Annotated in this window: 55 protein-coding genes and 1 tRNA gene (2 of these 56 cut by a window edge); 15 read left to right on the forward strand and 41 right to left on the reverse strand. The window is 71.4% G+C overall.

Features of this window, described 5'->3' with window-relative positions:
• The 12 genes from ABD709_RS11820 to ABD709_RS11875 form a co-directional block, all read right to left on the reverse strand.
• A protein-coding gene (locus ABD709_RS11820) for a VanZ family protein (protein WP_344775576.1) crosses the window boundary here: on the reverse strand, positions 1 to 562 show its 5' portion. 494 nt of this gene lie to the left of the window's left edge; only the first 562 of its 1056 coding nucleotides appear in the window; its start codon is at positions 560 to 562; the stop codon falls past the left edge of the window.
• 4 nt (positions 563 to 566) lie between these two features.
• Positions 567 to 1634, reverse strand: a complete 1068-nt coding sequence (locus ABD709_RS11825) for a phosphotransferase family protein (protein WP_344775578.1) — start codon at positions 1632 to 1634, stop codon at positions 567 to 569.
• Positions 1627 to 2397, reverse strand: a complete 771-nt coding sequence (locus ABD709_RS11830) for an SDR family NAD(P)-dependent oxidoreductase (protein WP_344775580.1) — start codon at positions 2395 to 2397, stop codon at positions 1627 to 1629. The genes ABD709_RS11825 and ABD709_RS11830 overlap by 8 nt, the downstream gene beginning before the upstream one ends.
• Positions 2398 to 2496: 99 nt before the next feature.
• Positions 2497 to 3993 carry a CoA-acylating methylmalonate-semialdehyde dehydrogenase gene (locus ABD709_RS11835; protein ID WP_344775582.1) on the reverse strand — a complete coding sequence of 499 codons (1497 nt, stop codon included), beginning with the start codon at positions 3991 to 3993 and terminating at the stop codon, positions 2497 to 2499.
• Positions 3990 to 5309 (reverse strand): aspartate aminotransferase family protein, encoded by a 1320-nt coding sequence (locus ABD709_RS11840; protein ID WP_344775584.1) that lies wholly within the window; start codon positions 5307 to 5309, stop codon positions 3990 to 3992. Before ABD709_RS11840 ends, ABD709_RS11835 begins: the two co-directional genes overlap by 4 nt.
• Positions 5310 to 5389: 80 nt before the next feature.
• Positions 5390 to 6541, reverse strand: a complete 1152-nt coding sequence (locus ABD709_RS11845; protein ID WP_344775586.1) for an ABC transporter substrate-binding protein — start codon at positions 6539 to 6541, stop codon at positions 5390 to 5392.
• 52 nt (positions 6542 to 6593) lie between these two features.
• Positions 6594 to 7370, reverse strand: coding sequence for an ABC transporter permease (locus ABD709_RS11850; protein ID WP_344775588.1), 777 nt, complete (start codon positions 7368 to 7370; stop codon positions 6594 to 6596).
• A complete protein-coding gene (locus ABD709_RS11855) occupies positions 7367 to 8200 on the reverse strand; it encodes an ABC transporter ATP-binding protein (RefSeq protein ID WP_344775590.1) in 834 nt (277 codons plus the stop codon). The genes ABD709_RS11850 and ABD709_RS11855 overlap by 4 nt, the downstream gene beginning before the upstream one ends.
• Positions 8197 to 9096: an ABC transporter permease gene (locus ABD709_RS11860; protein WP_344775592.1), complete on the reverse strand. Its 900-nt coding sequence runs from the start codon at positions 9094 to 9096 to the stop codon at positions 8197 to 8199. The genes ABD709_RS11855 and ABD709_RS11860 overlap by 4 nt, the downstream gene beginning before the upstream one ends.
• Before the next feature lie 174 nt (positions 9097 to 9270).
• Entirely contained in the window at positions 9271 to 10293 is a 1023-nt protein-coding gene (locus ABD709_RS11865) for a TIGR03842 family LLM class F420-dependent oxidoreductase (protein WP_344775595.1), read from the reverse strand.
• 11 nt (positions 10294 to 10304) lie between these two features.
• A complete protein-coding gene (hydA, locus tag ABD709_RS11870; RefSeq protein WP_344775597.1) occupies positions 10305 to 11741 on the reverse strand; it encodes a dihydropyrimidinase in 1437 nt (478 codons plus the stop codon).
• Entirely contained in the window at positions 11738 to 12577 is an 840-nt protein-coding gene (locus ABD709_RS11875) for a nitrilase-related carbon-nitrogen hydrolase (RefSeq protein WP_425575120.1), read from the reverse strand. Before ABD709_RS11875 ends, hydA begins: the two co-directional genes overlap by 4 nt.
• 163 nt (positions 12578 to 12740) lie before the next feature.
• On the opposite strand from ABD709_RS11875, the gene ABD709_RS11880 reads away from it, so the two are divergent.
• Positions 12741 to 14075, forward strand: coding sequence for an aminotransferase class I/II-fold pyridoxal phosphate-dependent enzyme (locus tag ABD709_RS11880; RefSeq protein ID WP_344775601.1), 1335 nt, complete (start codon positions 12741 to 12743; stop codon positions 14073 to 14075).
• A 9-nt stretch (positions 14076 to 14084) separates the two neighbouring features.
• Here ABD709_RS11880 and ABD709_RS11885 read toward each other — a convergent pair whose 3' ends face one another.
• From ABD709_RS11885 to ABD709_RS11900, 4 genes are all read right to left on the reverse strand, one after another.
• Positions 14085 to 15599 (reverse strand): hypothetical protein, encoded by a 1515-nt coding sequence (locus tag ABD709_RS11885; RefSeq protein WP_344775603.1) that lies wholly within the window; start codon positions 15597 to 15599, stop codon positions 14085 to 14087.
• The gene (locus ABD709_RS11890; RefSeq protein WP_344775605.1) at positions 15574 to 16290 is read right to left on the reverse strand and encodes an ABC transporter ATP-binding protein; all 717 of its coding nucleotides are present in this window, start codon (positions 16288 to 16290) and stop codon (positions 15574 to 15576) included. The genes ABD709_RS11885 and ABD709_RS11890 overlap by 26 nt, the downstream gene beginning before the upstream one ends.
• A gap of 110 nt (positions 16291 to 16400) precedes the next feature.
• Positions 16401 to 18584 carry a 3-hydroxyacyl-CoA dehydrogenase NAD-binding domain-containing protein gene (locus ABD709_RS11895; RefSeq protein WP_344775607.1) on the reverse strand — a complete coding sequence of 728 codons (2184 nt, stop codon included), beginning with the start codon at positions 18582 to 18584 and terminating at the stop codon, positions 16401 to 16403.
• Positions 18585 to 18610: 26 nt separating this feature from the next.
• Positions 18611 to 19822: an acetyl-CoA C-acetyltransferase gene (locus ABD709_RS11900; protein WP_344775609.1), complete on the reverse strand. Its 1212-nt coding sequence runs from the start codon at positions 19820 to 19822 to the stop codon at positions 18611 to 18613.
• Positions 19823 to 19901: 79 nt separating this feature from the next.
• On the opposite strand from ABD709_RS11900, the gene ABD709_RS11905 reads away from it, so the two are divergent.
• Positions 19902 to 20630 (forward strand): MerR family transcriptional regulator, encoded by a 729-nt coding sequence (locus ABD709_RS11905; RefSeq protein ID WP_344775611.1) that lies wholly within the window; start codon positions 19902 to 19904, stop codon positions 20628 to 20630.
• 74 nt (positions 20631 to 20704) lie between these two features.
• Here the strand turns inward: ABD709_RS11905 and ABD709_RS11910 are convergent, their stop codons facing one another.
• The 9 genes from ABD709_RS11910 to ABD709_RS11950 form a co-directional block, all read right to left on the reverse strand.
• Entirely contained in the window at positions 20705 to 22153 is a 1449-nt protein-coding gene (locus ABD709_RS11910; protein ID WP_344775613.1) for a DEAD/DEAH box helicase, read from the reverse strand.
• 216 nt (positions 22154 to 22369) lie between these two features.
• Positions 22370 to 23860, reverse strand: a complete 1491-nt coding sequence (locus ABD709_RS11915) for a flavin-containing monooxygenase (RefSeq protein ID WP_344775615.1) — start codon at positions 23858 to 23860, stop codon at positions 22370 to 22372.
• Position 23861: 1 nt separating this feature from the next.
• Positions 23862 to 25022: a CaiB/BaiF CoA transferase family protein gene (locus ABD709_RS11920; protein ID WP_344775618.1), complete on the reverse strand. Its 1161-nt coding sequence runs from the start codon at positions 25020 to 25022 to the stop codon at positions 23862 to 23864.
• A gap of 31 nt (positions 25023 to 25053) precedes the next feature.
• Positions 25054 to 26274: a M15 family metallopeptidase gene (locus ABD709_RS11925; RefSeq protein ID WP_344775620.1), complete on the reverse strand. Its 1221-nt coding sequence runs from the start codon at positions 26272 to 26274 to the stop codon at positions 25054 to 25056.
• 75 nt (positions 26275 to 26349) lie between these two features.
• Complete coding sequence (locus ABD709_RS11930) at positions 26350 to 26970, reverse strand: TetR/AcrR family transcriptional regulator (protein ID WP_344775622.1); 621 nt, start codon at positions 26968 to 26970, stop codon at positions 26350 to 26352.
• Between the two features lie 7 nt (positions 26971 to 26977).
• Positions 26978 to 27172: a ferredoxin gene (locus ABD709_RS11935; protein ID WP_344775624.1), complete on the reverse strand. Its 195-nt coding sequence runs from the start codon at positions 27170 to 27172 to the stop codon at positions 26978 to 26980.
• The gene (locus ABD709_RS11940) at positions 27169 to 28689 is read right to left on the reverse strand and encodes a fatty acid desaturase (protein ID WP_344775626.1); all 1521 of its coding nucleotides are present in this window, start codon (positions 28687 to 28689) and stop codon (positions 27169 to 27171) included. The genes ABD709_RS11935 and ABD709_RS11940 overlap by 4 nt, the downstream gene beginning before the upstream one ends.
• Before the next feature lie 101 nt (positions 28690 to 28790).
• Positions 28791 to 30137, reverse strand: a complete 1347-nt coding sequence (locus tag ABD709_RS11945; protein WP_344775628.1) for a cytochrome P450 — start codon at positions 30135 to 30137, stop codon at positions 28791 to 28793.
• Positions 30124 to 30426: a hypothetical protein gene (locus tag ABD709_RS11950; protein ID WP_344775629.1), complete on the reverse strand. Its 303-nt coding sequence runs from the start codon at positions 30424 to 30426 to the stop codon at positions 30124 to 30126. The genes ABD709_RS11945 and ABD709_RS11950 overlap by 14 nt, the downstream gene beginning before the upstream one ends.
• A gap of 153 nt (positions 30427 to 30579) precedes the next feature.
• Here ABD709_RS11950 and ABD709_RS11955 point away from each other — a divergent pair, with 153 nt between their 5' ends.
• The 4 genes from ABD709_RS11955 to ABD709_RS11970 all read left to right on the forward strand — a co-directional run bounded on the left by ABD709_RS11955 (position 30580) and on the right by ABD709_RS11970 (position 35522).
• Positions 30580 to 31866 carry a sensor histidine kinase gene (locus ABD709_RS11955; protein WP_344775631.1) on the forward strand — a complete coding sequence of 429 codons (1287 nt, stop codon included), beginning with the start codon at positions 30580 to 30582 and terminating at the stop codon, positions 31864 to 31866.
• Positions 31863 to 32555: a response regulator transcription factor gene (locus ABD709_RS11960; RefSeq protein ID WP_344775633.1), complete on the forward strand. Its 693-nt coding sequence runs from the start codon at positions 31863 to 31865 to the stop codon at positions 32553 to 32555. Before ABD709_RS11955 ends, ABD709_RS11960 begins: the two co-directional genes overlap by 4 nt.
• A gap of 62 nt (positions 32556 to 32617) precedes the next feature.
• A complete protein-coding gene (locus ABD709_RS11965) occupies positions 32618 to 33208 on the forward strand; it encodes a TetR/AcrR family transcriptional regulator (protein WP_344775635.1) in 591 nt (196 codons plus the stop codon).
• A gap of 19 nt (positions 33209 to 33227) precedes the next feature.
• Positions 33228 to 35522: an MMPL family transporter gene (locus tag ABD709_RS11970; RefSeq protein WP_344775637.1), complete on the forward strand. Its 2295-nt coding sequence runs from the start codon at positions 33228 to 33230 to the stop codon at positions 35520 to 35522.
• Between the two features lie 51 nt (positions 35523 to 35573).
• Here ABD709_RS11970 and ABD709_RS11975 read toward each other — a convergent pair whose 3' ends face one another.
• From ABD709_RS11975 to ABD709_RS11995, 5 genes are all read right to left on the reverse strand, one after another.
• Positions 35574 to 36056 carry a glutathione peroxidase gene (locus ABD709_RS11975; RefSeq protein WP_344775639.1) on the reverse strand — a complete coding sequence of 161 codons (483 nt, stop codon included), beginning with the start codon at positions 36054 to 36056 and terminating at the stop codon, positions 35574 to 35576.
• A 19-nt stretch (positions 36057 to 36075) separates the two neighbouring features.
• Positions 36076 to 36708, reverse strand: coding sequence for a nitroreductase family protein (locus tag ABD709_RS11980; RefSeq protein ID WP_344775641.1), 633 nt, complete (start codon positions 36706 to 36708; stop codon positions 36076 to 36078).
• A complete protein-coding gene (locus ABD709_RS11985; RefSeq protein WP_344775642.1) occupies positions 36705 to 37352 on the reverse strand; it encodes a lysoplasmalogenase in 648 nt (215 codons plus the stop codon). Before ABD709_RS11985 ends, ABD709_RS11980 begins: the two co-directional genes overlap by 4 nt.
• 27 nt (positions 37353 to 37379) lie before the next feature.
• A complete protein-coding gene (locus ABD709_RS11990; RefSeq protein ID WP_344775644.1) occupies positions 37380 to 38936 on the reverse strand; it encodes a phytoene desaturase family protein in 1557 nt (518 codons plus the stop codon).
• Between the two features lie 85 nt (positions 38937 to 39021).
• Entirely contained in the window at positions 39022 to 39612 is a 591-nt protein-coding gene (locus ABD709_RS11995; protein WP_344775646.1) for a TetR/AcrR family transcriptional regulator, read from the reverse strand.
• Positions 39613 to 39692: 80 nt separating this feature from the next.
• On the opposite strand from ABD709_RS11995, the gene ABD709_RS12000 reads away from it, so the two are divergent.
• Positions 39693 to 40214: a DUF2834 domain-containing protein gene (locus ABD709_RS12000; protein ID WP_344775648.1), complete on the forward strand. Its 522-nt coding sequence runs from the start codon at positions 39693 to 39695 to the stop codon at positions 40212 to 40214.
• On the opposite strand, the gene ABD709_RS12005 is transcribed toward ABD709_RS12000, so the two are convergent.
• Entirely contained in the window at positions 40177 to 40575 is a 399-nt protein-coding gene (locus ABD709_RS12005; RefSeq protein ID WP_344775650.1) for a VOC family protein, read from the reverse strand. The genes ABD709_RS12000 and ABD709_RS12005 overlap by 38 nt on opposite strands.
• 84 nt (positions 40576 to 40659) lie before the next feature.
• Between ABD709_RS12005 and ABD709_RS12010 the strand changes: the two genes are divergently transcribed.
• Entirely contained in the window at positions 40660 to 41415 is a 756-nt protein-coding gene (locus ABD709_RS12010; protein ID WP_344775651.1) for a CE1 family esterase, read from the forward strand.
• Between the two features lie 3 nt (positions 41416 to 41418).
• Here ABD709_RS12010 and ABD709_RS12015 read toward each other — a convergent pair whose 3' ends face one another.
• From ABD709_RS12015 to ABD709_RS12055, 9 genes are all read right to left on the reverse strand, one after another.
• Positions 41419 to 42162, reverse strand: coding sequence for an amino acid ABC transporter ATP-binding protein (locus ABD709_RS12015; protein ID WP_344775653.1), 744 nt, complete (start codon positions 42160 to 42162; stop codon positions 41419 to 41421).
• The gene (locus tag ABD709_RS12020; protein WP_344775655.1) at positions 42159 to 43013 is read right to left on the reverse strand and encodes an amino acid ABC transporter permease; all 855 of its coding nucleotides are present in this window, start codon (positions 43011 to 43013) and stop codon (positions 42159 to 42161) included. Before ABD709_RS12020 ends, ABD709_RS12015 begins: the two co-directional genes overlap by 4 nt.
• Complete coding sequence (locus tag ABD709_RS12025; RefSeq protein ID WP_344775657.1) at positions 43010 to 43888, reverse strand: ABC transporter substrate-binding protein; 879 nt, start codon at positions 43886 to 43888, stop codon at positions 43010 to 43012. Before ABD709_RS12025 ends, ABD709_RS12020 begins: the two co-directional genes overlap by 4 nt.
• A 37-nt stretch (positions 43889 to 43925) precedes the next feature.
• A complete protein-coding gene (locus ABD709_RS12030; RefSeq protein WP_344775659.1) occupies positions 43926 to 44471 on the reverse strand; it encodes a nitroreductase family protein in 546 nt (181 codons plus the stop codon).
• 48 nt (positions 44472 to 44519) lie between these two features.
• Positions 44520 to 44726, reverse strand: a complete 207-nt coding sequence (locus ABD709_RS12035; protein WP_344775661.1) for a DUF7455 domain-containing protein — start codon at positions 44724 to 44726, stop codon at positions 44520 to 44522.
• 329 nt (positions 44727 to 45055) lie between these two features.
• The gene (locus ABD709_RS12040) at positions 45056 to 45808 is read right to left on the reverse strand and encodes a hypothetical protein (protein WP_344775663.1); all 753 of its coding nucleotides are present in this window, start codon (positions 45806 to 45808) and stop codon (positions 45056 to 45058) included.
• 85 nt (positions 45809 to 45893) lie between these two features.
• Positions 45894 to 46646 carry a hypothetical protein gene (locus tag ABD709_RS12045; RefSeq protein WP_344775665.1) on the reverse strand — a complete coding sequence of 251 codons (753 nt, stop codon included), beginning with the start codon at positions 46644 to 46646 and terminating at the stop codon, positions 45894 to 45896.
• Positions 46643 to 47164: a sigma-70 family RNA polymerase sigma factor gene (locus tag ABD709_RS12050; protein ID WP_344775667.1), complete on the reverse strand. Its 522-nt coding sequence runs from the start codon at positions 47162 to 47164 to the stop codon at positions 46643 to 46645. Before ABD709_RS12050 ends, ABD709_RS12045 begins: the two co-directional genes overlap by 4 nt.
• Positions 47165 to 47315: 151 nt before the next feature.
• Positions 47316 to 47399, reverse strand: a tRNA-Leu gene (locus ABD709_RS12055).
• Positions 47400 to 47518: 119 nt separating this feature from the next.
• On the opposite strand from ABD709_RS12055, the gene ABD709_RS12060 reads away from it, so the two are divergent.
• Genes ABD709_RS12060 through pknB form a run of 7 tightly spaced genes read left to right on the forward strand, consistent with a single transcriptional unit; the run spans position 47519 to position 56219 of the window.
• A complete protein-coding gene (locus ABD709_RS12060; protein ID WP_344775669.1) occupies positions 47519 to 48253 on the forward strand; it encodes an FHA domain-containing protein in 735 nt (244 codons plus the stop codon).
• Positions 48246 to 48722, forward strand: coding sequence for an FHA domain-containing protein FhaB/FipA (locus tag ABD709_RS12065; protein ID WP_344775671.1), 477 nt, complete (start codon positions 48246 to 48248; stop codon positions 48720 to 48722). The genes ABD709_RS12060 and ABD709_RS12065 overlap by 8 nt, the downstream gene beginning before the upstream one ends.
• A gap of 2 nt (positions 48723 to 48724) precedes the next feature.
• Complete coding sequence (locus ABD709_RS12070; protein ID WP_344775673.1) at positions 48725 to 50017, forward strand: PP2C family protein-serine/threonine phosphatase; 1293 nt, start codon at positions 48725 to 48727, stop codon at positions 50015 to 50017.
• Positions 50018 to 50019: 2 nt separating this feature from the next.
• Positions 50020 to 51405, forward strand: a complete 1386-nt coding sequence (locus ABD709_RS12075; protein ID WP_344775675.1) for an FtsW/RodA/SpoVE family cell cycle protein — start codon at positions 50020 to 50022, stop codon at positions 51403 to 51405.
• 1 nt (position 51406) lies between these two features.
• Positions 51407 to 52870 carry a peptidoglycan D,D-transpeptidase FtsI family protein gene (locus tag ABD709_RS12080; RefSeq protein WP_344775677.1) on the forward strand — a complete coding sequence of 488 codons (1464 nt, stop codon included), beginning with the start codon at positions 51407 to 51409 and terminating at the stop codon, positions 52868 to 52870.
• On the forward strand, positions 52867 to 54273 hold the full coding sequence (locus ABD709_RS12085; protein WP_344775679.1) for a protein kinase domain-containing protein: 1407 nt from the start codon (positions 52867 to 52869) through the stop codon (positions 54271 to 54273). Before ABD709_RS12080 ends, ABD709_RS12085 begins: the two co-directional genes overlap by 4 nt.
• Positions 54270 to 56219, forward strand: a complete 1950-nt coding sequence (gene pknB / locus ABD709_RS12090) for a Stk1 family PASTA domain-containing Ser/Thr kinase (protein WP_344775681.1) — start codon at positions 54270 to 54272, stop codon at positions 56217 to 56219. The genes ABD709_RS12085 and pknB overlap by 4 nt, the downstream gene beginning before the upstream one ends.
• A 6-nt stretch (positions 56220 to 56225) precedes the next feature.
• Here the strand turns inward: pknB and ABD709_RS12095 are convergent, their stop codons facing one another.
• On the reverse strand, positions 56226 to 56663 hold the 3' portion of the coding sequence (locus ABD709_RS12095; protein WP_344775683.1) for a DUF881 domain-containing protein. The gene runs 351 nt beyond the window's last position; the window shows 438 of its 789 coding nt (coding positions 352–789); its start codon lies beyond the right edge, outside the window — the gene reads right to left on this strand; the stop codon is at positions 56226 to 56228.

Below are 56663 nucleotides of genomic sequence, written 5' to 3' on the forward strand. Positions count from 1 at the left end.
CCGTCCGGTGATGGACGACGAGCGCGGCGAGCAGCGAGCCGGCCAGCGCGCCGAGGGTGTTGACCATCAGGTCGTCGACGTCGAACTTCCGGTAGGCGCAGCCGAAGAGGTGCCAGTCCCCCGTCGCCTGGGTCGTCTCGATCAGCAGCGAGATGCCGAACCCGAGCACCGTCGCGACGACCACCCCGCGGCCGAGCAGCTTGCGCACGTAGAAGCCCAGCGGCACGAACAGCAGCACGTTCAGGGCGACCTGGAGGAACGCCGGGTCGTGCACCAGCCAGACGATCCCGTGCCGGTCCTGGAAACCGATCGTCCGGATCGTCCCGAACGGCGTGGTCTGCCTGCCCTTGCAGTGGTAGTGGTCGGTCTTCGGCATCGGCAGCAGCGTGTAGGTCCACAGCGCCAGCCCGTAGACCGCGCCCGAGAGCAGGATCGCGAGGTCGCCGGGCCCCAGCTTGCCGTCGCGGCGGTACTCGAAGGCCGCGACCGGGACGAGCAGCAGCACCGCGACGACCGAGCCGAGCCCGGTCGCTACAGCTGCGTTGGCAACCTGGTCGGACACGCGGTTACTGCGCGAGGAGCGAGCGGCAGCGCTGCTCGAGGTAGCCGACGGCCGGCCCGAACATCGCGTAGGCCTCGTTCGTGGTCTGGCCGTGGAAGTAGCGGTAGTAGATCTGCTGCGCGATCACGGCCAGCCGGAACAGGCCCATCACCTCGTAGAACCGCCACTGCTCCGGCCTGATCGCGCGCCCGGTCAGCTCGGCGTACCGGTCGATCAGCTGCTGCCGCGTCCACATCCCCGGCACCGTCGACGGCTGCCGGCGGAACGCGAGGAAGAACTCGTCGTCACCGGGCTCCACCCAATAGGCCAGCGTCGAGCCGAGGTCCATCAGCGGGTCGCCGACCGTCGCGAGCTCCCAGTCGAGCACGCCCAGCACGGCGCTCAGGTCAGGAGCGAGCACCAGGTTGTCGAAGCGGAAGTCGTTGTGGATCATCACCTGGCCGACGTCGGCCGGCTGGTGCGCGTCGAGCCAGTCGGTGATGTCCGACCAGTCGCCGGTGTCGTCGGTCCGGGCGTTCGCCATCCGTCCCGTCCAGCCGGCCACCTGGCGGGCGACGTACCCCTCGCCCTTGCTCATCGACGCCAGGTCGGGCAGGGAGGAGACGTCGACCGCGTGCAGCTCGACGAGGACGCCGATCGCGGCCTCGCAGAGCGCGGAGGCCTGCTCGGGCGTCACCTCCACCGGGAAGTCCTTGCGCGGGATGATCCCGTCGATCCGCTCCATGACGTAGAGCTCAGACCCGATCGGCGACCCCTCCTCCGACGCGTAGGCGATCATCCGCGGCACGTAGGGGAACACCGGTCCGAGCGCGTGCTGGATCCGGTACTCCCGGCTCATGTCGTGCGCACCCTTGGCCTTGGTGCCGGTCGGCGGCCGGCGCAGGATCAGGTCCCGCTCGCCGCCCTCGCTGGTGGCGAGCCGCAGCAGGTAGGTCAGGTTCGACGCGCCGCCCGGGAACTGCCGCACGTCGCCGATCCGCCCGACTCCCGGCGCGACCCGGTCCAGCCACTCCTGGACCGCGTCGACGTCGAACGCGTCCTCCTCGCGGACCGGGCGGCTCTCCTCACTCACCGGCGACACCGTCCAGCTTCTTCGCCTGGTCCCGCATCACGTGGTCGTAGGCGGCCCGGTCGCTCACCTTCAGCCCGTAGGCCGCCCGCGCCGCCGGGTCCGGCAGGATCACCTCGTCGCCGCGATCGAGCCCCTCGAGCACCGCCGCGGCGATCTCGTCGGCCCCCAGCGGCGCGTCCTGGACCAGCCGCGCCATCACCCCGGCCAGTGCCGTGTCCCGTCCCCGGACGGAGTCCATCAGCGCGGTGCGGAAGTAGGACGGGCACACCACGTGGGCCGTCACGCCGTACGACGCCAGCTCGTGCCCGGTCGTCTCGGTGAGGGCCACCACCGCGGCCTTCACCGCGTTGTAGGACGCCATCCCCGCCGGGTGCACGAGCCCCGCCAGCGACGCCACGTTCACGATCCGCCCGCCGCGCTGCCTCTTGAACAGCGGCGTGAACACCCGCGTCCCCCGCACCGCGCCGAACAGGTTGATGTCGAAGATCCACTGCCACTCGTCGAGCTCGGCGACGTCCAGCCGCCCGCCCCCGGCGACGCCCGCGTTGTTCACCAGCACGTCCAGCCCGCCCCACGACGACTCGACCTCGGCCAGCGCCGCGGCCCAGTCCTCGTCGCTGGTGATGTCCAGCCGGCGCACGCCGTCGGCCTCCACCCGGTCGGTCCGCAGCACCCGCGCCCCCCGCGCCGCCCACGCATCCGCCAGCGCCGCCCCCAACCCCGACGCCGCCCCCGTGATCAAGACCCGCTCAGAATCAGCCACGCGGCGACTGTAGGGGACCTGCCCGCCAGCAGGCGACGCCGCCGCCCGTCCGGCGGGATCCGGACCGCAGGCCCGGAGCCCGACGCGACCCGCGAACCATCAGGCGTTCTGCGGGAACCCCAGGTTGATCCCGCCGTGCGACGGGTCCAGCCACCGCGACGTGACCGCCTTCTCCCGCGTGAAGAAGTCGACCCCCTGCGGCCCGTACGCCTTGGCGTCGCCGAACAGCGAGGCCTTCCACCCGCCGAACGAGTGGTAGGCGACCGGCACCGGGATCGGCACGTTCACGCCGATCATCCCGACCTCGATCTCCCCGAGGAACCGCCGGGCAGCGCCGCCGTCGTTGGTGAAGATCGCGGTGCCGTTGCCGTAGGGACCGGAGTTGATCAGCTCGACCCCGTCGGCGTAGGACGACACCCGCACCACCGACAGCACCGGCCCGAAGATCTCGTCGGTGTAGACCTTCGAGCTCGTCGGCACCTTGTCCACGAGCGTCGGCCCGAGCCAGAACCCGTCCGGCTCGCCGTCCACGTCCACGCCACGCCCGTCGACGACGACCGCCGCACCGTCGGCCTCCGCGACGTCGAGGTAGCCCGCGACCTTGTCCCGGTGCTCCCTGGTGATCAGCGGGCCCATGTCGCACGAGCGCCGGCCGTCGCCGATGACGAGCTTCCCCATCCGGTCCCGGATCTTCTCGATCAGCTCGTCACCGACCGGGTCGACGGCGACGACGACCGAGATCGCCATGCACCGCTCGCCCGCGGAGCCGAACCCCGCGTTGACCGCGGAGTCCGCGACCAGGTCGAGGTCCGCGTCCGGCAGCACCAGCATGTGGTTCTTCGCGCCGCCGAGCGCCTGGACCCGCTTGCCGTTCGAGGTCCCGGTCTCGTAGACGTACTTCGCGATCGGCGTCGACCCCACGAACGAGATGGACGCGACGTCGGGGTGGGTCAGCAGCGCGTCGACCGCCTCCTTGTCCCCGTGCACGACGTTGAAGACGCCGTCCGGCAGACCCGCCTCCTTCAGCAGCTCGGCCATCCAGTTCGCCGCGCTCGGGTCCTTCTCGCTCGGCTTCAGCACCACCGTGTTGCCGCACGCGATCGCGATCGGGAAGAACCACATGGGGACCATCGCGGGGAAGTTGAACGGCGTGATGAGCCCGACCACGCCGAGCGGCTCCTTGATCGAGTAGACGTCGACGTCGGTCGAGACCGACGCGGAGAAGCTGCCCTTGGCCAGGTGCGGCATCGCGCAGGCGAACTCCACGACCTCGAGCCCGCGCGCGATCTCGCCGGCCGCGTCGCCGAGCACCTTGCCGTGCTCCGAGGTCAGGATCGCGGCGAGCTCGTCCTTGCGCGCGTTGAGCAGCTCGCGGAACGCGAACATGACCGTCTGCCGCTTGGCGATCGACGTACGACCCCAGCTCGCGAACGCCTCCTTCGCCACGGTGACGGCCCGACCGACGTCGTCGGCGGAGCCGAACCGCACCTCCTTGGAGACGGCGCCCACGGCGGGGTCGTAGACCGGCCCGGTACGGGTCGACGTTCCGGCATCGGTGCGGCCGGCGATCCAGTGATCGAGAACGGCGGTGCTCATGAGATCTCCTCGTCCAGCAGGGTGAGTACGGCGTCGTAGGTCGCCAGTGCCTCGGTCACCTCGTCCTCGGTGACCACGCACGGCGGTACGACGTGGATGCGGTTGTCGGTGACGAACGGCAGCAGCCCGCGCTCGACGAGCGCCGCCTTCGCCTTGCCGACCAGAGCCGCCGGCAGCGGCTCGCGGGTGTCGGGGTCGGCGACGAGCTCGAGCGCCCAGAAGACACCCACCCCCCGCGCCTCCCCGACGACGCGGTGCTTCTCGGCGAGCTCGGCGAGCCCCGGACCGAGCACCTTGGCGCCGATCGTCTTCGCGTTCTCGACGATGCCCTCGGACTCCATCGCGTCGAGCGCCGCGACGATCGAGGCGGCCGCGAGCGGGTGCCCGCTGTAGGTGAGCCCACCGGGGTAGACCCGCTCGTCGAAGGTCGCCGCGATCGGGTCGCTGATCATCACTCCCCCGACCGGCACGTAGCCGGAGTTGACGCCCTTGGCGAACGTGATCAGGTCGGGGCGGACGTCGTAGGCGTCGAGGGCGAGCCACTCCCCGGTCCGGCCGAAGCCGGCCATCACCTCGTCGAGGATCAGCAGCAGGTCGAACTCGTCGGCGATCGCCCGCACGCCCTCGAGGTAGCCGGGCGGCGGCATCAGCACGCCTGCCGTCCCCGGGATCGTCTCGAGCAGCAGCGCCGCGATGCTCGCAGGACCCTCGGCCTGCACGACCCGGCGCAGGTGGTGCAGCGCTCGCTCGCACTCCTGCTCGGGCGTCGTGGCCCAGAACTCGGTGCGGTAGAGGTAGGGGCCGAAGAAGTGGACGTGCCCACGTGCGTACTCGTTGGGCACCCGCCGCCAGTCGCCGGTCGCGGTGATCGCAGCGCCGGTGTTGCCGTGGTAGGACCGGTACGTCGACAGCACCTTGTCGCGGCCGGTGTGCAACCGCGCCATGCGGATCGCGTTCTCCGCCGCGTCGGCGCCGCCGTTGGTGAAGAACACCTTGGAGAAGCCCTCGGGGGCGCGCGCGACGATCCGCTTCGCTGCCTCCGCCCGGGTCAGGTTCGCGGTCGCGGGCCCGATCGTCACCAGCGACGCGGCCTGCTCTTGGATCGCGGCCACCACGGCCGGGTGCTGGTAGCCGATGTTGACGTTGACCAGCTGGCTGGAGAAGTCCAGGTAGGTGTTGCCGGCGTGGTCCCACACCTTGGTGCCCGAGCCGCCGGCGATCGGCATCAGCTTGAGCGACCCCTGCGCGCTCCAGGAGTGGAAGACGTGCTGCCGGTCCAGGTCCAGCGTTCGCGCGTCGAGGTCTTCGTCCGTCATCGGTCCTGCTCCTTCTCGTTCGGTACGCCGGGCGGCGCGGGCCCCACGCTCCGCGCCACCCGGCCGGTTTGGGCCGGCGGCTACTTGCCGCCCTCCTCCAGCGTCACGTCGATCGGCTGGTAGTCGGCGCCGGTGGTGTCCAGCCCCATGCCCTTGAGGTTCTCGAGCGCCTGCTCGGTGTAGTCGGTCGTGTAGGCGTCGGCGTCCGGGTCCTTCGTGATGACGGTGTCGCCGTCGCCGTTCTGCGTCGTCAGCGCGACCTGCACCGTCTGCTTCCAGGCGTCGGGGTCCATCATCCCGATGCCGTCCGGGCTGGGCCAGATCAGCTGGTTGACCTCGTTCATCTGCCACAGCTGGTGGCTCGCGCCGAGCTCGGAGCCGGCGGCGACCACGTCGTCACGGCACTGCTCCGGGTCCTGGGCGCAGGCGATCCAACCCTGGTAGCTGGCGGTCAGGAAGGCCACCGTCGTCTTCTGGTAGTCCGGGTCCTGCAGCTTCGTGGTGTTGGCCCAGATGGCGTCCTGCAGCATCGCCGTGCCCTCGTCGTTCCAGTTGATGACGTTGAGGTCGTCGGGCGTGTAGAGGTCGCCGGTGTCCGGGTTGGTCGCCTCGAGCACCTGGGCGTACTCGTTGTAGATCATCGCCTGCGCCGCGTCGATGTCGCCGTTGAGGAAGCCGTTCATGTCGAAGGCCTGCTGGACGACCTTGACGTCCTTGGCGGGGTCGAGGCCCGCCTTGGTCATGCCGGCGTAGAGCTCGAACTCGTTGCCGAAGCCCCACGAGCCGACGTTCTTGCCCTTCAGGTCGGCGACGCTGTTGATGCCCGAGTCCTTGAAGGAGATCTGCAGCGTCCCGGAGCGCTGGAAGACCTGGCCGATGTTGGTGATGTTGGCGCCCTGCTCGCGGGACTGCAGCGCCTTCGGGGTCCAGGCGATGGCGTAGTCGGCCGAGCCGCCGTCGTCGACGGTCAGCTGCGGGACCGTGTCCGTGCCGGCCGGGACGATGTCGACGTCGAGCCCCTGGTCCTCGTAGTAGCCCTGGGCGAGCGCCTCGATGTAGCCGGCGAACTGGGCCTGGGTGACCCACTGCAGCTGCAGGGTGACCTTGGTCAGGTCGCTGCTGCCGGAGGACGAGTCGCCTCCACTGTCGTCGCCACAGGCCGCGAGGCCGGCGAGGGTGAGCGCCGAGACGGCAGCAGCCGCGGCGAGCTTTCGGACACCGGTTCGTTGCATGTGGTTTCTCCTTGCTGGGTGGGGCTGGTGGGGCTGGGTGGGGCTGGGTGGGTCAGGTGATGCCGGCCGCCTGTCGGCCGAGGACGAGTCGCTCGATCAGGAGCGCCGCCACGAAGAACGCGAGCCCGAGAACCACCGCACCGAGAACCGAGGCCCAGGCGGCCGGGTAGTCGGTGGCCTTCACGTTGTCGGTGATCCGCGACCCGAGGCCGTCCTTGAGACCACCGAAGTACTCGCTCACGACCGACGCGATCACCGCCAGGGACGCGGCGATCCGCAGCCCCGTGAAGAAGTGCGGCAGCGCCCCGGGGATCCGGATCGTGCGCAGCACGTCGGTGCCGGTCGCGGCGTAGCTGGCCATCAGCTCCTCGTGCACGGGAGCCAGGTGCTGCAGCCCGCGCAGGGTGTTGATGAAGACCGGCACGAACGCGCTGATCGCGACGACCTCGCGGCGGGGCAGCGTCGACGTCAGCGAGTACATGTTGTTGAGGATGGGTGCCAGGCACACGATCGGGACCGCGGCGAGCGCGGCCACCAGCGGGGCGAACGCCTGCCCGAGCACCTGGACCCGCGCGCACAGGGCCGCGGCCAGCACGGCGAGCACCGTCCCGACGGCCAGCCCCACCAGCGCGTTCAGGCCGCTGTGCTCGGTCGCCACCAGGATGTTGTGGAACCGGTCGTTGGCCTCGCCGAGGATCGCCGTCGGCGACGCGAGGACGTAGGCACGGATGTTCGCCGCCTTGACGAAGGTCTCCCACGCCGCCAGGAAGAGGAACCCGAAGACGATCGGTGGCAGCCCGACGCGGGCCCACGCCTTGGCCGAGCTCATAGGGCGCCCCGGACGTCGCGGAGCCGCTCGGCGACGTCGCCGGCCGGACGGCCACGCAGCGCCTCGCGGACGGCGGTGACGGCCGCGAAGAAGGCCGGGTCCTCCCGGGTGTCCTCGGTGCGAGCGCCGATCGGCACCTCGACCACCTCGGTGATGCGGCCCGGGCGCGGCGACATCACCACGACCCGGTGGGAGAGGAAGACCGCCTCGGGGATCGAGTGGGTCACGAACACGACGGCGGCGCCGGTCTCACCCGCGATCCGCACGAGCTCGCCCTGCATCCGCTCGCGCGTCATCTCGTCCAGCGCGCCGAACGGCTCGTCCATCAGCAGCAGCGTCGGGCTCTCGGCGAGCGCACGGGCGATCGCGACCCGCTGCTGCATGCCGCCGCTGAGCTGGGCCGGGCGGTGGCCGGAGAAGTCCTCGAGGCCGACGAGGGCGAGCAGCTCCTCGGCCCGGGCCCGCCGGGCGGACCGGCCGACGCCGTGCAGCTGCAGCGGCAGCTCGACGTTGGCCCGGACGGTCCGCCAGTCCAGCAGGCCGGCCTGCTGGAACGCGAAGCCGTAGTCCTGGTCGAGCCGCGCCTGCCGCGCCGTCTTCCCGTTGACCATGACCGTGCCGTCCGTCGGCTGCAGCAGGTCGGCGATCAGCCGCAGCAGCGTCGACTTGCCGCACCCGGACGGGCCGATCAGCGACACGAACTCGCCCTTCGCGACACTGAGGTCGATCTCGGTGAGTGCGTGCACCGGCCCGCTGCGGGTGGTGAAGGTCTTGGTGACGCCGGTGATCTCGACGGCCGAGGTGACCGCGGTGACGGCGGGCGCGCTCATGAGGGTGCTCCTGCTCGGTGGTAGCGCCAGAGCGCGAGGTCGACGAGGGTCACGGCAGCCGCTGCGAGCAGCCCGAGCGCTGCGGCACCCGCGACTGCGGCGTAGAGCTTGGCCGAGTTCCCGGTGACCTGGGAGTACTCGAGGATCCGCATCCCGATCCCGCCCGGCTGCCCGATCGAGATCTCCGCGACGATCGTGCCGACGACGGCGGCCGCGGCGGCGAGCCGCAGTGCCGGGACGAGGTGACGCACGGCGGCCGGCAGTCGTAGCCGGACCAGGGTCCGCCACCACCCGGCGGCGGTCACCGTGAAGTAGTCGCGGTGCACGGCGCTCGGCGACTTCAGGCCGCGCAGCAGCCCGACGGCGACCGGGAAGAACGCGAGGTAGGCGGCGATCACCTCGACCGAGGTCGCCTTGGTCCACTCCCAGCCGAGCAGTCCCCAGCCGTTGCCCCACCGGCTGAGCATCGGCGTCAGGGCGATCAGCGGGACGGTCTGGGACAGCACGACGTAGGGCAGCAGCGCCCGCTCGGCCACCGACAGCGCGTCCATCAGGATCGCGAGCGCGGCGCCGACGAGCAGCCCGATGAGCAGGCCGACCGCCGCCCAGCCGAGGGTGTTGGAACAGGCGTCGACGAGGCCGTGCAGCACGGTCGGACGCGGACCGAAGCTGATCGCGCCGCCCGACGCGACCTGCTCCTCGTGCAGGACGTTCCACACCGCGGAGAGGTGCGGCATCGCCGCGTCGTTGGTGCGCGGCAGGATCCGTACGCCGGCCACGCTCACGCCGTCGGCCGGCGCCCAGGCCTTGTAGCCCTCCCAGGCCAGGCCGAGGGCGACCAGTCCCGCCACCAGCAGCCCGATCCTGGCGAGGCCTCCGAGGATCCGACGGCTCATGCCTTGCTCGATTCGCATGACCCCTGCGGTGCCTCGCTCCGGCGCAGCTCGTTCCTCGCCGCACCTCCGCGGGGGCTCCTCGCGCTCATGCCTTGCTCGATTCGCATGACCGCTGCGGTGCCTCGCTCCGGCGCAGCTCGTTCCTCGCCGCACCTCCGCGGGGGCTCCTCGCGCTCATGCCTTGGCCGTCACGTGGTCCCGGAGGTGCGGCATGACCGCCTCGCCGTACAGGCGCAGCGTCTCCTCCTTGTTGTCGTGCTGGAGGTAGATCGCGAACTGGTCGACGCCGATCGCCTTGAGCTCCTCGAGCTTGGCGATGTGCTGCGCGGGCGTGCCCAGCAGGCAGAACCGGTCGACGATCTCGTCGGGGACGAAGTCGACGTGGTCGTTCTCGGCCTTGCCGTGCGTGTTGTAGTCGTAGCCCGTGCGCCCCTTGATGTAGTCGGTGAGCACCGTCGGGAAATCGCCCTCTTCGCCGTACTTCTCCACGATGTCGGCGATGTGGTTGCCCACCATCCCGCCGAACCACCGGGTCTGCTCGCGCATGTGGCCGATCTGGTCCTCGCTGCCGACGTAGGCAGGCGCGGCGACGCAGAACGTCAGCGCCTCCGGGTCGCGGCCGGCTTCGGCGGCCGCCTTCTTGACCTGGGTGATCATCCACTTCGCGACGTCGACGTCGGCGAGCTGCAGGATGAAGCCGTCGCCGGCCTCGCCCGCGGTCTTGAGCGCAAGGGGCCCGTAGGCCGCGACCCACACCTCCAGCGCGGAGGTCCGCGCCCACGGGAACTGCAGGGTCGCACCGTTGACCTCGACCGGCCGGCAGTTGCCGAGCTCGCGGATCACGTGCGTGGCCTCGCGGACCTCCTTGAGCGTGCACGGCTTGCCGTTGAGCACCCGGACCGCGGAGTCGCCGCGGCCGATGCCGACGACCGTGCGGTTGCCGTACATCTCGTTGAGGGTCGCGAACACCGACGCGGTGACCGTCCAGTCCCGGGTGGCCGGGTTGGTCACCATCGGCCCGACGACGACCCGACGGGTCTCGGCCAGGATCTGGCTGTAGATGACGTAGGGCTCCTGCCAGAGCAGGTGGGAGTCGAACGTCCACACGTAGTCGAACCCGTGCTCCTCCGCCAGCTTGGCCAGCCCGACGGTCCGCCACGCGGGCGGGTTCGTCTGCAGCACCACACCAAAGTCCACGACTTCCTCCCCTACACCAGGTACTGCGTCAGGCCGCGCTTCAGGAACTGGCCACGCCCCTTGGTGCCGACGTACTCGCCGTCCTGCACGAGGACCGCACCGCGCGACATGGTCACGTCGACGTGGCCGTCGATCTCGAAGCCCTCCCACGCGGAGTGGTCCATGTTCATGTGGTGGGTCTTGTCCACGCCGATCGACGTGTGGCCGTTCGGGTCGTAGACGACGATGTCGGCGTCCGCGCCGGGCTGGATGACGCCCTTCTTGCCGTAGAGGCCGAACATCCGTGCCGGCGTCGTGGCGATCAGCTCGACCCACCGGGACAGGGTGATCCGGCCGTCGACGACGCCTTGGTAGAGCAGGTCCACGCGGTGCTCGATCGACCCGATCCCGTTCGGGATCGCGCGGAAGTCGTCCTTGCCGAGCTCCTTCTGGTCCTTCATGCAGAACGGGCAGTGGTCGGTCGACACCATCTGCAGGTCGTTGGTGCGCAGGCCCTGCCACATCGCGTCGAGGTGGCCCTCCTCCTCGGAGCGCAGCGGGGTCGAGCAGACCCACTTGGCGCCCTCGAAGTCGCCCCACTCCTCGCTGCTCGCGCCGAGCTGCTTCTCCAGGGAGAGGTAGAGGTACTGCGGGCAGGTCTCGCCGAAGACGTTCTTGCCGGCGTCGCGGGCGGCCGCGAGCTGCGCGACCGCCTGCTTGGCGCTGACGTGCACGACGTAGAGCGGGGCGCCGGTGACGTCCGCGAGCATGATCGCCCGGTGCGTCGCCTCCTCCTCCATCTGCCAGGCACGCGCGATGCCGTGGTAGTAGGGGGAGGTCTTGCCGGACTCGGCCAGCTGGGCCGCCAGCACGTCGATCGCGGGGCCGTTCTCGGCGTGCATCATCGTCATCAGCCCGAACTCACGGGCCTTCTGCATCGCGCGGAGGATCTGGGCGTCGTCGCTGTAGAAGACGCCGGGGTAGGCCATGAACAGCTTGTAGGAGGTGATGCCCTCGTCGACGAGGCCCTCCATCGCCTTGAGCGACTCCTCGTCCACGCCGCCGATGATCTGGTGGAAGCCGTAGTCGATGTGGGCGTTGCCACCTGCCATGTCGTGCCACTTCGCCAGGCCGTCCTCGACTCGCTCGCCGTACCGCTGGACGGCGAAGTCGATGACCGAGGTGGTGCCGCCCCAGGCCGCGGCGCGGGTGCCGGTGTCGAAGTCGTCGACCGCCTGGGTGCCGCCGAACGGCAGGCTGAAGTGGGTGTGGGCGTCGATGCCGCCGGGGATGACGTACTTCCCGGTCGCGTCGATGACCGTGTCGGCACTGCCGGCGAGGTCGCTGCCGAGCAGCGTCGACCCGGGCTCCAGGACGGCGACGATCTTCTCGCCGTCGACGAGCACGTCCGCCGCGACCGCGCCCGTCGCGTTGACGACGGTGCCGCCCTTGACCAGCACGGTGCTCACGGGCGCGCGATCCCCTCGTAGGAGTCGGGGCGGCGGTCGCGGTAGAACTGCCAGTCGTCGCGCATCTGCTGGACCATGTCCATGTCGAGGTCGCGAACCAGGAGCTCCTCCTTCTCCGACGAACCGCGCTCGCCGACGAAGTTGCCGCGCGGGTCGATCACCTGGCTGGTGCCGTAGAAGTCGACCGCGAGCTCGCCGTACTCGTTGTCCTCGCGGCCGACCCGGTTGGGCTGGAGCACGAAGTAGCCGTTGGCGACCGCCGCGCACGGTCCCTCGACCTCCCAGAGCCGGTTGGAGAGGCCGGGCTTGGTCGCGTTGGGGTTGAAGACGAGGTGGGCGCCGTTGAGGCCCAGCTCGCGCCAGCCCTCGGGGAAGTGCCGGTCGTAGCAGATGTACATCCCGACCTTGCCGACCGCGGTCTCGAAGACCGGGTAGCCGAGGTTGCCGGGGCGGAAGTAGAACTTCTCCCAGAACTTGTCGAGGTTCGGGATGTGGTTCTTGCGGTAGCTGCCGAGGATCGTGCCGTCGGCGTCGACCAGGACCGAGGTGTTGTAGTAGACGCCGGTCTGCGCCTCCTCGTAGATCGGCAGCACCATCACCATGCCGAGCTCCTTGGCCAGCGCGGCGAACCGCTGCACGATCGGACCGTCGGCCTGCTCGGCGTAGCGGTAGTACTTCTGGTCCTGGGTGATCCCGAAGTAGGGGCCGTAGAACAGCTCCTGGAAGCACATCACCTGGGCGTTGTCGGCCGCCGCGTCCCGGGCGAACTGCTCGTGCCGGTCCAGCATCGACTCCTTGTCGCCGGTCCAGGTGGTCTGGCTGATGGCCGCTCGCACGGTGGTCAAGGTCCGCCTCCAGGGGGTTGTGTCGCTGGTCGAGGTGGCCGGTGCAGCGACCACCCCGAGACCCGAGGTTCTGTTATCTTCTGTGCTGAACATTTCGCTTGGATTTCCCACGTGTCAAGCATTTGGGCTCAATTGGCCGTAGGACGGGGGACCGATGGCGGTGGACCTGTCCGCGCTCGCGGACCGCACGCCGCGCGGCATCGCCGGCGCGTTCAGCCGCGCCATCCGCGCGGGCGAGCTGGCTCCCGGCGACCGGCTGCCGACGGTCCGGGACGTCGCCGCCGACCTCGGCGTCTCTCCGGCCACCGTGAGCGCGGCGTGGCAGGCGCTGCGCCGCACCGGGCTCGTCGTGTCCCGCGGTCGCGCGGGCAGCTTCGTCAAGGACACCCCGACGCCGTGGCTCTCGCCGCGCCAGCGGTCGCTGGTCGGCGCGGGACGCGACGGCGTGCGGCTCGACCTGTCCCGGGGCACCCCCGATCCGATGCTGCTGCCGGACCTGGGTCCCGCCCTGCACCGGGTCTCCCAACGCGCGGTCACGCTCACCTACCAGGAGGAGCCGGTGCTCCCGGCGCTGCGGGAGGAGCTCGCGCGGACCTGGCCCTACGACGCGGCGGCGCTCACGGTCGTCGACGGCGCGACCGACGGCATCGCGCGGGTGCTCGAGCAGGTCGTGGCGTACGGCGACCGCGTCGTGCTGGAGTCGCCGGGCTTCCCCCCGTTCTTCGACCTGGTCGAGTCGATCGGCGGCGAGGTCGTCCCGGTCGAGCTCGACGCGGTCGGCGTACGACCGGAGTCGCTGCGACGCGCGCTGGAGACGCGGCCGGCCGCGGTGGTGCTGCAGCCGCGGGCGCACAACCCGACCGGCGCGTCGATGACGGCCGCGCGGGCACGCCAGCTCGCGCGGCTGGTGCGGGCCGCCGGCCCGGGCGCGCCGTGGGTGATCGAGGACGACCACTCCGGCTCGATCTCGACCGCTCCGGACGTGACGCTCGGGACCTCGGTGCCCGACCGCGTGGTGCACGTGCGGTCCTACTCCAAGTCGCACGGCCCGGACCTGCGGATCGCCGCGATGAGCGGGCCGTCGGAGCTCATCGACCGGCTGGTGGCTCGGCGGATGCTCGGCCCGGCGTGGACCTCCCGGATGCTGCAGACGATCCTGCTCGACCTGGTCACCTCGTCCCGGTCGTTGGACGAGGTGGCCGAGGCGCGGCGACAGTACTTCGCCCGGCAGCGCACCCTGGTCGCCGCGCTGGCGGCGGTCGGCGTCCACGTCGCGCAGCCCGACGGCATCAACCTCTGGCTGCCGGTCGCCGACGAGCGGGCGGCCGTGCTGCACCTCGCCGCCGCCGGCATCCGCGTCGCGGGCGGCTCGGCGTTCCTGGCCGACGACGCCGGTGCTGCCGGCCCGCACGTCCGGGTGACGTCGGGCCTGGTCAGCCCCGACGACGCCGCCGAGGTGGCCGGCGCCCTGGCCGCCGTGGCCCGCTGACGGGCTGGGTCAGGCGGCCACGACGGTGACGACGCGCGCACGCGCCACCGGGTCCCGCCACGACCGCCACACCCCCGCGAGCCGCAATGCCGACCACGCGACGAGCACCCCGCCGACGGCGAGCACCAGGTCCGCGCGCCCCTGGATCGCCAGCGCGCCGAGCAGCATCGTCGTCACCGTCGTCACCAGTGCGAGCCGGGAGGAGTACCCCACCATCGCCAGCGGCGGTGCCGGCGTGGCCCGGGCCGAGCGGAGGTCCACGGCGTACGGCGAGCGCAGCGACCAGCGCAGCGACCCGCTCAGCGCCTGGCCCGTCACGACCAGGAGCGCCACCGCGACGGCGGTGGCCTCGGCACCGCTCGGCGGGCCCGCCCGGAGACCGCCCAGGACCACGGTCACCAGGCCGGCACCGAGCAGCAGCTCCGCGAGCACCTTCGCCCTGGCCAGCAGGGCCAGGCCCGGCGGCACGGGCAGCGTCTCGCGCCACAGCAGGCCCTGACCGTCGATGGCCCAGGCGTTGACCCCGAACAGCAGGGCGCAGCCGGACACGACGAGGCCCGGCAGCACGGCCAGGCTGCTCCAGCTCAGCGGATGGGTGAGCGCGACCAGGCCGGGCGCCAGCGCGAGGAAGTAGGTCCCGCGACGCAGCGGGACGCTGCGCCACACCGAGGCACGGTCCGTGCGCACCAGGGCTGCGAGGTCCGACCGGGCCGGGCTCCGGGACGCGTAGGAGCGGGACGCGAGACGGGTCTCGTCCCGCGGCACCCGACGTGCGGTGAGCCGGGCGGCGTGACCGCCCGCGACGACCAGCAGGACGCACGCCGCGAGCAGCAGGGCCGGCGCCGGGCCTGTCGCCGCGTGCCCGGTGAGGACGTCGGCGGTCCGCCCGGCGGGTCCGTCGAGGAGCAGCCCGCGCAGGTCCGGGAGCACGCCGCTCGCGCCGGCCGTGATCAGCGCGATCGCGCCGGCGACGCGCACGGCCGCGACCCCGCGCGGGCTCCGGCGCAGCCACTCGGCCAGCCAGCCGACGAGCTGGCCCGCGGCAGTGGCACAGCCGATCCAGGCCAGCGCCACCGCATCGGCCGTGAGCAGCCGGACCGGGTGCGGCCCGGCCTCGTAGGCGGCCGCCCCGAGGAGGAACCAGGACTGCAGCAGCCAGGCCGCGCTCAGCGGTGCGAGCACCAGCGCGCCGAGGTGGTCGGTGAACGGGTCGATCGGATGGCCCGCGGCGGCGTCGCGCGCGAGCACCTCGCGCCCTCCGCCCGAGGCGACCGCCGTGGCGGTGCTGAGGGCGAGAACCGCCAGGAGGTACGCCGGCAGCAGGTCGTCGAGGCGGTCGAGCGTCGACTCGTGCCGTCCGGTCAGCGCCGGCACGACCGCCGCGGCCGCGGTCAGGCCGAGCAGCACGACGAGCGCGGTTGCGGCGGCCCGTGGTCGGCGTACGGTCCGTGCGCGGAACCACAGCAGGTGCCGCAGGTCCGTCGCCGCTCCCCGCCACTCAGTCCAGGAGCGCTCGATAGGCACGGGCACCCTCCTCGCCCGCCATCGTCGCCGCCGGCACGGTGGCGACCCCGGTGCCACCGCGCAGCACGGTGACCTCGCCACAGGCCTGGACGGCGAGGTCGCGCAGGTGGGTGGAGACGAGGACGGCGGCACCACCGGCGCGGGCGTCGTCGATGACCTCCATCGTCGCCTCAACCCCGACCGGGTCCACGCCGTCGAACGGCTCGTCGAGCAGGAGCACGGCCGGCTCGTGGAGCGCGGCGAGCAGCACCGAGAGCCGCCGGGACATTCCGTGGCTGAAGCCCGAGGTCACCCGGTGCGCGGCGTTGCCGAGCTCGAACCTCTCGAGCAGGTCTCGTGCGCGCGGCTCCCAGCCGGTGAGCCGCCGGAGCCGGGCGGAGAGCTGGAGGTGCTCCCAGGGCGTCGCGCGCGGGACCAGGCCGCCCACGTCCGGGCAGTAGCCGACCAGCCGCTTGACCGTGAGGAGCTCGTCGCGGACGTCGTGGCCGCAGACGCGGACCACTCCGTCGGCCGGTGGCACGACGCCCGCCAGCACCCGCATCGTGGTCGACTTCCCGGCGCCGTTGCGGCCCAGCAGGGCGAGCGCATGACCGGCGGGCACGGACAGGTCGACGCCCGCCACCGCCTCCACGGCTCCGAACGCGACCCGCAGCCCGGCGACCTCGATCGCCGGGCCCTCCTCCCCCGTCACCCCTCCATGATCGCCGAGTCGGCAGAAACTCGGGCAGAAATACGCCGAGTCGGCTCAAGCTTGAGCCGACTCGGCGCATCAACCGGCGAGTTCCTGCCGGCTCGGGTGGATCAGGCGGGGAACGAGCCGCCCGAGGCCGCGAGGTCCCGCAGCCACGGGGTGGCCTGGAACCGGTCGCCGTACTTGGCGGCCAGCTCGTCGGCACGCTTGAGGAACGCCCCGAGGCCGATCTCGCCGGTCTCCTTGTCCTCATAGCCCTTCATGAACTGCGCGGCACCACCGGTGTTCGGCGGGAAGCCGATGCCCATGATCGAGCCGATGTTCGCGGCCGCGGCGGAGGTGATCACACCCTCCTCGAAGCACTTCGCGGTCTCGAGCGCCTCGGCGAACAGCATCCGGTCCTTGACGTCCTCGAACGGGATCTGCTGCTCGGCAACCGGGAACAGCTCGGCGAGACCCGACCAGATCGAGCCGCGCTTGCCGTCCTCGTAGTCGTAGAAGCCGGCGCCGCGGAGGCGGCCGGCCCGGCCGGCCTCGAGCATCTTGAGGACGACCTGCTCGCCGGGGTGGCCGACGTAGTCGTCACCGGCGGCGTCGCGGGTCGCCTTGCCGATCTTGGCCATCAGCTCGAGGTTGAGCTCGTCGCTGAGCTGGAGCACCGGGGCCGGGTAGCCGGCCTGGGTGGTCGCCCGCTCGATGGAGTACGGCGCCACGCCCTCCGCGAGCATCGCCATGCCCTCGTTGACCATGTAGCCGATCACCCGCGAGGTGTAGAAGCCGCGGCTGTCGTTGACCACGATCGGCGTCTTGCGGATCTGCAGCACGACGTCGTAGGCCTTGGCCAGCGCCTCGTCCGAGGTCTCCTTGCCGGAGATGATCTCGACCAGCGGCATCTTGTCGACCGGCGAGAAGAAGTGCAGGCCGATGAAGTCGGCCGGCCGGTCGATGCCCTCGGCGAGCTCGGAGATCGGCAGGGTCGAGGTGTTGGAGCAGAGCAGCGCGTCCTTGTTGACGTACGGCGCGATCTCGGTGAACACCTTGTTCTTCAGCGCCGGGTCCTCGAACACGGCCTCGATGACCAGGTCGCAGCCGGTGAGGTCGGCGGGGTCTGCCGTCGCCTTGATCCGGCCGAGCAGCTCGGCCTTCTTCTCCTCGGTGGACTTGCCGCGGGAGATCGCCTTGTCGAGCAGGCCCTCGGAGTAGGCCTTGCCCTTCTCGGCGTTCGCGACCTCGACGTCCTTGAGGACGACCTCCATGCCGGCCTTCGCGCAGACGTAGGCGATGCCCGCGCCCATCATGCCCGCGCCGAGGACGCCGACCTTCTTGGCGACGTACTTCTCGACGCCCTGCGGGCGCAGTGAGCCGGAGTTGATCGCCTGGAGGTCGAAGAAGAACGCCTGGATCATGTTCTTCGAGTTCTGGTTGACCACCAGGTGGGTGAGGTAGCGCGACTCGATCCGCGAGGCGGTGTCGAAGTCGACGTTGGCGCCCTCGACCGCGGCGGCGAGGATCGCCTTCTGGGCCGGGTAGTCGGCGCCCTTGAGCTGCTGGCGGAGCAGCGCCGGGAACGCCGGCAGGAAGCCGGCCAGAGCGGGGCTCTTCGGCGAGCCACCGGGCATCTTGTAGCCCGGGGTGTCCCACGGCTGGGCCGCGGCCTCGGGGTTGGCCTTGATCCAGGCCTTGGCGGCCGGGACGAGCTCCTCGCGGGTGGCGACCAGCTCGTCGACGAGGCCCTTCTTCTGCGCGGTCTGCGGGTCGAACTGCGGGCCCTGGAGGAGGAAGTCCATCAGGGCGCTCTGCAGGCCGAACATCCGGACGGTGCGGGTGACCCCGCCCCCGCCCGGGAGCAGGCCGAGGCTGGCCTCGGGGAGGCCGACCTTGACGCTGCGGTCGTCGACGGCGATCCGGTGGTTCGCCGCCAGGCAGATCTCGAGGCCGCCGCCGAGGGCGGCGCCGTTGATCGCGGCGACGACCGGCTTCGGGAACGTCTCGAGCCGACGGAGGCTCGCCTTGATGTTCTCGCCGAGGGCGAACACCTCGGCGGCGTTCTCCTTGGTCGCCTGCGTCATCAGCTTGAGGTCGCCACCGGCGAAGAAGGTCTTCTTCGCGCTGGCGATGACCACGCCGGTCACGTCGTCCTGCTCGGCGTACAGCCGCTCGACCGCGGCGTCCATCGACGCGCGGTAGAGGTCGTTCATGGTGTTGGCGCTCTGGTTGGGGTCGTCGAGGGTCAGGGTGACGATGCCGTCGGCGTCCCGCTCGTAGCGCACTGCGGTCTGGGTGTCGGTGCTCATGTCTGTCCTTCAGTCCTGTCCGGGTCTCAGACCAGCTCGATGATCGTCGCGATGCCCATGCCGCCGCCGACGCAGAGCGTGGCGAGGCCGCGACGCAGCTCGCGTCGCTCGAGCTCGTCGATCAGCGTGCCGAGGATCATCGCGCCGGTCGCGCCGAGCGGGTGACCCATCGCGATCGCGCCGCCGTTGACGTTGGTGATGTCGTGGCTGATGTCCATGTCGCGCATGAACCGCATCGCGACGGCGGCGAACGCCTCGTTGATCTCGAACAGGTCGATGTCGTCCACGGACAGGCCGGCCACCTTGAGCGCCTTGCGCGCCGCCGGCGCCGGGCCGGTCAGCATGATCGTCGGGTCGGCGCCGGACACGGCGGTCGCGAGCACCCGCGCACGCGGGGTCAGACCGAGGTCCTTGCCCGCCTGCTCCGAGCCGATCAGCGTCAGTGCGGCGCCGTCGACGATGCCCGAGGAGTTGCCGGCGTGGTGGACGTGGTTGATCTTCTCGACCCAGTGGTACTTCTCCAGCGCGACGTTGTCGAAGCCGGCGTCGGCGCCGATCTGCGCGAACGAGGGCTTCAGGCCGGCGAGGCCCTCGACCGAGGTGTCGGGACGGACCGTCTCGTCGCGGTCGAGGACGGTGATCCCGTTGAGGTCCTTCACCGGGACGAGGGAGCGGTCGAAGTAGCCGTTGGCCTGCGCCTTGGCGGCGCGGTGGTGGGACTCGGCGGCGTACGCGTCGACGTCCTCCCGGCTCCAGTTCTCGATCGTCGCGATCAGGTCGGCGCCGATGCCCTGCGGCACGAAGCCGGTCTGGAGCGCGGTCGCGGGGTCCTGCGCCCAGGCGCCGCCGTCGGAGCCCATCGGGGCGCGGCTCATGTGCTCGACACCGCCCGCGATGATCAGGTTCTCGAACCCTCCGCGGACCCGGCCGGCGGCCTGGTTCACGGCCTCGAGGCCCGATGCGCAGAACCGGTTGAGCTGGACGCCGGCGACGGTGTCCGGGTAGCCGGCCGCGAGCGCCGCGGTCTTCGCGATGTCGCCGCCCTGCTCACCGACCGGGGTCACGACGCCCAGGACCACGTCGTCGACGTAGTTGGTGTCGAGACCGGGGTTGCGGACCTCCAGCTCCTTGAGGAGCCCTACCGCGGTGTCGATCGGCTTGACCTCGTGGAGGGTGCCGTTCGCCTTGCCCTTGCCGCGCGGGGTGCGCAGGTGGTCGTACACGAATGCTTCTGCCATGACCGTCCTCAGTCGGGATGGCGCGGCAGTGTCCGGCCGCGCGCTGGGATTCGGACTCGATTGTGACACTATTACTGTCATGGTCAAGAGAGAGGGTGCTGCGACGCAGGTCACACGCCACCCCGCGGGGCTCACCCTGGACGAGCTCACCCGGCGGGTCGGGCTCAGCGTCCGGACCATCCGCTTCTACACCGCGAAGGGCCTGGTGCCGCCTCCGGTACGGCGCGGCCGCTCGGGCTACTACACCCCCGAGCACGTCGCCCGGCTCGAGCTGGTGCAGGAGCTGCAGAGCCATGGCTTCACGCTCTCGGCGATCGAGCGGTACGTCGCCGGCATCCCCGCGGACGCGACGCCGGAGGACATCGCGCTCGCCCGCACGATGCTCGCGCCGTGGCAGTCCGACCTACCGGTGGAGATGGACCACGAGCAGCTGGAGACCAGGGCCGGGCGCGAGCTCTCCCAGGAGGACGTCGCCACCCTGCAGGCCCTCGGCGTGCTCCGGCTGCGCGGTCACCGCTACCTCGTCGCCGGCAACCAGCTGGCCATCGGCATCCGTCTGCTCGAGCTCGGGTTCCCCCGCGAGGTCGCCGTCGCCGCCGCCTCGATCTACGCCGAGCACGGCCAGCAGATGGCCAAGGAGCTCTTCGACGTCATCCAGGAGAAGCTCGCGCCGCTCTACGACGACATCCAGTCCGAGCGTTTCCGTGAGGTCATGGAGCGACTCAAGCCCCTGTCGGTCGGCGGCCTGGTCTCGGCGTACGAGTCCGCCGTCGCCCGCGCTGCCCGGAGTCCTCGCCCGCGGCGCTGATCCGGACGCGACGCACCCACCGGACGGCACGCGATTTGCGTGAAAGCGCGTGCCGGACGATGGGTGAGCCGGGGTCAGCGGCGGCCGCTGAAGCTCGCGGCGCTGTGCCCGCCGCCGGAGCCCGTACGGCGACGTGAGCCGGAGGCCCCGGAGCCGGAGCCGCCGCTACGGCGCCGCGAGCCCTGGCCGCCCTGGCCACCCTGGCCGGACGGCTTCGAGGAGGACTTCGCGGTCTGCTTCGACCGCTGGCCCTGGCCAGCGGGGCGCTTGGGGCCGCGACGGCCACCGCCGCCGGAGCGGCCGGGACGGCCCGCACCGGAAGCGTCCGCGCCGTCGATCACCAGACCGCCGGGGAGCTCGCGGGCACCCGGGGCCAGCTCCTGCAGAACCGGGTGGTTCGTGGCGGCCAGCTTGGTCGTGGTCGGCCGGACGCCGGCGGCCCGGGTCAGGGCGCGGACGTCGGACCGCTGGTCGTCGGTCATCAGCGTGATCACGGTGCCGGCGGCGCCGGCGCGGGCGGTGCGACCGGAGCGGTGCAGGTAGGCCTTGTGCTCCGCGGGCGGGTCGGCGTGCACGACCAGCGCCACGTCGTCGACGTGGATGCCGCGGGCAGCGATGTCGGTGGCGACCAGCGTCGTCGCACGGCCGCTGTGGAAGGCGTCCATGTTGCGCGTGCGGGCACCCTGGCTGAGGTTGCCGTGCAGGTCCACGGTCGGCACGCCGCTGCGGTTGAGCTGGCGGGCGAGCGCCTTGGCGCCGTGCTTGGTCCGGGTGAACACGACGGTCCGGCCCGGCGCGCTGGCGAGGTCGACGAGCACCGGCAGCCGCAGGTCGCGGGTCACGTGGAGGACGTGGTGGTCCATCGCGGCGATCGGCGACTGGGCCGAGTCGGCCTCGTGGACGACCGGGTGCTCGAGGAACCGCTTCACCAGCACGTCGATCGCGTTGTCGAGCGTCGCGGAGAACAGCATCCGCTGGCCGCCCTTCGGCGTCTGGCCGAGGAGCCGCCGCACGGCCGGCAGGAAGCCGAGGTCGGCCATGTGGTCGGCCTCGTCGAGGACGGTGACCTCCACGGCCGCGAGGTCGCAGTGACCCTGGCCGATCAGGTCCTCGAGCCGTCCGGGGCAGGCGATCAGGATGTCGACGCCGCGCTTGAGCGCCGAGACCTGCGGGCCCTGCCCGACGCCGCCGAAGACGGTGTGGGTGCGTAGGCCGGCGGCCTCCGCCAGCGGGCGCAGCGTGGCCTCGATCTGGCTGACGAGCTCGCGCGTCGGCGCGAGCACGAGGGCCCGCGGGCGGCGCGGCGACGTACGACGACCGGAGGCGGCCAGCCGGGCGACGACCGGGAGCGCGAAGGCGTAGGTCTTGCCGGAGCCGGTCCGGCCGCGGCCGAGCAGGTCCTTGCCGGCGAGCGAGTCCGGCAGCGTCGCGGCCTGGATGGGCGTGGGGACGGTGATGCCCGCGGCGTCGAGGACGGCGAGCAGGTTCGTGGGCACGCCGAGATCGGCGAAGGTGGTGGTCACGCTGGATGTCATTTCCGGGGCCCGGCGAGCGCGCGGCGTACGGCGCTCGGGTCCCCTGGTCGGCGTCTCGCCGTGCTGACCCGTCGGCGACGGGTAGGGAAGCGGGCCTCGTGAACGAGGGGCGCGGCGTTGCGGCTGCGCGCGGGCCCGGGGCAAGACCGGCCGGACCAGTGGCTACAGCCTAGCGGCACCGGGCGCTGGATGTTGAATCGGCGACTACTTGAGGCGGAGCACCCCGTCGTCGATGGGGGCGCGCTGGATCACCCGTCGGTCGACGAGGTAGTTCTGGTCCAGCTTCCACGGCGCCTTGTCGCCCTCGCTGGGCAGCAGGTGCGCGGAGCGCTTGATGTAGCCCGAGTTCAGCAGCATCAGCGGCTGGCGGCGCACCGACCGGTCCGGCTCGGGATCCGCGATCCGGTAGCCGTGCTCGCCCATGTGCTGCAGCAACCGGACGACGTAGTCGATGACGAGGTCGGCCTTGAGCGTCCACGACGCGTTCGTGTAGCCGAGGGTGAAGAAGAAGTTCGGCACACCGCTGAGCATCAACGCCTTGTAGGCCAGGCGCGACGCCAGGTCGAGCGGCTCACCGTCCACCTGGAAGTCGATCCCGCCGAACGGCAGCTGCATCGTGAACCCGGTCGCGGTCACGACGATGTCGGCGTCGATCTCCTCGCCGGACGTCAGCCGCACGCCGGTCGGCGTGAACGTCTCGATGGTGTCGGTGACGATCGACGCCCGGCCCGAGCTGAACGCCTTGAACAGGTCACCGCCGGGCACGAAGCACAACCGCTGCTCCCACGGGTTGTACGGCGGCGTGAAGTGCTCGTCGATGTCGATGTCGTCGGGCAGCTGCTTGGCGACCTCCTTGCGGATCATCGCCTTCGCGCGCTCGGGCCAGCGGATGCTGAACTTGTAGAAGCCGACCGCCATCAGCACGTTGGCCCACCGCGCGCCCTGGTAGACCACCTTCTCCGGCATCCGCCACTTCGTCAGCAGCCGAGCGATCGGGTCGCGCCGCGCCTTGTTGAGGATGTACGTCGGCGTCCGCTGCAGCATCGTGACGTGCTCGGCCGCGCCCTCGCCCTTGCTCATCGCGGGGACGAGCGTCACCGCGGTGGCACCGCTGCCGATGACGAGAACGCGCTTGCCGGAGTAGTCGAGGTCCTCGGGCCAGTGCTGCGGGTGGACGACGGTGCCCTCGTAGTCCTCCATCCCCGGCCAGACGGGCTGGAAGCCCTCCTCGTACTTGTAGTAGCCGGCGCAGGACCACAGGAAGCTCGCCGTCAGGGTGACGGTCTCCCCGGCATCGGGATCACCCACGACCGCCACGACCGTCCACCGCGCCTCGCTGGAGTCCCAGGAGGCGCTGAGCACGCGGTGCCGGTAGCGCACGAGCCCGTCGACGTCGTACTCGCGCGCGACGGTGTGGATGTACTCGCGGATCAGCGGGCCGTCGGCGAGGGCGACGTCGCTCTTCCACGGCCGCCACTTGTAGCCGAACGTGAACATGTCCGAGTCCGACCGGATGCCCGGGTAGCGGAACAGGTCCCACGTCCCGCCCATCGACTCGCGCGACTCGAGCACGACGACCTTCTTGCCGGGCACCCGCTCCTGGATCTGCGCGGCGGCGCCGACCCCGGACAGGCCGGCTCCGATGATGAGTACGTCGACGTGCTCGGCGGCCGGCTCGCGGGCAGGATTCGTCACGTCACTCAGCCTGCACGGCAGCGCCGCTCGCGATCAATCCGTCCACGGTCGTAATTCCCCAGGCGGTGAGTGCCTCCCGGGTATGAGCGCCGGCGCCCGGGGCCGGCGGCAGCGAGAGGGTCGCCGCGGTGCGGGAGAAGCGCGGCGCCGGCTGCGGCTGCACCAGGCCCTCGTGCTCGACGAACACCTCGCGCGCCTTGATGTGCGGGTGGTCGGGCGCCTCGCTCATCCGCAGGATCGGCGCCACGCAGGCGTCGGTCCCGTCGAAGACGGCGCTCCACTCGTCGCGGGTGCGCTCCTTGAACCGCGCCGCGATCAGCTCGCGCAGCTCGTCCGCCCGGGCCGGGTCGTAGCGGTCCGGTGCGGTGTCCTTGATCCCGAGCAGGTCGACGAGCTGGTCGTAGAACTGCGGCTCCAGCGAGCCGACCGACATGTGCTCGCCGTCGGCGGTCTCGTAGATGTCGTAGTAGGGCACCCCGCCGTCGAGCAGGTTCGCGGCGCGCTGCTCCTTCATGCCGCCACCGGCGAGGAACGCCGACGTCATCGCATTGAGGTTCGCGGTGCCGTCGACGATCGCGGCGTCGATGACCTGGCCCTGCCCGGAGCTCTTGGCCTCGAGCAGGGCGGCGAGGATCCCGATGACGAGGTACGTCGACCCGCCGCCGAAGTCGCCGACCAGGTTGGCCGGGAACTGCGGCTTCTCCGGCACCTGGCCGAGGCCGAAGAGGGTGCCGGTGATCGCGATGTAGTTCATGTCGTGGCCGGCCATCTGCGACCACGGGCCGTCCTGGCCCCACCCGGTCATCCGGCCGTAGACCAGGCGCGGGTTGCGCCCGTGGCAGGCGTCCGGGCCGAAGCCGAGCCGCTCGGCGACGCCGGGCCGCATCCCCTCGACGAGCACGTCGGCCTGCTCGACGAGCTGGAGCACGGTCTCGACCGCGTCAGGGTTCTTCAGGTCGAGCGCGACGCTCGGGCGGCCGCGGTTGAGCAGGTCGTGCGACCCGCCGGTCAGCAGCTGCCCGCCCGGCCGCTCCACGCGGATCACGTCGGCGCCCAGGTCCGCGAGGATCATGCACGCGTGCGGGCTCGGCCCGATCCCCGCGATCTCGACGACCTTGACGCCCTTCAGCGGGCCCGTGCCCTGACCGAGCTGGTAGTCCATGCGGCCGATCATGACACAACCACTGTCACGGTCAGCCGGGGTTCACGATCCGCTCGACCTCGAAGTGCATCGGGTCGGTGTAGTGCCAGTCGCCGCCCCAGGCGAAGCCCCAGTACTTGAAGATCGCGACGACCTCACGATTCATCTGACCCACCGTGCCGCGCTGGTTCTCGGCTGCGTTGAGGTCGATCGCCAGGCCGAAGGCGTGGTTGGACAAGGTGTTGGTGCCGGCGATGAACCGCGGGTTGTAGCAGCCGTCGTAGTGATAGAGGTACTTCTCCAGGTGCCGCTTCACGACCTCGGCCAGAGCCGCCTTCAGCTGCGGCATCATGAACCTGTTGCAGGTGACCTGACCGAGGATCGGGACCGTCTCGGTCACGATGTGGTCCTTGACCCAGGCCGGGTCCGGGGAGACGTGGCCGTCCCCGGTGGGGGTGTAGCGGTAGTTGCCGACCGCCTCCGCGGTCGGGCCGATCGGAACGGCGTTCTGGAACGTGTCCGGGTCGATCCCCGTCTGCGCGACGATGTCCAGCATCGTGATCGAGAGGTCGGGTGCGAACTTCTGGATCTGGGTCCGGACGGCTTCCGGGGACGTGGTGCCGGTGTTGAGCAGCAGCGCGTTGCCCTCGGGCAGCCCGAGCCGCGATCCCCACCCCGCGTTCACGAGCGCGTCGATCGCGCCGACCTGGTAGGTCGCCCACGCCCCGACGTGGATCGACTGCACGCCGTCCTCCGTTGGGACGCCGAGGTAGCCGTCCTTGAGCGGGATGCGCGACTTGAGGGTGTCGATCAGGGCGACCTCGCCGTTCGCGATCCGGTCCCACTCGTCCTGGAACGCCGCATCCTGGTCGGTGAACCTGCGGAACGACGCCGGGTCGACGGCGGCGATGTCGATGACCTTGTCCTCCTCGGAAGCCTGTCCCAGGGAGAACTGCTCGAAGGCGTTGACGCCGGCGCGGCCCTTGACCTTGATGTTCTCGATCCGCTTCACCAGGTCGGCAGGCAGCGTGTCGGCGCTGGTGATGAGGATGTCGTCACCGGCCTGGGGCTGGTCGAGTGGCCCCGGCGGGTCGACCGTCGGGCGGTCGTCCGGCGAGGGTGGGTCGAGCGAGGCCGTGGTGGAGGCGGCGACGTTGGTGGGATCGGCGGGCGGGTCGCTCGGGTCACCGCCGCAGGCAGCGCAGAGCAGCACAAGAGCGACCGCACCCGTCAGGGCGGTCGTCGTGCGCGCGCGGCGGTGCCGTGCCCCCATAGACCTAGCCTTCCCTCCCGCCTCCGAGAGTAGTCGCGAACCCTAGGCGACGGGTCGGGACCGCGGGGATCGGTCTCAGTCGGCGCGCAGCACCCGCTCGACGATCCAGGCGATGTCGTCCGCGGTCGCGGCCGGGTCGCCGGAGGGCTGCATGACGTGGCTGAGGACCACCCGGACCACCATGTCGACCGCGGAGTCGAGCCGGTCCTCCGGGAGCGGGATGTCGTAGGTCGCGATCCGCTCGCCCACCACCAGCTTGGCTCCGCCGAGGAGGAACTCGGCGTGGGTGGTCAGCAGCGGCAGCAGCTCGGTGTCGGCGCCGTGGGTCGCGGAGACGACCGCGTGCAGCAGCGCGTTGTTGCGGGCGTACTTGAGCACCCGTCGCGCCGAGTCCCGGATCGCCTGGACGAGGTCGTCGGGGTTCTCGTCGAAGGAGCGGACCACGCCCGCGAGGAAGCGGTCGAGCTCGCGCATGACCAACGCCTCGGCGAGGTCCTTCTTGGTGCCGATCTCGTTGTAGACCGTCTGCCGGCTCACGCCGACCTCGTCGGCGAGGCGCGCCATGGTGACGCGGCCCCACCCCTCGGAGAGGAGCAGGTGCGTCGCCGCGTCGAGGAGCCGGTCCCGCAGGGTGGGTACGTCGACGGGCTCGGGGCGCGCCCACGGCCGTGCGGTGATGCCCGGCAGGTTCACCATGGCCGGGTCAGTCGCTCAGGGTCAGGGCGAGCACCGGGCAGGCCTGCACGGCGGCGTACACGTGGGCGCGGTCGGACTCCGGCGGGGCATCGTCCAGGACGACGACGTGGTCCTCGTCCTCGTCCACCTCGAAGTAGTCGTTGGCCATGGCCTCGCACATGCCGAGGCCCTCGCACTTCTCCAGATCCGCATGGATCTTCATCGGGCATCCACCTTCTCGGGGTCGAACGGGACGAAGTCGATCTTCTCGCGAACACCGCAATCCGGGCAGAACCAGTCGTCGGGAATCTCGTTCCACGCCGTGCCGGCCGGGAAGCCCTCGTGCTCGTCGCCCGCGGCGACCTCGTAGACGTAGCCGCAGCCCGGGCACTTCGCAGCCAGGACCTCGCCCTCCCACTTCTGGGCGAACAGGTCGTCCTTGTGCACCTCGTGGTCGACCGGCGGCGGGAACCTCCGCAGGTACTTCTCCACCTTGCGCGGGTGGATGTTCGCCAGCCTCACGTCGCCGTCGAGGTGCTCGACCACGCGGTGGTCCATCACCTTGCGCCACAGCGGCGGCACCAGCGCGAGGTTGATCATCCCGGCGTAGCCCGTGGGGAGGGCCGGCGACTCCTTGAAGTCGCGCAGCGCCTGGTAGCGCCGGGTCGGGTTCGCGTGGTGGTCGCTGTGCCGCTGCAGGTGGTAGAGGAAGATGTTGGTGACGATGTTGTTGCTGTTCCAGCTGTGCATCGGCAGCACCCGCTCGTAGCGCTGCTTCTCGCCGACCTTCTGCCGCAGCATGCCGTAGTGCTCGAGGTAGTTGACGACCTCCAGCAGCGAGAAGCCGAACACGATGGTGATCGGGGCGAAGAGCAGGGCCTTCCAGCCGAACATCAGGGCGATGACGCCCCACAGAGCGACCGACATCGCCCACGCGTTCAGCACGTCGTTGCCGATGTGGAACGGGTGCGTCCCCTTGCGCTTGTAGCGCTTGGCCTCGACCCCCCATGCCGACTTGATCGAGCCGAGGACGGTGCGCGGCCAGAAGAAGTAGAGGCTCTCGCCCAGGCGCGAGCTGGCGGGGTCCTCGGGCGTCGCGACGCGCACGTGGTGACCGCGGTTGTGCTCGATGTAGAAGTGTCCGTAGAAGGTCGGAGCCAGGGTGATCTTGGCCAACCATCGCTCGACGCTTTCCTTCTTGTGGCCGAGCTCGTGCGCGGTGTTGATGCCGACACCGACCACGGCGGCGATCGACAGCGCCCACATGCAGCTGATGAAGGTCGAGGGGTGGATCTCGTTGCTGTAGATGCCGCCGAGGTGACCGGCGGCCCAGTCGCCCGCCCCCAAGAAGTCGAAGATGCGCGTCACCGGGTTGACGCCCATGACCAGCGCGTAGCCCGCGAAGACCGTGAGGTACATGAGCGGGATGAACGCGATCACCACCCGGCGGTAGTACTTGTCGTTCTCGAGCGCCTCGATCACCTCGTCGGGCGGATTCGAGCTGTCGCTGCCGAAGATCAGGTCGAACACCGGGATGATCACGTTGATCAGAAGGATGCCGACGAAGGCGAAGCCCCACCAGCCCCCGCTCGCGAGATACCCGAGCGCGAACCCGATGCCGAGCCCGGGGACCATCAGGCCCCACAGCCACAGGTACCTCTTCTTGTCCTTCCAGATCTGGGTCGTGCCGTCGGGGACGGTCTTGCCGTAGTCCTCGGGGTTCACCGCTGCGGTCGCCATCGGGCCTGCCTTCCGTCGTGCCGTTGACAAGACAGTAAGGTTTGTAAACCTGTTTGACAAGAGGGCAGTACTTGTAAAGCGGTGATCAGGCCCTGGGCCACCTAGGAGGCGCGCGCAGGCACCTCCGCCCGCGTGGTCACGGGCAGGGCGGCGTACCCACGGAGCACCCGGGTCTCCCGGCGCACCGGCGTCCCGGCGACCCTGAGGTCGGGGAACCGCTCGTAGAGCATCCGCAGGCCGATCGTCGCCTCGAGCCGGGCGAGGCTCGCGCCGAGGCAGTAGTGGACGCCGGCCGAGAACGACAGGTGGTGGTCGGCCTCGGCGCGGGTGACGTCGAACCTGTCGGGGTCGGCGAAGACGCCGGGGTCGCGGTTGGCGCCGCCGAGGTAGACGAGCACCGCCTCGCCCTTCTGCACCGGTACGCCGCCCCCGGGGCCGTCCGCGCCGACGACGGTGTCGCGCAACGCGGCGCGCATCGTCAGCTGGACCGGTGAGTCGATCCGCAGCACCTCGTCGACGGCGTTGGCCCAGCGCTCCGGGTCCGCGAGGAGCACCCCGAGCTGGTCGGGGTGGGCGTCGAGCTGCGCGACGGCGTTGCCGATCAGGTTCACCGTCGTCTCGAAGCCGGCGCCGAGGACGAGCAAGCCGACCTGGTGCAGCTCGGTCTCGGTGAGGGCATCGGGGCCGGTGACCTGGGAGACCTGGCTGAGCAGGTCTTCCCCGGGGTTCCGCCGCAGCCGGGCGACGTGGGCGGCGAACCAGTGGTGCATCTCCCGCAGCGCCGTCTCCGAGGCACGGAACTGGCGCCAGCTGAGGCCGGGGTCCAGGGTGACGGCGGCGAGGTTGCCCCACTCGAGGAGCTGCTCGTGGTCCTGCTCCGGTACGCCGAGCAGGTCGGCGATGACGGCGACGGGCAGCCGGGCGGCGTACCGGTCCACGAGGTCGAAGGAGCCCGACGGGTCGGCGGCGAGCTGGTCGAGGAGCCGGGTCGCGACCGGCTCGACCCGGTCGGCCATCCGGCCGACCCGGCGCGCGGTGAACGCCTTGGAGACCAGGCGCCGGTAACGGGTGTGCTCGGGCGGGTCGACCACGAGCATCGACGGCGGGTCGACCGGGCTCAGCGACATCGGGTCGGTGACCCGGTCCAGCACCCACCGCATCGGCGCGGGCAGCTCGGCATGGCCGCCGACCACGCCCCAGTCCTCGCCGCGGAGGATCTCGTTGGCGATCGCGTGGTCGACCGTGGCCGCCACCAGGTCGTTGCGCACGAGCCGGCCGCCCGCGCGCAGCTGCTCGTAGGGACCGAACGGGTCGGCGTTGACCTCGGGGACCATCGCGAGCCGCGCGATCAGGTCGCCCTTGCGGGCGTTGCGCAGGATCAGCTGCCGCTGCAGGCCGTGGGCCAGCAGCCAGCTCACGTAGGAGCGCGGGGCGTCACGCAACGGCACCGGCGGGCCCTTCCTGCAGGCCGAGCAGGCGCCGGACGCCGCGTGCCCGGTGGTCGAGCCGGCGGCGCTGCTCGTCGAGGACGTGCTCGGGGAGGTGGCTGTCGAGCTGGGTGTCACGGCTGAGCTGCCAGCGGTAGCGCAGTGCGGAGAGGAGGCCGTCACGGTCGCCGAAGATCTCGGCGTACTCCTCGTTCCACGGCAGCTCGGCCGCCCCGTTCGCGAGGCGGTCCTCGACCTCGCGCATCGCCTGCCACCGGCGGTGGGTCTCGCTCCACGTCATGGTGTCCACGTCCTCTCGTCTAGCCGGGTGCCGACAACGCTAGGGACGACGAGCGCTCCGGGCATCGCGCGGTGGGACCCATCCAGCGTCCTCCCACGGTAGGAGACCGTCCTGCATCGTGGGTCGGATGACGCGGGCCCGAGCACTGCCTACGCTGCTGGCATGAGCGGCTTGGGGATGCTGCGCGCCGCGCGGCAGCGGATCGAGGACAACTGCCTCGCCCGCGGCATCCTCTACCCCTGGTGGGTGCCGCTGCTCGGCCTCGCCGGCCAGGTGATCTGCGTCCTGCTCGCACTGGACCAGCGCGACGCGCTGTGGCCGCTCGACCCGCTCGTCCTGACCGTCCCACTGACCCTCGCGCCTGCCGTGGCGCAGCTCGGCTGGCGGGTCTGGGTGCCGTGGTGGCTCGACGCACTGCCGGCCGTGCTGGCGACCGCATGGCTGCTGTCGGTCCAGCCGACCTACGACGTGCTGTCACCCGTCGACGCGGCGCCGGGACTCCTCGCGTTCGTCATCGCCGAGATCACGGCACGCGACGGCGTGCTGCGCGGCACCGCGGTCGCGGCCGTGAGCTACGCCGTCCTGGGCGTCGCCGCCCTCGCGAGCGGACTCGTGGGCCTCGGCGTCTACGCGGTGTTCCTCGAGGTCGGGTTCGCGGTGGGCGCGATGCTGCTGTGGCAGATGCGCGCGCTGGTCGCCGAGCGCGAGGCCCGCGAGGCCGCCTGGCAGCAGGCCACGACGGCCGAGCGGGAGCGGATCGCCCGCGAGATCCACGACCTGGTCGCGCACTCGCTCAGCGTCACCCTGCTGCACATCACCGGCGCTCGGCACGCGCTCCGCGACGTCGTGGACGGCAGCGCCAGCCCGTCGGACGCGATCGACGAGGCGGACGCCGCGCTCGGCGACGCCGAGCAGATCGGCCGCCGCGCGATGGCCGACATCCGGCGCACCATCTCCACGATGTCCGAGCCGGACACCGGTCTTCGCCAGCCGCTCCCCGGCGCGGGCGACATCGCCGCCCTGGTGCGGCAGACGGCCGAGGCCGGCCTCGACGTCCGCTACGAGGAGCAGGGCGACCCGGCGCGGCTCTCCGGGGCTGCCGGTCTCGGGCTCTACCGCATCGCGCAGGAGTCTCTCGCCAACGTGGCCAAGCACGCGCCCGCCACCGCGACCCGGGTGCGGTTCTCCGTCGGACGCAACGGCGCCCACCTGACCGTGCGCAACCGGCTCGAGGGGCAGGTCCGGGCCCCGGACGGCGTCGGCTCCGGCCTCGCCGGCATGCAGGCCCGCGCCGAGCAGCTCGGCGCCACTCTCAGCGCGGGACCCTCGGGCCAGGACTGGGTCGTCGACGTACGCCTCGGCGCCGGAACGCCCGGCTGCTCGGTGGCGAAGCTCGTCGGCGACCGGCTCCCGGACGTGCCCGCGGTGGCGGTCGAGGTGCCTCGGTGACCGGACGCGTCCCGCTGACGCCGGAGCCGCTGCGCGTCGTGCTGGTCGACGACCAGGAGCTGGTCCGCTCGGGCCTGCGCCGCATCCTGCGTCGCCGCGACGGCTTCGAGATCGTCGCGGAGTGCGCCGACGGCGCCGAGGTGCCGGAGGCGCTCGCCGCGGGCCAGGTCGACGTCGTCCTGATGGACCTGCGGATGCGCGACGTCGACGGCATCACGGCCACCGAGCGGCTCCGCGCCGACCCGGTCGCGCCACCGGTGCTGGTGCTGACGACCTTCGACGACGACGCCATGCTGTCCGGCGCGCTGCGCGCCGGCGCCGCCGGCTTCGTCCTCAAGGACTCCTCCGCCGACGACCTGATCCGCGCGGTGCGCACCGTCGCTGCGGGTGACGGCTGGTTGGACCCCGCCGTGACCGCCCGGGTGCTCCGCGGCTACCGCTCCGCCCCGTCCGCCGCCGGCAACGGCGGCAACGGCGTCCCCGAGGTCCTGACCGCCCGCGAGCTCGAGGTCCTGCGCGCCATGGCCGCCGGTCTCACCAACGGCGAGATCGCCGAGCGCCTGTTCATCTCCGAGCTCACCGTGAAGAGCCACATCGGCCGGATCTTCACCAAGCTCGACCTCCGCGACCGCGCGGCCGCGATCGTCTACGCCTACGACCACGGGTTGGTGGCGCCCGCTGCTCCGTGACCGCGGTCACATATTTGCACTCGAATTAGGTTGAGTGCAAAACCTCTGGAAGACTCGGCGGCATGACCAGCGCCGAGTCGAAGTGGGACGCCCGCCGGGCGGAGACCACGCGACGCCTGCGCCGGTGCGCGCTCGAGCTCACCCGTGACCAGGGGCTCGACGGCTGGACGATGGACGACCTGGCCGACGCGGCCGAGGTCTCGCGCCGCACCGTCTTCAACTACTTCGACTCCAAGGTCGCGGTGGTGCTCGGGCCCGACCACGAGATCGGACCGGAGCTGCGCGAGACCTTCGTCGCCGGTGGCCCGACCGGCAGCCTGGTCGCGGACATCGTGCAGGTGGCCGCGGCCCTCATGCAGGACGAGACCGCCGACATCGACCTCGTCCAGCTCGGCCGCTCGGTCGTGCTCGGCGACCCGCAGCTGCTCGGCATCGTCCACCAGCGCTTCGAGGCGAAGATGCTCGAGTCCACCGAGCTGGTGCTGGCCCGCGAGGGTGAGCAGTACGGCGCCGAGCGGGCCGCCCTGCTCATCCGGCTGATCGCCACCATCTTCGACTCGGCGCTCCTCCGGCTCGACCCCGACGACCCGCGCTCGCTCGCGGACTCCCTCGACGAGGCGGTGGCCGACGCGGTCGCCGTACTCACCGACTGAAGGACCTAGGAGACCCCTGATGGCCCGCCTGCTCTACAAGCTCGGCTCCACCGCCTACCGGCGGTGGTACTTCTTTCTCGCCGCCTGGTTCGTCGTCTTCGCCGCGGTCGTGGCGACCGCGGTGGCGTTCAGCAAGCCGATGACCGACTCGTTCTCGATCCCCGGCATCCCGTCGGAGAAGGCGCAGACCCTCCAGCAGGAGCTGTTCCCGCAGTCGGGTGACGCGTTCGACGACGCGAGCGTCAACGTCGTGGTCGCCGCGCCGGAGGGACACACGCTGCGGGAGCCTGGCTACCGCGACGCGATCGCGCACCTGATCACCGAGATCCCCGGACTGCCGCAGATGAGCGACGACCCGGCCGCCAACCCCGGCCTCGTCGACCCGGTCGTCGCCGCCAAGAGCGCGCCGCCGGCGCTCACGCCGCTGTCCGACGACGCCCGGATCGGCACCCTGTCCTTCTCGTGGGACGTCGACACGCCGGCGGACCTGAAGCAGGCCACGCTCGACGACTTCACCGACCTGATGCAGCAGACCCACGACGACGCGGGCCTCACCGTCGAGGCGAACGGCAACGGCATGCAGGTCCAGCAGGCGCCCGGCGGCTCCTCGGAGCTGATCGGCATCGGCGTTGCGCTGATCGTGCTGCTGCTGACCTTCGGCTCCTTCGTCGCCGCCGGCATGCCGATCCTCACCGCGCTGTTCGGCGTCGGTCTCGGCACCACGGGTGTCACCGCCATGACCGCGTTCATGGACATCGGCTCGAGCACGCCGATGCTCGCGACCATGATCGGCCTCGCGGTCGGCATCGACTACACGCTCTTCATCCTGGCCCGCTACCGCTCCGAGCTGCACCACACCGACGACCGGGCGCACGCGGCGGGCATCGCCGTCGGCACGGCCGGATCCGCCGTCGTGTTCGCCGGCCTGACGGTCCTGATCGCGCTCTCCGCGCTGTCGGTGGTGCGCATCCCGTTCCTCACGGCGATGGGCCTCGCCGCCGCGGCGACCGTGCTGATCGCCGTGCTCGTGGCACTCACGCTGCTGCCCGCGATCCTCGGGCTGCTGAAGTCGTGGGTGTTCAAGGCGCGGGTGCGGCGCTACACGCCGAAGCGTGACCAGCACGGCCTGGTGCTCAACAACGGCGTGCGCTGGGCACGGCTCCTCGGCCGCCGGCCGGTTGCCGCGGCGCTGCTCGTCGTGGTCGCCCTGGGCGCGCTCGCGATCCCGATCAAGGACATGTACCTCGCCTTCCCCACCGACAGCACCGCGCCGAGCGACACCACGCAGCGCAAGGCGTCGGACCTGATGGCCGAGGCGTTCGGACCCGGCCGCGAGGGCCCGCTGCTGGTCGTCGTCGACGGCCGTGGCATCGCCGACGAGCACCAGCGCCAGGTCGCGTTCGACCAGGTGGCCGAGTGGGCGGGCCGCCAGGACGACGTGCAGTCCGCGACCCTGGTCGCCACGAACGCCCCGGTCGACCCGAAGACCGGCAAGCCGCAAGGCGTCGGCACCGGGGCGATGATCCAGGTGACACCGGCGTCCGGAGCGGACGACCCCGAGACCCTCGACCTGCTGCAGGCGATGCGCGACGGGCAGTCCGGCATCGAGGAGAAGACCGGTACGACGACCGGCGTCACCGGTCTGACCGCGATCACCACCGACGTCTCCGACCGGCTCAACGGCGCGCTGCCGGTCTACCTGGCGGTGGTCATCGGTCTGGCGTTCGTGCTGCTGATGGTCGTGTTCCGCTCGATCCTGGTGCCGCTGACCGCGACCCTCGGGTTCCTGCTGTCGGTGCTCGCCACCCTCGGTGCGACCGTCGCGATCTTCCAGAAGGGCGCCTTCGGGATCTTCGAGGGCCAGCCGATCGTGAGCTTCATGCCGATCTTCCTGATCGGGATGGTGTTCGGCCTGGCGATGGACTACCAGGTCTTCCTGGTGACCCGGATGCGCGAGGCGCACGTGCACGGACTGTCCACGCGGGAGGCCGTCGTGGACGGGTTCCGCAACAGCGCCCGCGTGGTCGTCGCCGCGGCGTCGATCATGACGGCGGTGTTCTCCGGCTTCATCCTGGAGGACGACGCGGTCGTGAAGTCGATGGGCTTCGCGCTCGCAGCGTCGATCATCTTCGACGCGTTCATCGTGCGGATGGTGCTGATCCCGTCGGTGCTCTACCTGCTCGGCGAGAAGGCGTGGTGGCTGCCGAGGTGGCTCGACCGCCTGCTGCCGAACGTCGACGTCGAAGGCGAGTCGCTCGAGCGCGACTCCAAGCCCGTGTCGGTCGAGAAGGACTCCGACCTGGTCGGCGTCTGACCCTCACCCCTCGCCGAGTCGGCTCAAGCTTGAGCCGACTCGGCGTGCTTTTCAGCCGGCGAGGGCCTTCTCGATGTCGCCGGTGAGCTTCTCCGGCTTGGTCGTCGGGGCGTAGCGGTCGATGACCGCTCCGTCCCGGCCCACCAGGAACTTCGTGAAGTTCCACTTGATCTTGCCGCCGAGCAGGCCGCCCTGCTCGTCCTTCAGCCACTGGTAGAGCGGGTGCGCGCCGTCGCCGTTCACCTCGATCTTGGCGAACATCGGGAACGTCACGCCGTAGCTCGTCGAGCAGAACGACGCGATCTCCGCCTCGTCGCCGGGCTCCTGGTGGCCGAACTGGTCGCACGGGAAGCCGAGGACCGTGAAGCCCTGGTCGGCGTACGACTCCTGCAGCTGCTGCAGGCCCTCGTACTGCGGGGTGAACCCGCACTTCGAAGCGGTGTTGACGACGAGGACGACCTGGTCCTTGTAGGCCGACAGGTCGACCTCCTGGCCGTCGATCGAGGTCGCGGCGAAGTCGTGGAGCGTAGACATGGTCAAAGTGTGACAGGTTCTAGTCAACGCCCCGCCAGGGCGAGCCCCAGCGGTCGCCGTACGCGATCTCCTCGACGGGCTTGCGGCGACGCTCGCGGTGCTCGCGCTCCTGGTCACGCTCGGAGACCTCCGCCGGGTTTCCGCGTACGCCGACCGCGATGCCGGCGACGATCCGCCAGCTCGCGGGCACGCCGAGCGCGTCCCCCGTGGCGCTCTTGTCGAAGCCGCCGAACTGGTGCGCCCACAGGCCCATCGCCTGCGCCTCGAGGGTGAGGTGGGCGGCTGCCTGCCCGAGGGCGTAGATGTTCACGTCGGCGCCCTTGAACGCGCGCGGGTCGTCGGTCTCGTCGGGCTCGGGCTCGACCTGGGTGGCGGCGAGGAATACGACCGACGCGCGCGGCACCCAGCCGGAGTTGCCGCGGCTCAGGTGCGGTCGCAGCGCGTCGTGCGCCGCGCTCCCGCGCTCGGCCACGACGAACCGCCACGGCTGCATGTTCCCGCTGCTCGGCGCCCACTGGGCCGCGGTCAGCAGGGTCCGGATCTCCGCGGTCGACAGCGTGTGCTCGGCGTCGAAGATGCTGGGGCTCCAACGCGAGCGCATCGGCTCGGCCAGGCTCTCGGCGCCCGGCATCGGCGCGTGGGAGTCCGTCACGTGATCATGCGTAGCACGCCGGCCGCGATGAGGAACTGGCCCACGTGGTAGGTCGTGATGACGGGCAGCCGGCTCCAGGACAGCTCGCGCACGAACCGGTTGATCGCCAGCATCGTGTCGCTGCAGACGAAGATCGCCGTACCGGCTGCGACCAGCCAGTCCCCGGTGGACCAGCCGGTGATCGTCATCCCGCCGATCACGCACATGTACGTCGCCACCGGCGCGGCCAGCCCGACGCCGCCCCGTGCGTGCGCGCTGGGCAGCACGTACCGGGCGATCGTGAACGCAGCGATCACGACGAGCCCGCCGCCGATGGTCCACCAGCTCTCGTCGACGCCGACGGCGAGGAACGTGGCGACGTAGGAGAGGTGTCCGAGCAGGAACGAGGCGAGCCCGCCGATGAACCTGCCCTCGGTGGGGTCGACGAGGAAGGCGTCGCCGATGCCGCCCAGCACGATGGCGCCGACGAGCCAGACGGAGGCGGCGTGGTCGAAGCCGTCCGCGGCGACGACGGTGGCCGCCAACAGAGCCATCGGGGCCGGGCGGCTGAGCTGCTGCCAGGCGGGCCGCTCGGGACGGGAGGTCGCGTACCAGTCGACGAGCGTGACGGCTCCGGTCAGGACGGCGAGCACGACGACGAGCACGGCCGCACTCTCCCACAGGCGGAGCGGTCAGCGCGCGAGCACGGCCTGGGCGGCGTTGTAGCCCGGGATGAACGTGATCCCGGGGCCGCCGTGGCAGCCGGCGCTGCCGAGGTAGAGGCCTTCGATCCCCAGCGGGAGGTCGGTCCAGCCGGTCGGACCGGGGCGGTGGGCACCCATCTGCTCCGGGTGGATGAGGCCGTGGCACCAGTCGCCGGACGGGGCGCCGAACATCGTGCCCATGTGCTTGGGCGTGAACGTCGTGTGCTTGAGGATCAGGCCCTCGAAGTTGGGCGCGATGCGGGTGATCTTGTCGATCACCCGCTGCCCCATCTCGGCCTTGAGCCGCGCGTAGTCGGCCGCGTCGGTCTCGATCGGGAACCAGAGGGAGTACGCCGACGCGGCGTGCTTGCCCGGCGGCGCCAGCGTCGGGTCCTGGGCCGACGGGATCTGGAAGGCGATCGCCGGATCGGCCGGCACGATCCCGCGCCGACAGTCCTCCCACTGCTGCTGCAGCTCCTCGGGGGTGCTGAACAGCCCGATGGCGCCCTGCATCCGCGGGTCGTTGAGCAGCTCGTACGGCGCCGCGAACTCGGGCGCGCCATCGAGGGCGAAGTGCATCTGCACGTAGGAGCCGCGGTGGTCGACGGCAGCGAGTCGCTCCCGGACCGCCGCCGGAGCGCTCTCGCCGACGAGGCCGTTGACGCTGAGGCCGGGGTCGATCGCGGAGACCACGACGGGAGCAGCGATCCGCTCGCCGCCGGCCGTCGTGACGCCGACGACGCGGCCGCCGGCGGTGTCGATCGCGCTGACCGCGGTGCTCAGCCGGAGCTCGCCGCCCGCGTCGGCGAGCAGGCCCTCGAGGTGGCGCGTCAGCGCGCCGATCCCGCCCTCGAGCTTGGTCATCAGCGAGGCGGTCTCGTCGGGCACCGCGAAGCCGTAGGCGAACCCCATCGCACTGCCCGGCGTCTCGGGGCCGCGGTACTGGGAGTTGCAGGCGAGGAACGCGAGCATGCCGCGCAGCGCGCCGTGCTTGTCCCGGTCCGGGACGAACCGGTCGAGCACGTCGCTCGCCGAGGCGGTCAGCATCTCCTCGACGGCCCGGCGCTCGTCGTCGGTGGTCGCGACGGCGTACATCTCCTCGACGGTGCGGGGCGGACGCGCCGCCTCGAACCTGCCCAGCGCCCGGGTGGGCGCCTGGGCCCAGGCGGCGAGCTCGGCCATGCCGAGCACGACCTCTGCGCCGTGCTCCTGCTCGAGGTGCGTCATCAGCTCGACGAGGTCGGTGTAGTAGACGAGCGGCCGGTCGGCCGGATCACCGGTGCCCCGCAGCGACACCGACATCACGTCGAGGTGGACGGTCGGCAGGGTGTCGAGAGCCAACACCTTGCTGACCTCCGCCGAGGTCGGGAACTGCAGGGACCCGGCGATCTCGAACCGGAAGCCGTCGAAGAGCTCGACGGTCGACGCCATGCCGCCGGCGTACCGCTTGGCCTCCAGGACGAGGGTGCGCAGGCCCGCCTGCTGCAGGAGCACCGCTGCGGCCAGCCCGTTGTGCCCGGCCCCGATGACGATCGCGTCGTACATGCCGGCCAGGCTCGCACCACCGTCCAGTTTCGTCAATAGTGACAAAACGCTCGCCGAGTCGGCTCAAGCTTGAGCCGACTCGGCGTCAGGAGACGGGGAGGCCGGCCGTGACGGACTCGAGCGCGTCGCGGCACAGCGTGGCGAGGTCGGCGAGGTTGCGGTCGTCCTGACGCATCCAGACCTCCATCCCGGCGAACACCGCGGCGGCCACGCAGCGCGCGGTGACCGTGACCGCGAGCTCGTCGGCGTCGGGATGCCGGCGGCCGACGTGGTCGAGCACCGCATCGGCGAAGTCCGACTGGACCTCCCGCATGTGCTGCACGATCCGGGTCGGGTCCAGCTCGCCGGACCGGAGGCGCGCGATCTGGGTGACCGCCTCGACGTCGTAGGGGAACGCGAAGATCGCGGCCTGGACCGACTCCACCAACGGCTCACCGGCCGGCCGGTCCGCGAGTGCCTTGCGGAACCACTGCAGCCCGGCGTCGTAGTCGGCGAAGAGCAGGTCGTGCTTGGAGTTGAAGTGCCGGTAGAACGTGCGCAGCGAGACCCCGGCGTCGGCAGCGATCTGCTCGGCGGAGGTCTGCTCGACGCCTTGGGCGAGGAACCGCACCAGGGCGGCGCGGCGGAGCGCCTCCCGGGTGCGCTCGCTGCGCACGGTCTGCGGTGCCCTCGGCATGGCGCGACCGTACCTCAGCCGACCACCCGGTCTTTTGTCACTATTGACATTCGGCGCGTGGCGGGACGACGCTGCCCGGCATGGTGTCGCTTCTCGTCCACGCCGTGCTCGGCGTGCTCGTCGTGGTGTGGATCCTCCGCGCCAACCCGCAGGTCTTCCGACGGGTCCCGGGCGGGCCGGCGCTCTCGGTGCTCGAGCTGGTGCTGTACGTCGTCGGCGCCATCTCGGTCGTCCTGGGCTGGTGGTTCAACATCAGGTTCGTCCGCGAGTACGCCGACGACCCGATCCTCAACAACCCCATCTGGGGCGACGGGAGCTGGGCGCAGTACATCCACCTGATGTTCGCCAATCCCGCCGCGGGCTCCGCGGGCCAGGACTACACGATCGGCAACGTCGTCCTGCTGCCGCTGATGACGATCGTCGACGGCCGCCGGCGAGGGATCGCCCGGCCGTGGCTCTACTTCGTGGCGACGCTGTTCACCAGCTTCGCCTTCGGCTGGGCGTTCTACCTCGCCACGGTCGAGCGCCAGCGCCGGCTGGCGGCCGTCGACGAGTCGGACCCGGTCAGGCGGACGCCGGCGAGATATTCACCATCCAGCTGATGCCGAACTTGTCGAGCACCATGCCGAACTCGTCGCCCCAGACCTGCTTCTCCAGCGGCACCGTCACGGTGCCGCCCTCCGCCAGCCCGTCGAAGTAGCCACGCAGCGACTCGTCGTCGCCGGACAGGCTGATCGAGATGCCCGCAGCGGGCGTGTAGTCCATGCCCTCGGGGGTGTCGGCCGCGAAGAGGACGAGGCCGTCGGACGTGACCAGCGAGGAGTGCATGACGCCGTCGCCCTCCCCGCCCATGTCCGAGAACCTGCTGATCGTGAGCTCGCCGCCGAGCACGGACTTGTAGAACTCCATCGCAGCCTGCGCGGTGTCCTTGAACGAGATGTAGGGGTTGAGCTGCGAGGCCATCGGTGCTCCTTCGGGTCGGGTGGTGCGTGGCGTGGGACGTGATCCGAACCTAGAGTCGGCCACCGACACCGAGGAGGATGCGGCGTGACCGGTCGGTTGCGGGAGGCGGTCGCTGCGCTCGTGCTCGTCGCGGGTGCCGGGTGCACCTCGCCGGGCGCCGAGCCCGGAGACCACCGCCTCGCCCTGCCGCTGCCCTCGGGCGCGACCGTGGTCTATCTCCTGCACGCGCCGCCCGGGATCGCCCGGCACGGGCGGCGGCCGCTGGTCATCGCCCTGCACGGCGTACCGGGGTCGCCAGGACAGATGGCGCGCACGACGGACCTGTCGCGACTGGCGGACCGGCACGGCTTCCTCGTGGCCTACCCCGAGTCGCTGACCGACCCGGCCGACGTCGGCCGGCTCGTCGACCACCTCGTCGCGCACTGGCGGGTCGACCCCCACCGGGTGCACGTGACCGGGTTCTCCGTCGGCGGCGCGGTGACCTACACGCTGGCCACCGAGCTGTCGGACCGGGTCGCGTCGTTCGCGGTGGTCAGCGGTCCGACCACGGGCGACCTCGACACCGATCCGCCGACGTCACTGCTCGCGATCGAGGGCGTGCGCGACGACCTGATGCCGACCTTCCACCGCGCGGACGCGGAGTGGGCCAGGAGCGCGGCGTGCGGTACGCCGGACGTGACCCGGGTGCGGCTCGGCCGCACCCCAGCGGTGCGCTCGACCGCCCGGTGCCGGGCGGGCACCGACCACACCGTCTACCGCGTGGCGCGGACCGGTCACGCGTGGCCGCCCGGTGCGAGCGACGTCGTCTGGGACTTCTTCCGCGCCCATCCGCTCCGGTGACGGTCAGGCGGGCAGCACGCGACGGAGGAACTCCCTCGTCCGCGGCTCGACCGGGTCGCCGAGCACCTGCTCGGGAGGACCGGACTCGAGGACCCGGCCGCCGTCGAGGAAGCAGACCCTCGAGGCGACCTCGCGCGCGAACGCCATCTCGTGGGTCGCGAGCACCATCGTGGTCCCCGCCGCGGCGAGGTCCCGGACGATGCCCAGGACGTCCCCGACCAGCTCCGGGTCGAGCGCCGCCGTGATCTCGTCGAGGAGCAGCAGCTTGGGCTCGGTGCACAGTGCCCGCACCAGAGCGGCGCGCTGCTGCTGGCCGCCGGAGAGCTGGTCGGGGTGGACGTCCACGTGCTCGCCCAGCCCGAACCGGCCGAGCAGCTCCACGGCGCGCGACCTCGCCGCCCGGCGCGAGAGGCCGTGCACCTTGCGCGGCGCGAGGGTGCAGTTGGCCAGCACCGTGCGGTGCGGGAACAGGTTGTAGGCCTGGAACACCATGCCGATCTCCCGGCGCACGTCCCGCGGGTCGACGCCCGGGTCCGACACCTCCCGGCCCTCGAACTCGATCACGCCGTCGTCGATCGGCTCGAGCAGGTCGAGGCAGCGCAGCAGGGTCGACTTGCCCGAGCCGGACGAGCCGATCAGGCACACGACGTCGCCCCTGCTCACGGCGAGCGAGATGTCGTCGAGGACCACCCTGCTGCCGTAGGTCTTCCGGAGGTTGCGCACCTCGATCAGCGGTCGCTCGTTCACAAGACCCCCGCCCGCTCCCGCCGAACGACCCAGCGCGACAGCCAGTCGCACAAGCGCGCGAGGGGCACGGTGATCACGATGAAGAAGCACGCGACGACGACGTACGGCGTGTAGTTGAAGTCGTAGGCCGCCATGTCGCGCGCCGTGAAGAGCGAGTCGAACAACGAGACCGACGCCACCAGGGCCGTGTCCTTCTGCAGCGACACGAAGTCGTTGAGCAGCGGCGGGATCACCCGCCGGAGCGCCTGCGGCACGATGACGTAGCGCATCGACTGCCCTCGGGTGAGCGCGAGCGCCTCGGCACTGGTGACCTGGGACGGGTGGACGGACTCGATGCCGGCCCGGAAGACCTCGGCGACGTAGGCGGAGTAGGACACCACCAGCGCCACGGTCGCCCAGAAGAAGATCGAGTTGGTGAGGCCCTCCAGCTTCAGGCCGGGTACGCCGAACACGAACAGGAAGACGAGCAGGATGGTCGGGACGCCGCGGACGACGTCGGTGTAGACGACCGCCAGGCCGCGCAGCGGAAGCAGCCACGGCGACCGGGCCTGCCGCGCCAGGGCGATCGCCAGGCCGGCGACCAGGATGATCGGCTCGGCGATGAGGAACATCCGCACGTTGAGCCAGAAGCCCTCGAGGATCGGGTGGAAGGACCGGCGTGCCTCGTCCGGGTCGAAGAAGGACGAGCGGACCCGTGCCCACCCCGGCGAGAGCACCACGGCGGCCGCCAGCCCGCCGATGATGACGACGGTCGCCACCGACGCGATCAGCACCCGTCGCCTGCTGATCTCCCGGCGGTCCCGACGGCGCTCGAGCTCGCGCGCGCTCGGTGTCCAGGCGGTCCCGGTCACTGCAGCTCGGGGACGTTCACGACGTCGGAGAGCCACTGCTTCTCGATCGAGGCGAGGGTGCCGTCGTCCTTGAGCGACTCGAGCGCTCGGTTGACGCACGGCAGCAGGTCGCTGCCCTGCTCGAAGAGCATGCCGAACTGCTCCTGCTGGCTGCCCTCGACCTGGAACTGCCCGACCACGGTGCTGTCCGGGATCTCCACAGCGCTGATGTAGAAGGCCGTCGGCAGGTCGGCGAGGATCGCGTCGACCTGGCCGTTCTCCATCGCCTGCTTGGCGACGTTGGTGTCCTCGAAGACCAGCGGGTCCTGGTCGGGCTGGATGTCGTCGCGGATCGCGGTCAGCGACGTCGTGCCGGTCTGGGCACCGAGCTTGAGGCCCTTGAGGTCGGCGAGGCTGGTCGCGGACGCGGCGGGGCTGCCCTTGAGCGCGATCACGGCCTGGGCAGCGGAGTAGTAGCCCTCGGAGAAGTCGACGACCTTGTCCCGCTGCGGGGTGATCGAGATCTGGTTGATGTCGAAGTCGAAGTCCGTGCCGCCCGGCTTGAACAGGCTGTTGAAGCCGACCTTGATCCACTTGACCTGGTCCTGCGAGAACCCGAGCTGGTCCGCGACGGCGTACGCGACCGCGGACTCGAAGCCCTTGCCGTTGCTCGGGTCGTTGTGCACGAACCACGGGTCGTAGGCCGGCGAGTCGGTGCCGATGGTCAGCACGCCGTCGTTCTTGAGCGCCAGTTCGGAGGTCTGGCACTCGTCGGCGGAGGACGCGACATCGCCGGTCTTGTCCTTCGCCTCGTCCTGCGGCGCGCAGGCCGCGAGAGCGGCGACGAGGACGGCGGCCGAGGTCAGCGGGGCGAGGCGGGTACGACGAAGGCGCATGGCCGGATCGTAGGGCCATTCGCGCCGGCGTCGTCGATCAACCGGCAAGCGGGTCACGTTGCAGCCGTACGACGTCCCGCCGCTCGCGCTGCGGCTGCTCCTCCGCGGGTCGCCCCACAGCCGTCATCGACACCAGGTCCCAGCCGTCCGCGAGGCCGATCTCCGCGGCGACACCGTCCAGGTCGAAGGCGCGGAACTGACGGCAGGCGAGCCCGAGCGCGTGCGCCTGCAGGGTCAGGTGCGCCACGGCCTGGCCCAGGTCGTAGTCCGCGAACTCCGAGTAGGGGAGGTCGGAGTCGTCGACCCGCCGGTGCGCCAGGTTGACGACGAGGGCGGACGCCGACGGCGCCCACCGCCGCGAGCTCGGCGCCAGCCGCGGCAACAGCGCCTCGTGCCGCGGCTCGCCGCGCCGCGCCACGACGAAGCCCCACGGCTGCGAGTTCCCCGCCGACGGCGCCCAGCGCGCGGCCTCGAGAAGGACGTCGACATCGCGCTCGGACAGTCGGTGGTCGGGGTCGAACGCAAGCGGGCTGAACCGGGAGCGCAGCAGCGGGTGGAGCCCGTCGCCATCGTCGTCGCTCACGAGGGCTCAACGGCTTCCGCGGCTCCCGGCATTCCGCCCGAGCAGGAGTCAGGCTGTGTCGCGGAGCAGGGCGATGTCGATGCCTGCTGCCTCGAGGCTGGGGGCGTGCTCACGGAGGTGATGGCGACACCAGCCGAGGTCTGCGGCGAGGTGGCGGGACACCGCGACCGCGCGAGCGCCGCAGCGGTCGCAGAACCGGGCGTCCTCGAGGACCGTCGTCGGGACCGGCGGTGGTTGCGGGATGGTGGTGGTCATGGCGGGGTCTCCTGGGATGGTCACAGGGCACCCGGCGTCGCGGGCACCCGATACTGGTGAGAGACCGCCCGAGACGGTTTGGTTGCGGCAGGTTTCGGTGCCGTCGCGCGCCTCGGTCGCCGCGCCCCGGGGTCCTTGCCGATCCCCTCCTCGAACCGCGCCATCCACAGCAGCCCGAACAGGCTCGCAGGCGGGAGTCCCAGGGTGAGCAGAAGCATGAGCAGGCCGGGCATCGAAGCACCTTTCCTTTCCGTGCTCCAGCGATACCCCGCCGGGCCGCGCCGATACGCGGGATGCCGGACACACCAGAGATCAGCCGGCGCCCGACGTCACCAGCTGATGGTCCCGCGCAGCCGGACGGAGCTGATCGCCGAGGTCATCGGCAGGTCGAAGGCGACCGCGGACTCCGTCACCTCGACCGTCGCTCCGCCGTCGGCGGAGACGTCGAGGTACCAGGTGCGGTCGTCGCCCGACCCGGTCGGGTCGAGGTGGATGTCGAAGACCTCCCACCAGTCGACCTCGCCGCGCTCGCCACGCTCGGCGAGGTCGATCAGGTCGTAGCTGCCGGGACCGGAGTACGCCGGCACGGCAATGCCGAGCGCGGCGAGGGTGGTCGAGCCGACGGGGACCGGGTCGGGCGACTCCACCAGGACGCGGAGCCACGACAGCGGCGCCGGGCCGCCGTCACGATCGGCCAGGTCCTCGGGCGTCGGGTGCTCCTCGGTGCGGGTGCACGGCAGCACCACCGAGCCGGACCCCGACTCACCGCCGGAGAGGCTCAGCACCACCTCGGCCGTGCCGCTGCCGGCGAGGCGGTCGCGACGCCGTACGTCGTCCTGGCGGGCCTGCTCGGCCGCGCGAGCCGCGACGTTCTCGGGCCGCGCCGCGGTGACCCGCTCGGCCCACTGCGGGGGCAGGGCGGCCTCGAGGAAGGAGGTCGCCGCCTCCTCCTGCGCACGCAGCTCGGCGGTCTCGGCGTCCGCGGCCGCGTTCTCGCGGGTCCGCCGGTCGATGGTCAGCAGCTCGGTCTTCTTGGCCTCGGCCCAGTCCGACGCGACCTTGGCGATGTCCTTCCAGCCCATCCGGCCACGCTAGGCGGCGGCCGCCCGCGGCACATCCCCCGCGAGGACGAACTCCGGCCGGGCGACCCCGCCGACCGCTGCTCGCTCAGGGACCGGTCGGCGGGTCCGCCGGCGGGTCGAAGTGCATGCGCGGGTCGCGGACGACCGTGGCCGCGTCGTCGTCGCTGATCGAGCGCGCCTGCTTCGCCTCGGCGAGGCGGTCGGCGGTCACGTAGTCGATCACGCCCACGGTGAACCCGTCGTCGCGCAGCAGGCTGGTCATGAAGAGCCACTCCCCGGACCCCTGGAGGCGCGTGACCTGCGTCCGCAGGGTTCCTCCGGGCACCGTCTCGTCGTGGCAGACGGAGCACCCGGTCGGCTCGCCGGGCTTGGGATAGCCCATCAGCACCAGCGCGCGCTCGCCGTCGGCGACCGGGTACGCCGCCTGCCAGTCCGTGGCGTCGGCGAAGTCGGCGTCCGGGATCGGCCCGTCGGCGAACCAGTCGCTCGGGTAGACGTCCGCGGCGTCACCCAGCGCCGGCAGGTGATCGGCGACGACCTGCTGGATCGTCTCGTCGACGTCCGTGCCGGTCACGAAGTCCGGGGACCCGGCGGCCGGATCGGCCCCCCGGTCGGGCACCGACACGGTCGGCGGCGCGTCGCCACCGACGAGCGAGGCGGTGACGACGGCGCCGACCGTCACGGCCGCTGCGGCAGCCCCGGCGGCCCCGGCGAACCCGGCGACGCGCGCGCGTCGCCGCCGCCGTCCTCGGTCCAGGACGCTCTCGAGGTCCGGTCCTCCGACCCCTTCGGCCGGGTCGTCGCGGAAGTGGTCCCGCAACTGCTGCTCGACGCTCATCCTGAGCTCCTCTCACTGAGATCGGTGGCCGGCCGCGGTTCGGCCAGGAGTGCCTCCAGCCGGGCGAGAGCACGCGAGGTCTGGCTCTTCACGGTCCCGACCGGCACCTCCAGCACCTCCGCGACCGCCGCGACCGGCAGGTCGTCGAGGAAGCGGAGGACCAGCACGGCCCGGTCGCGCGCCGAGAGGCTCCGCAGCGCGGTCTCCAGGTCGACCCGCTGCTCGGCGGCGGGCGCCGGCCCCGGGTCGGCGAGCTCGGGTACGGCGTCCGCCAGCACCTCGTGCCGCCCCTTGCGGAGCGAGGCGAAGCAGGCGTTGACCAGGACCCGGCGCGCGTAGGAGTCGACCGCGGCCCTCTCGATCCGCGGCCAGTGCACGTAGAGCTGCACGAACGTCTGCTGGGTCGCGTCCTCGGCTGCCGGCCAGCTGCCGAGGATGCCGTGCGCCGTCCGCATCAGCGGGCGCCGCCGCGCGGCGAAGAAGTCGCAGTACTCGCGCTCCCACGACCGTGCCTTCATCAGCGCTCCCTGTCGACGACGTGCTCTCACCCAGTCAAGAGCCTGACGGCGCTCCGGAGGTTCCCTCCGGCGCAAGCTTTTCCCTGCGCCCGGCGCCTGCCGGCGGAAATGGACGAAGCCCCGGATCCGGGACCCGGGGCTTGTCGTGACGTGCGCGAGGGGGGAGTTGAACCCCCACGTCCTTTCGGACACACGGACCTGAACCGTGCGCGTCTGCCTATTCCGCCACTCGCGCGTCGCTGATGAACAGCCGGGTCAGGCTATCCCAGCCGGGCTCGCGCGCCCAAACCGGCAGCCGAAGCGGGCACCTATACGATCGAGCGGACCGTTCGAGCCAGGGAAGGAGGAGGACCCGTGGGTGGGCTGCAGCGCTTCGAGCAGAAGCTGGAGCAGGCGATCTCCGGAGTCTTCGCCCGTACCTTCCGCAGTGCGGTGCAGCCCGTCGAGATCGCGGCTGCCCTCCAGCGCGAGCTCGACAACAAGGCACAGATCCTCTCCCGGGAGCGCCGGCTGGTGCCCAACGCGTTCGACGTCGAGCTCTCCCAGACCGACCTGGAGCGGCTCTCGCCCTACGACACGACGCTCGCGAGCGAGCTCGCCGGCCAGCTCCAGGAGCACGCCGACATGCAGAGCTACGTCTTCCCGGGGCCGATCCGGATCGCGTTCAAGCCGGCCTCCGATCTCGGCACCGGCCGGTTCCGGGTGCTGAGCCATGCCGAGGCGACGGTCAGCGGCACCCTCCGGGGTGCGGGCCGGGAGACCCGCGCCGTGCTGGAGGTCAACGGCACCCAGCACCCGCTGCAGCCGCCGGGGCTGGTGATCGGCCGCGGCAGCGACGCCGACCTGCGGATCAACGACCCCGGGATCAGCCGGCGGCACGCCGAGTTCCTCGTCACGACCCAGGGCGGCGCGGGCGTCGCGCCGGGCCAGGGCGACCTGCATATCGAGGTCCACGACATGGGCTCGACGAACGGGATCACCGTCGACGGTCGTAAGGTCGCCCGAGCCGTGCTGCGCGACGGTTCTCGGGTCCAGGTGGGACACACCTCGCTGACGGTGCGGATGGTCGACGGAGGCGCCGGTGTCTGAGCTCACCCTCTTCCTGGTCCGCATCGCCTACCTGGCGATCCTGTGGATCTTCGTCCTCTCGGCGATCTCGGTGATCCGCTCCGACATGTTCGGTGCGCGGGTGCCCACCACGGCCGCCGGCGGACGTACCAAGGAGCCGAAGCAGGCCAAGCAGAAGCCCCCGCCGAAGCGTCGTGGCGCCCCGACCCACGTCGCCGTCGTGCAGGGCCCGAACACCGGCGCCACCGCGGCGCTCGCCGACGCCCCGATCCTGATCGGTCGCGGCACCGACGCGGCGATCCGGCTCGACGACGACTACGTCTCCACCCGCCACGCCCGGATCGCGGCGTCCGGTGACCAGTGGTTCGTGGAGGACCTGGGCTCGACCAACGGCACCTACCTCGGCACCCAGCGGATCACCCAGCCGACGACCCTCATGCTCGGCTCGCAGGTCCGCATCGGGAAGACGATCCTCGAGCTGAGGAAGTGATCGTGACCGAAGCCGCGACCACAGAGACCCCCGTCACCGCCTCCTTCCGGCTGCGGTTCCACGCGATCTCCGACGTCGGCCGGGTCCGGAAGGACAACCAGGACTCGGGGTACGCCGGCCCGTGGCTGCTCGCCGTCTGCGACGGCGTCGGCGGCGCGGCGCGGGGCGACATCGCCTCGAGCACCGCGATCGGCGAGCTGCGCCAGCTCGACGAGCAGCCCGGCTCGGGCGACCTGCTGGTCCGCGTCACCGACGGCCTGCACGAGGCGCACGAGGCGATCGCGGGCCAGGTCGACCAGGACCCGGCGCTCAACGGCACGAGCACCACCGCGACCGTCGCGCTCTTCGACGGCAACAAAGCGGCGATCGGCCACGTCGGTGACTCGCGTGCCTACCTGTTCAGGGACGGCGAGCTGTCCCAGCTCACCACCGACCACACGTTCGTGCAGACTCTGATCGACGAGGGCCGGATCACCGAGGCGGAGGCGCGGGTCCACCCGCACCGCAACCTGATCCTCAAGGCGCTCGACGGCCTGCACGAGGTGGAGCCCGACGTGTTCGCGCTCGAGCTGGTGCCCGGCGACCGGCTGTTCCTCTGCAGCGACGGCGCGTGCGGGGTGCTCGAGCCCGCGCGGATCGCCGACGTGCTCTCCGGAGGGAGCCCGGAGTACGCCGCCATCGAGCTGGTGCGCGCCAGTCTCGAGGCGGGCAGCTCCGACAACGTCACCTGCATCGTGGCCGACGTGCTCACCGAGGAGCAGGCGGCCGAGCAGCCCCCCGCCGACCCGCAGGTCGTGGGCGCGGCGGCCGAGCTCAAGCGGCGCCTCCCCCGCACCCTGTTCCGCGGGCACCGCTCGGGCGACACCGGCGAGCTCGAGCCGGTCGCGGCCGAGATCCCCGACGGCGTCGACTTCGCCATCCGCGCCGACCCGGTCGACCCGGAGGCCTACCGCTACGCCCCCCGGCCGCCCGCCCGCTACGCCTGGACCAAGCGCATCCTGGCGCTGGTCGTGGTGCTCGGCGTGCTCTGGGTGGCGCTCGCGTCGGCGTACTGGTGGACCCAGCAGCAGTACTACGTCGGCGACCACGACGGCCACGTCGCGATCTACCGCGGCATCCCGGGCGTCCCCGGGCTCTCCAGCCTCTACAAGGACAGCGACGTCCCCGTCGACTCGCTCGAGCCGGGGCTGCAGAGCGAGCTCGACGACGGCATCTCCGTCGACGACTACGACCAGGCCAAGGACCGCGTCGCGATGTACGCGCACCAGGCGCAGAACGCCGAGCCGTCCGAGTGAGCATGACGAACAACGCCGGGCTGATGGGCTTCGTCCACCGCCGTCGGCGGGGAGCGGAGCTGTTCCTGCTCGTGCTCGCCCTCGTCGTCGGGATCGGTGCCTATGCCTCCGTCGGTCTCGGCGTCGACGGCGAGGTGCCGGCGAACCTGATCGGCTACGGCAGCTGGCTCGCCGCGCTCGCCGTCGTCGCCCACATCGCGATCCGGTTCGTCGCCCCGTACGCCGATCCCGTGCTCCTGCCGGTGGTCACGGCGCTGAACGGCCTCGGGCTCGCGGTGCTGCACCGCCTCGACCTCGCCGAGGAGACCTCCAACGCCAGCAAGCAGCTGATGTGGATGACGCTGGGCGTCGCGCTGTTCGTGGGCGCGCTGCTCGTGATCCGCGACCACCGGCAGCTCGGCCGCTACACCTACACGATGGGCCTGGTCGCCATCGGGTTCCTCGTCCTGCCGATGCTGCCGGTGATCGGCAACGAGGTGAACGGCGCGCGGATCTGGGTCCGGCTCGGCCCGCTCGGCTTCCAGCCCGGCGAGGTCGCCAAGGTGCTGCTCGTGCTCGCGTTCGCGGGCTACCTCGTCGTGCACCGCGACGCGCTGGCGCTCGCCGGCCGCCGGCTGCTGTTCATCGACCTCCCGCGCGGCCGCGACCTCGGCCCGATCGTCGCGATGTGGCTGATCAGCCTCTGCATCCTGGTGCTCCAGAAGGACCTCGGCTCCAGCCTGCTGTTCTTCGGCCTGTTCCTGGTGATGCTCTACGTGTCGACCGAGCGACCGGGCTGGCTGTTCGTGGGCGCGATCATGTTCTTGTGCGGTGCCGTGGCGGCGTACTTCTTCGTCGGGCACGTCACCGAGCGCGTCGACATCTGGCTGCACCCGTTCGCCGACGCGCGCGGTGACGGTTACCAGCTGGTGCAGAGCCTCTACGGGTTCGCGTGGGGCGGGCTGATCGGCCAGGGTCTCGGCGAGGGGATCCCCTACCGGATCCCGGAGGCGCAGAACGACTTCATCATGGCGGCGGTCGGCGAGGAGCTCGGACTCACCGCGGTGATCGCCGTGCTGCTGCTCTACGGCCTGATCGTCGAGCGCGCGCTGCGGACGGCGCTGATCTGCCGCGACGGGCTCGGGAAGCTGATCGCGATGGGGCTCGGCAGCGTCATCGCGATCCAGGTGTTCGTCGTCGTCGGCGGCGTCACCCGGCTGGTCCCGCTGACCGGCCTGACCACGCCGTTCCTGTCCGCCGGCGGCAGCTCGCTGATCGCGAACTGGGTGATCGTCGCGATCCTGCTGCGGATCTCCGACCAGGCCCGCCGTCCGGTGCCCGACCTCACCGAGGAGTCGGGGGACCCCGACGAGGCGCAGACCCAGGTCGTGAGGGTGGTGGACCGCTGAGATGAACAAGCCGATCCGCGCCGTCTCGATCTTCTGCCTGCTGCTGTTCGTCGCGTTGATGATCAACGCCACCTACCTGCAGTTCTGGGCGGCCGACGACCTCAACAACCGGCCCGACAACGCGCGCGCCACCGAGGCCGCGTTCAGCCGCGAGCGGGGCGACATCCTGGTCGGCCGGAAGGCGATCGCGACCAGCGTCGACAGCCACGACCGCTACAAGTACCTGCGCCGCTACACCGAGCCCTACCTCTACGCGCCGATCACCGGCTATCTGCAGCTCAACAGCCAGACCGGCCTCGAGCGCTCCCAGAACGAGATCCTCTCCGGCGAGGACCCGCGTCTCTTCGTGAACCGGCTGGTCGACCTGGTCCGCAACGAGTCCAACAAGGGCGGCAACGTCAGCCTGACCATCGACCCCGACGCCCAGGAGGCGGCCTACCAGAGCCTCGAGCAGGCGGTCGGCCCCGACGGCGAGGGCGCCGTCGTCGCGATCGAGCCGAAGACCGGGAAGATCCTGGCCATGACGTCGTACCCGACGTACAACCCCAACCAGCTCGCGACCCACGACTTCTCCGCGGCGGGCGAGAACTACAAGCGGCTCAGCAACGACGACCACGAGCCGCTGCTCAACCGGGCGATCCAGACCCGGCTGTTCCCCGGCTCGACGTTCAAGATGGTGACGGCCGCGGCCGCACTGGACACCGGGCTCTACACCGAGGACGACATGGTGCCGTCGGGGGCGACGTACCAGCCGAACGGCGTCGGCAACGTGATCGACAACGAGGGCCGCTACCAGTGCGACCCCGCGAAGGTCTCCTTCGCGACCGCGATGGAGTTCTCCTGCAACACGGCGTTCGCGCGGATGGCGGTCGAGCTCGGCGAGGACAGGCTGCGCGCGACGGCAGAGGCGTTCGGGTTCAACAGCGACGACTACTTCGACGACCTGCCGGCCACCGCGGAGTCGGTGTTCCCGACCGAGGACCTCGAGGACACCTTCGTCGCCCAGACCGGCTTCGGCCAGTACACCGTGCAGGCGACGCCGCTGCAGATGGCGATGGTCGCCGCGGCGATCGCCAACAACGGCACCCTGATGAAGCCCAAGCTCATCGACGAGATCCAGTCGGCCGACTACGAGACCCTGCAGCCCTTCGAGCCGGAGGAGCTGCAGCACGACGCGATCTCGCCGAAGGCCGCTGAGCAGGTCACCGACCTGATGGTCGACACGGTGAACAGCGGCACGGCCAGCCCGGCTGCGATCCCCGGGGTGGAGGTCGCCGGCAAGACCGGCACCGCGCAGCGCGGCAGCGGCCTGCCGCCGTACGCCTGGTTCACCTCGTTCGCGCCGGCGGGGGACGCGAAGGTCGCGGTCGCGGTGATGATCCAGTCGGCGCCCGGCAAGGAGATCGCGGGAGGCCTGCTCGGGGGGCCGGTGGCGAAGGCAGTGATGGAGGCGGTACTGCAATGAGCGAGACCGGACAGCCCGAGCAGTACGCCGACGCGGCCCGCCGCTACCGGCTGGACTCGCGCATCGCCACCGGCGGCATGGGCGTCGTGTGGCGGGCGACCGACAGCCGGCTGAACCGGGCCGTCGCCGTCAAGGTCCTCAAGAACGAGTACGCCGAGGACGAGACCTTCCGCCAGCGGTTCGAGACCGAGGCGCGGCACGCCGCGTCGCTGCACCACCCGGGCATCGCGGGGGTCTTCGACTACCAGGCCGACCCGGCCGGGCTGGCCACCGGCGGGGCGCCCTTTCTCGTGATGGAGCTCGTCGACGGCCAGCCGCTCTCGGCGCTCCTCGCCCAGGCCCGGACCGACGGGCGGGTCCTCGACCCCGACGTCGTGCGCGACCTGATGGCGCAGGCGGCCGACGCGCTCGGGGTGGCCCACCGGGCGGGCATCGTGCACCGCGACGTGAAGCCGGCCAACCTGATGGTGACGCCGGAGGGCCAGGTCAAGGTCACCGACTTCGGCATCGCCCGCGCAGCGGACGCGGCGCAGATCACCCGTACCGGCGCGGTGATGGGCACGCCCCAGTACCTCGCGCCCGAGCAGGCACGCGGCAACCCCTCGGTCCCGGCCTCGGACGTCTACGCCCTCGGCGTCGTGACGTTCGAGTGCCTGACCGGCCGGCGGCCGTTCGAGGCCGACTCCCCGGTGGCGACCGCACTGGCCCACCTCCAGCAGCCGGTCCCCGACCTGCCCGACACGATCCCCGCCGACCTCGCGGCCGTGGTGCAGCGCGCGCTCTCGAAGGACCCCGCGGAGCGCTATCCCGACGGCGCGGCCTTCGCGGTCGCGCTGCGGGACCCGTCGGCGGCCGCGCCCGGTCCGGCGCCCGGCGCCGCGACCGTCGTGGCTCCGGCCGGCGCCCCGGACACCGAGTCGACCGCCGTCCTCCCCGCGGTCGCCGGAGCGGTGCCCGCGGCGACGGCGACACCGCCGACCCAGGCCCGCCTGGAGACGCCCGCGCCGTACGCCGGCCGCGAGGAGCCCGCCCACCGGTCGCCGTGGCCGGCGGTGGTGCTGGTCCTGCTGATGGTGGCGGCGGCGGTCCTGCTCGCGTGGCTGTTCCTGGCCAACCGCGGCGACGACACCCCGGTCGACCTGCCGAAGCACCACAAGACCCGCACCAGCTCGGCCACGACGACGTCCTCCAGCCCCACCGAGTCGAGCACACCGCCGACGAGCACGCCGCCGACGAGCACCCCACCGACGTCGCCGACGTCCGCTCCGACCACGCCGACGTCCTCCGCGCCGACGACGCCGTCCTCGAGCGCGACCACCCCCACGACGCCGACCACGTCCGCCTCGGGAGGTTCGGCCTCGACCGCCGTGGCCCCGCTCTCGTCGACGAAGGGGGCGCGATGACGACCGGGGCGGGCGGAGGCTCGACGGTCGGCGGCCGCTACCAGCTCGGCGAGCTCCTCGGCCGGGGCGGGATGGCCGAGGTCCGCAAGGGCGTCGACACCCGGCTCGGCCGCGTGGTCGCGGTGAAGCGGCTGCGCACCGACCTCGCCTCCGACGCCACCTTCCAGGCGCGGTTCCGCCGCGAGGCTCAGTCCTCGGCATCGCTGAACCACCCGGCCATCGTCGCTGTCTACGACACCGGCGAGGAGCCGACCGACGACGGCTCGGGGGTCGCGCAGCCCTACATCGTGATGGAGTACGTCGCCGGCCGCACCCTGCGCGACATCCTCCGCGAGGGCCGCAAGATCCTGCCGGAGCGGGCGCTGGAGATCACCAGTGGCGTGCTGTCCGCGCTCGACTACAGCCACCGGGCCGGGATCATCCACCGCGACATCAAGCCCGGAAACGTGATGCTCACGCCGTCCGGCGACGTCAAGGTCATGGACTTCGGCATCGCCCGCGCGATGAGCGACGCAGCGTCGTCGATGACCCAGACCGCCGCCGTCGTCGGGACCGCGCAGTACCTCTCCCCCGAGCAGGCGCGCGGCGAGACCGTCGACTCGCGCTCCGACGTCTACTCCGCGGGCTGCCTGCTCTACGAGCTGCTCACCGGTCGACCGCCGTTCGTCGGCGACAGCCCGGTTGCGGTCGCCTACCAGCACGTGCGCGAGCCCGCCGTACCTCCGTCCCACCACGACGCCGACCTCACTCCGGAGATCGACGCGATCGTGATGAAGTCCCTGGCGAAGCGGGTCGAGGACCGCTACCAGTCGGCGGCCGCGATGCGCACCGACATCGAGCGCTACCTCGCCGGCCGGCCCGTGCAGGCCGTGATCCCACCGCCCCCGCCCGACCCCGGCCCGCCGACGACCGCCACGCAGGTCGTGCCGACGCCCGGTCCGGGCGTGGTCGACACCAACCCCCGGGGACGCGCGGTGTCCGACGACGAGCCGCGCAGCCGGGCCTGGCTCTGGGTGCTGATCGGCCTGCTCGTGATCGCACTGCTCGCCGCGGCGTTCTGGGCCTGGCCGAAGCTGTTCCCGTCCGCCCCCAGCGAGGCGCTGGTGCCGGACGTCATCGGGCTCGACCGGCAGGCCGCCCGCGAGAAGCTCGCCGCCGAGGGCTTCGACGTCGACGACCGACTGGCCGCGTGCAGCGACAAGTACGCCGAGGACCACGTCACCGAGCAGGACCCGACGGGCGACGAGTCGGCCGTCCCGGAGTCGACGACGGTGAAGCTGACGCTCTCGACCGGCACCTGTGACTTCCCGATGCCGGACGTGACGGACTCCTCGCAGGACGCCGCGATCGACACCCTGGTCAATGCGGGGATCAAGCGGGACAACATCGAGATCAAGCCGCAGGAGTGCGACACCGACCAGCCGAAGGGCACCGTCGTCGAGCAGGACCCGGCGCCGCAGACCATGGTCGGTGCCACGGACACCATCACCCTCTGCCTGTCCGACGGCCCCGAGGCCGTGCCCGCACTGGTCGGCCTGTCCAAGGAGGACGCGACCGCCCTGATCAAGCAACGCGGCTTCCGCCCGGTCTTCGCGGACGACAACCAGTCCACGGAGCCGAAGGGCACTGTCACCAAGCAGAACCCGAAGCGGGGGACGACCCAGCCGCAGGGCGGCACCGTCGTCATCTACATCTCGACCTACGAGGAGCCCACGACGTCGGCTCCGCCCGGCGGCCAGGACACCGACCACGACGGCCTGACCGACGACGAGGAGCTCCTCGTCGGCACCGACCCGACCAACCCCGACACCGACGGCAACGGGGTCAAGGACGGGGACGAGGACGCCGACGGCGACGGCTTCAGCAACAAGAAGGAGTTCCAGGCGGGCACCGACCCCACCGATCCCCTGTCGTTCCCGACTCCGGGGCAGGGGAACGGCGGCTGAGCGAACCTACCGCAGCGGCTCGGCGTACTGCAGGTCGGTGACGCCGTCGTAGGCGGGCGCCTCCACGCGGTCCTCGGTCTCGAGGTCCCACCCGATCGCGATGTCGGGGTTGGCGGAGTCGGCGCGGTAGCCGACGACGAGCGGGTCGGCGTCGATGGCGCCGACCAGCGCACCCGGGTCGCCGACGGCCTGGATGACATAGGGCTGGGGGTAGGGCACGCCCTGCAGCTGGACCGCGTTGCCCTCGCACTTGATGCCGGTCGTGCTGATCACCCGCTGGCCCGCGATGGTGACCGCCTCGGCGCCGCCGTGCCACAGCGCGTTGACGACGGCCTGGATGTCCTGCTGGTGGACGACGTACCGGTTGAGCTGCTGGGTGTCGGCGCCGGAGTCGAGCGCGGCGTCGAACACGTCCTGCGGGGAGTCGGCGAGGGTGATGGTGAC

Origin of the sequence: Nocardioides panacisoli (assembly GCF_039537325.1) — a bacterium.
Classification (GTDB): Bacteria; Actinomycetota; Actinomycetes; order Propionibacteriales; family Nocardioidaceae; genus Nocardioides; species Nocardioides panacisoli.

Coding starts and splice junctions, on each gene's coding strand:
- ABD709_RS12040 (WP_344775663.1), bottom strand. CDS start 45,808: ATGGGCTGGAAGGACATCGCCAAGGTCGCGTCGGACTGGGCCGAGGCC.
- ABD709_RS11995 (WP_344775646.1), bottom strand. CDS start 39,612: ATGCCGAGGGCACCGCAGACCGTGCGCAGCGAGCGCACCCGGGAGGCG.
- ABD709_RS12000 (WP_344775648.1), top strand. CDS start 39,693: ATGGTGTCGCTTCTCGTCCACGCCGTGCTCGGCGTGCTCGTCGTGGTG.
- ABD709_RS12025 (WP_344775657.1), bottom strand. CDS start 43,888: ATGCGCCTTCGTCGTACCCGCCTCGCCCCGCTGACCTCGGCCGCCGTC.
- ABD709_RS11900 (WP_344775609.1), bottom strand. CDS start 19,822: ATGGCAGAAGCATTCGTGTACGACCACCTGCGCACCCCGCGCGGCAAG.
- ABD709_RS12075 (WP_344775675.1), top strand. CDS start 50,020: ATGACGAACAACGCCGGGCTGATGGGCTTCGTCCACCGCCGTCGGCGG.
- ABD709_RS11920 (WP_344775618.1), bottom strand. CDS start 25,022: ATGGACTACCAGCTCGGTCAGGGCACGGGCCCGCTGAAGGGCGTCAAG.
- ABD709_RS11905 (WP_344775611.1), top strand. CDS start 19,902: ATGGTCAAGAGAGAGGGTGCTGCGACGCAGGTCACACGCCACCCCGCG.
- pknB (WP_344775681.1), top strand. CDS start 54,270: ATGACGACCGGGGCGGGCGGAGGCTCGACGGTCGGCGGCCGCTACCAG.
- ABD709_RS11975 (WP_344775639.1), bottom strand. CDS start 36,056: ATGTCTACGCTCCACGACTTCGCCGCGACCTCGATCGACGGCCAGGAG.
- ABD709_RS11955 (WP_344775631.1), top strand. CDS start 30,580: ATGAGCGGCTTGGGGATGCTGCGCGCCGCGCGGCAGCGGATCGAGGAC.
- ABD709_RS12005 (WP_344775650.1), bottom strand. CDS start 40,575: ATGGCCTCGCAGCTCAACCCCTACATCTCGTTCAAGGACACCGCGCAG.
- ABD709_RS12035 (WP_344775661.1), bottom strand. CDS start 44,726: ATGACCACCACCATCCCGCAACCACCGCCGGTCCCGACGACGGTCCTC.
- ABD709_RS11970 (WP_344775637.1), top strand. CDS start 33,228: ATGGCCCGCCTGCTCTACAAGCTCGGCTCCACCGCCTACCGGCGGTGG.
- ABD709_RS11835 (WP_344775582.1), bottom strand. CDS start 3,993: ATGAGCACCGCCGTTCTCGATCACTGGATCGCCGGCCGCACCGATGCC.
- ABD709_RS11925 (WP_344775620.1), bottom strand. CDS start 26,274: ATGGGGGCACGGCACCGCCGCGCGCGCACGACGACCGCCCTGACGGGT.
- ABD709_RS11990 (WP_344775644.1), bottom strand. CDS start 38,936: ATGTACGACGCGATCGTCATCGGGGCCGGGCACAACGGGCTGGCCGCA.
- ABD709_RS12045 (WP_344775665.1), bottom strand. CDS start 46,646: ATGAGCGTCGAGCAGCAGTTGCGGGACCACTTCCGCGACGACCCGGCC.
- ABD709_RS11845 (WP_344775586.1), bottom strand. CDS start 6,541: ATGCAACGAACCGGTGTCCGAAAGCTCGCCGCGGCTGCTGCCGTCTCG.
- ABD709_RS11935 (WP_344775624.1), bottom strand. CDS start 27,172: ATGAAGATCCATGCGGATCTGGAGAAGTGCGAGGGCCTCGGCATGTGC.
- ABD709_RS12085 (WP_344775679.1), top strand. CDS start 52,867: ATGAGCGAGACCGGACAGCCCGAGCAGTACGCCGACGCGGCCCGCCGC.
- ABD709_RS11930 (WP_344775622.1), bottom strand. CDS start 26,970: ATGGTGAACCTGCCGGGCATCACCGCACGGCCGTGGGCGCGCCCCGAG.
- ABD709_RS12080 (WP_344775677.1), top strand. CDS start 51,407: ATGAACAAGCCGATCCGCGCCGTCTCGATCTTCTGCCTGCTGCTGTTC.
- ABD709_RS11880 (WP_344775601.1), top strand. CDS start 12,741: ATGGCGGTGGACCTGTCCGCGCTCGCGGACCGCACGCCGCGCGGCATC.
- ABD709_RS11840 (WP_344775584.1), bottom strand. CDS start 5,309: ATGACGGACGAAGACCTCGACGCGCGAACGCTGGACCTGGACCGGCAG.
- ABD709_RS11860 (WP_344775592.1), bottom strand. CDS start 9,096: ATGAGCCGTCGGATCCTCGGAGGCCTCGCCAGGATCGGGCTGCTGGTG.
- ABD709_RS11895 (WP_344775607.1), bottom strand. CDS start 18,584: ATGAGCACCGACACCCAGACCGCAGTGCGCTACGAGCGGGACGCCGAC.
- ABD709_RS11965 (WP_344775635.1), top strand. CDS start 32,618: ATGACCAGCGCCGAGTCGAAGTGGGACGCCCGCCGGGCGGAGACCACG.
- ABD709_RS11855 (WP_344775590.1), bottom strand. CDS start 8,200: ATGAGCGCGCCCGCCGTCACCGCGGTCACCTCGGCCGTCGAGATCACC.
- ABD709_RS11850 (WP_344775588.1), bottom strand. CDS start 7,370: ATGAGCTCGGCCAAGGCGTGGGCCCGCGTCGGGCTGCCACCGATCGTC.
- ABD709_RS11940 (WP_344775626.1), bottom strand. CDS start 28,689: ATGGCGACCGCAGCGGTGAACCCCGAGGACTACGGCAAGACCGTCCCC.
- ABD709_RS12050 (WP_344775667.1), bottom strand. CDS start 47,164: ATGAAGGCACGGTCGTGGGAGCGCGAGTACTGCGACTTCTTCGCCGCG.